The 57671-nt window shown below is 58.9% G+C and carries 48 protein-coding genes and 9 pseudogenes; 24 read left to right on the top strand and 33 right to left on the bottom strand.

Features of this window, described 5'->3' with window-relative positions; translation table 11 throughout:
• Positions 1-175: 175 nt before the first annotated feature.
• Positions 176-847 (top strand): annotated as a pseudogene (locus BM222_RS16015) (5'-methylthioadenosine/S-adenosylhomocysteine nucleosidase family protein); the annotation flags it as partial.
• A gap of 498 nt (positions 848-1345) precedes the next feature.
• Positions 1346-3154 carry a S8 family serine peptidase gene (locus BM222_RS16010; protein WP_092229192.1) on the top strand — a complete coding sequence of 603 codons (1809 nt, stop codon included), beginning with the start codon at positions 1346-1348 and terminating at the stop codon, positions 3152-3154.
• Positions 3155-3490: 336 nt separating this feature from the next.
• Here BM222_RS16010 and BM222_RS16005 read toward each other — a convergent pair whose 3' ends face one another.
• The 7 genes and pseudogenes from BM222_RS16005 to BM222_RS43320 form a co-directional block, all read right to left on the bottom strand.
• Positions 3491-4570, bottom strand: coding sequence for a Y4kA family protein (locus BM222_RS16005; RefSeq protein WP_092229191.1), 1080 nt, complete (start codon positions 4568-4570; stop codon positions 3491-3493).
• A 1172-nt stretch (positions 4571-5742) separates the two neighbouring features.
• Positions 5743-5909 (bottom strand): annotated as a pseudogene (locus BM222_RS43040) (tyrosine-type recombinase/integrase); the annotation flags it as partial.
• Between the two features lie 250 nt (positions 5910-6159).
• A complete protein-coding gene (locus BM222_RS15995) occupies positions 6160-6753 on the bottom strand; it encodes a hypothetical protein (protein ID WP_143105975.1) in 594 nt (197 codons plus the stop codon).
• Positions 6754-6812: 59 nt separating this feature from the next.
• Positions 6813-7406 (bottom strand): hypothetical protein, encoded by a 594-nt coding sequence (locus tag BM222_RS15990; RefSeq protein WP_092229188.1) that lies wholly within the window; start codon positions 7404-7406, stop codon positions 6813-6815.
• A complete protein-coding gene (locus tag BM222_RS15985) occupies positions 7403-8281 on the bottom strand; it encodes a hypothetical protein (RefSeq protein ID WP_092229187.1) in 879 nt (292 codons plus the stop codon). The genes BM222_RS15990 and BM222_RS15985 overlap by 4 nt, the downstream gene beginning before the upstream one ends.
• A 610-nt stretch (positions 8282-8891) precedes the next feature.
• Positions 8892-10349 carry a radical SAM family RiPP maturation amino acid epimerase gene (locus tag BM222_RS15980; RefSeq protein WP_092229186.1) on the bottom strand — a complete coding sequence of 486 codons (1458 nt, stop codon included), beginning with the start codon at positions 10347-10349 and terminating at the stop codon, positions 8892-8894.
• 128 nt (positions 10350-10477) lie between these two features.
• The gene (locus BM222_RS43320; RefSeq protein ID WP_092229185.1) at positions 10478-10852 is read right to left on the bottom strand and encodes a Nif11-like leader peptide family natural product precursor; all 375 of its coding nucleotides are present in this window, start codon (positions 10850-10852) and stop codon (positions 10478-10480) included.
• Between the two features lie 726 nt (positions 10853-11578).
• Between BM222_RS43320 and BM222_RS15970 the strand changes: the two genes are divergently transcribed.
• Positions 11579-12733, top strand: coding sequence for an EAL domain-containing protein (locus BM222_RS15970; protein WP_502690896.1), 1155 nt, complete (start codon positions 11579-11581; stop codon positions 12731-12733).
• A 1692-nt stretch (positions 12734-14425) separates the two neighbouring features.
• Positions 14426-15298 (top strand): TauD/TfdA dioxygenase family protein, encoded by an 873-nt coding sequence (locus BM222_RS15965; protein ID WP_244547148.1) that lies wholly within the window; start codon positions 14426-14428, stop codon positions 15296-15298.
• 238 nt (positions 15299-15536) lie between these two features.
• Here BM222_RS15965 and BM222_RS15960 read toward each other — a convergent pair.
• From BM222_RS15960 to BM222_RS15935, 7 genes and pseudogenes are all read right to left on the bottom strand, one after another.
• Positions 15537-15934 (bottom strand): annotated as a pseudogene (locus BM222_RS15960) (transposase); the annotation flags it as partial.
• A 503-nt stretch (positions 15935-16437) separates the two neighbouring features.
• Positions 16438-16701, bottom strand: a complete 264-nt coding sequence (locus tag BM222_RS15955) for a hypothetical protein (RefSeq protein ID WP_092229182.1) — start codon at positions 16699-16701, stop codon at positions 16438-16440.
• A gap of 49 nt (positions 16702-16750) precedes the next feature.
• Positions 16751-18697 carry a S8 family serine peptidase gene (locus tag BM222_RS15950; protein WP_244547147.1) on the bottom strand — a complete coding sequence of 649 codons (1947 nt, stop codon included), beginning with the start codon at positions 18695-18697 and terminating at the stop codon, positions 16751-16753.
• Positions 18698-18752: 55 nt separating this feature from the next.
• Positions 18753-18908 carry a hypothetical protein gene (locus BM222_RS42130; protein ID WP_244547146.1) on the bottom strand — a complete coding sequence of 52 codons (156 nt, stop codon included), beginning with the start codon at positions 18906-18908 and terminating at the stop codon, positions 18753-18755.
• Positions 18905-19996 carry a DUF8225 domain-containing protein gene (locus BM222_RS15945; protein ID WP_092229180.1) on the bottom strand — a complete coding sequence of 364 codons (1092 nt, stop codon included), beginning with the start codon at positions 19994-19996 and terminating at the stop codon, positions 18905-18907. Before BM222_RS15945 ends, BM222_RS42130 begins: the two co-directional genes overlap by 4 nt.
• Positions 19993-21612, bottom strand: coding sequence for a hypothetical protein (locus BM222_RS15940; protein ID WP_092229179.1), 1620 nt, complete (start codon positions 21610-21612; stop codon positions 19993-19995). Before BM222_RS15940 ends, BM222_RS15945 begins: the two co-directional genes overlap by 4 nt.
• Before the next feature lie 168 nt (positions 21613-21780).
• Positions 21781-22935 (bottom strand): hypothetical protein, encoded by a 1155-nt coding sequence (locus BM222_RS15935; RefSeq protein WP_177243252.1) that lies wholly within the window; start codon positions 22933-22935, stop codon positions 21781-21783.
• Between the two features lie 177 nt (positions 22936-23112).
• On the opposite strand from BM222_RS15935, the gene BM222_RS41105 reads away from it, so the two are divergent.
• A complete protein-coding gene (locus tag BM222_RS41105) occupies positions 23113-23310 on the top strand; it encodes a hypothetical protein (RefSeq protein ID WP_177243251.1) in 198 nt (65 codons plus the stop codon).
• A gap of 25 nt (positions 23311-23335) precedes the next feature.
• Here BM222_RS41105 and BM222_RS15930 read toward each other — a convergent pair whose 3' ends face one another.
• Positions 23336-23530 carry a hypothetical protein gene (locus tag BM222_RS15930; protein ID WP_143105973.1) on the bottom strand — a complete coding sequence of 65 codons (195 nt, stop codon included), beginning with the start codon at positions 23528-23530 and terminating at the stop codon, positions 23336-23338.
• Positions 23531-24146: 616 nt separating this feature from the next.
• On the bottom strand, positions 24147-26249 hold the full coding sequence (locus tag BM222_RS15925; protein ID WP_092229176.1) for a DNA/RNA non-specific endonuclease: 2103 nt from the start codon (positions 26247-26249) through the stop codon (positions 24147-24149).
• A gap of 134 nt (positions 26250-26383) precedes the next feature.
• On the opposite strand from BM222_RS15925, the gene BM222_RS15920 reads away from it, so the two are divergent.
• From BM222_RS15920 to BM222_RS15895, 5 genes are all read left to right on the top strand, one after another.
• Positions 26384-27703 (top strand): metallophosphoesterase family protein, encoded by a 1320-nt coding sequence (locus BM222_RS15920; protein WP_177243250.1) that lies wholly within the window; start codon positions 26384-26386, stop codon positions 27701-27703.
• A 15-nt stretch (positions 27704-27718) separates the two neighbouring features.
• A complete protein-coding gene (locus BM222_RS15915) occupies positions 27719-28639 on the top strand; it encodes a trypsin-like serine peptidase (RefSeq protein ID WP_092229174.1) in 921 nt (306 codons plus the stop codon).
• Between the two features lie 9 nt (positions 28640-28648).
• On the top strand, positions 28649-30907 hold the full coding sequence (locus BM222_RS15910; protein ID WP_092229173.1) for a caspase family protein: 2259 nt from the start codon (positions 28649-28651) through the stop codon (positions 30905-30907).
• A gap of 270 nt (positions 30908-31177) precedes the next feature.
• Entirely contained in the window at positions 31178-31483 is a 306-nt protein-coding gene (locus tag BM222_RS15905; protein WP_092229172.1) for a DUF1488 family protein, read from the top strand.
• A 744-nt stretch (positions 31484-32227) separates the two neighbouring features.
• On the top strand, positions 32228-32440 hold the full coding sequence (locus tag BM222_RS15895; RefSeq protein WP_092229275.1) for a hypothetical protein: 213 nt from the start codon (positions 32228-32230) through the stop codon (positions 32438-32440).
• 122 nt (positions 32441-32562) lie between these two features.
• Here the strand turns inward: BM222_RS15895 and purB are convergent, their stop codons facing one another.
• Positions 32563-34008 carry an adenylosuccinate lyase gene (gene purB, locus BM222_RS15890; RefSeq protein WP_210188506.1) on the bottom strand — a complete coding sequence of 482 codons (1446 nt, stop codon included), beginning with the start codon at positions 34006-34008 and terminating at the stop codon, positions 32563-32565.
• A 471-nt stretch (positions 34009-34479) separates the two neighbouring features.
• Here purB and BM222_RS41100 point away from each other — a divergent pair, with 471 nt between their 5' ends.
• A complete protein-coding gene (locus BM222_RS41100; protein WP_092229169.1) occupies positions 34480-34836 on the top strand; it encodes a hypothetical protein in 357 nt (118 codons plus the stop codon).
• Entirely contained in the window at positions 34802-35470 is a 669-nt protein-coding gene (locus tag BM222_RS15880) for a nucleotidyl transferase AbiEii/AbiGii toxin family protein (RefSeq protein ID WP_092229168.1), read from the top strand. The genes BM222_RS41100 and BM222_RS15880 overlap by 35 nt, the downstream gene beginning before the upstream one ends.
• A gap of 870 nt (positions 35471-36340) precedes the next feature.
• Here BM222_RS15880 and BM222_RS42120 read toward each other — a convergent pair.
• Positions 36341-36559 carry a hypothetical protein gene (locus BM222_RS42120; protein ID WP_143105971.1) on the bottom strand — a complete coding sequence of 73 codons (219 nt, stop codon included), beginning with the start codon at positions 36557-36559 and terminating at the stop codon, positions 36341-36343.
• On the opposite strand from BM222_RS42120, the gene BM222_RS15870 reads away from it, so the two are divergent.
• The gene (locus tag BM222_RS15870; RefSeq protein WP_244547145.1) at positions 36560-37837 is read left to right on the top strand and encodes an adenylosuccinate synthetase; all 1278 of its coding nucleotides are present in this window, start codon (positions 36560-36562) and stop codon (positions 37835-37837) included.
• Entirely contained in the window at positions 37828-38523 is a 696-nt protein-coding gene (locus BM222_RS15865) for a DUF7002 family protein (protein WP_502690894.1), read from the top strand. The genes BM222_RS15870 and BM222_RS15865 overlap by 10 nt, the downstream gene beginning before the upstream one ends.
• Here BM222_RS15865 and BM222_RS15860 read toward each other — a convergent pair whose 3' ends face one another.
• The gene (locus BM222_RS15860) at positions 38524-39897 is read right to left on the bottom strand and encodes a hypothetical protein (protein ID WP_092229166.1); all 1374 of its coding nucleotides are present in this window, start codon (positions 39895-39897) and stop codon (positions 38524-38526) included.
• Between the two features lie 100 nt (positions 39898-39997).
• A complete protein-coding gene (locus BM222_RS15855) occupies positions 39998-40411 on the bottom strand; it encodes an HD domain-containing protein (protein WP_244547144.1) in 414 nt (137 codons plus the stop codon).
• A gap of 294 nt (positions 40412-40705) precedes the next feature.
• On the opposite strand from BM222_RS15855, the gene BM222_RS15850 reads away from it, so the two are divergent.
• Entirely contained in the window at positions 40706-41059 is a 354-nt protein-coding gene (locus BM222_RS15850; protein ID WP_177243248.1) for an XRE family transcriptional regulator, read from the top strand.
• Between the two features lie 20 nt (positions 41060-41079).
• Here BM222_RS15850 and BM222_RS15845 read toward each other — a convergent pair whose 3' ends face one another.
• Positions 41080-41517 carry a BP74-related protein gene (locus BM222_RS15845; protein ID WP_092229163.1) on the bottom strand — a complete coding sequence of 146 codons (438 nt, stop codon included), beginning with the start codon at positions 41515-41517 and terminating at the stop codon, positions 41080-41082.
• A gap of 230 nt (positions 41518-41747) precedes the next feature.
• On the opposite strand from BM222_RS15845, the gene BM222_RS15840 reads away from it, so the two are divergent.
• Together BM222_RS15840 and BM222_RS15830 are read left to right on the top strand one after the other, a co-directional pair.
• On the top strand, positions 41748-42374 hold the full coding sequence (locus BM222_RS15840; RefSeq protein WP_177243247.1) for an acyl-homoserine-lactone synthase: 627 nt from the start codon (positions 41748-41750) through the stop codon (positions 42372-42374).
• A 187-nt stretch (positions 42375-42561) separates the two neighbouring features.
• Entirely contained in the window at positions 42562-43968 is a 1407-nt protein-coding gene (locus BM222_RS15830; protein WP_210188505.1) for a diaminobutyrate--2-oxoglutarate transaminase, read from the top strand.
• Here the strand turns inward: BM222_RS15830 and BM222_RS15825 are convergent.
• From BM222_RS15825 to BM222_RS15805, 3 genes are all read right to left on the bottom strand, one after another.
• Positions 43858-44565, bottom strand: a complete 708-nt coding sequence (locus BM222_RS15825; RefSeq protein WP_143105970.1) for a helix-turn-helix transcriptional regulator — start codon at positions 44563-44565, stop codon at positions 43858-43860. The genes BM222_RS15830 and BM222_RS15825 overlap by 111 nt on opposite strands.
• 22 nt (positions 44566-44587) lie before the next feature.
• Positions 44588-45400 carry an alpha/beta fold hydrolase gene (locus BM222_RS15820; protein ID WP_092229159.1) on the bottom strand — a complete coding sequence of 271 codons (813 nt, stop codon included), beginning with the start codon at positions 45398-45400 and terminating at the stop codon, positions 44588-44590.
• A gap of 2262 nt (positions 45401-47662) precedes the next feature.
• Positions 47663-47944, bottom strand: coding sequence for a helix-turn-helix domain-containing protein (locus tag BM222_RS15805; RefSeq protein ID WP_092229157.1), 282 nt, complete (start codon positions 47942-47944; stop codon positions 47663-47665).
• Positions 47945-48556: 612 nt separating this feature from the next.
• Here BM222_RS15805 and BM222_RS15800 point away from each other — a divergent pair.
• The 3 genes from BM222_RS15800 (at position 48557) to BM222_RS15790 (ending at position 49751) form a co-directional block, all read left to right on the top strand.
• Complete coding sequence (locus BM222_RS15800) at positions 48557-48817, top strand: DNA -binding domain-containing protein (RefSeq protein ID WP_092229156.1); 261 nt, start codon at positions 48557-48559, stop codon at positions 48815-48817.
• A 156-nt stretch (positions 48818-48973) separates the two neighbouring features.
• Positions 48974-49168 (top strand): transcriptional regulator domain-containing protein, encoded by a 195-nt coding sequence (locus BM222_RS42110; RefSeq protein WP_092229155.1) that lies wholly within the window; start codon positions 48974-48976, stop codon positions 49166-49168.
• 46 nt (positions 49169-49214) lie between these two features.
• The gene (locus BM222_RS15790) at positions 49215-49751 is read left to right on the top strand and encodes a DUF2285 domain-containing protein (protein WP_092229154.1); all 537 of its coding nucleotides are present in this window, start codon (positions 49215-49217) and stop codon (positions 49749-49751) included.
• A gap of 286 nt (positions 49752-50037) precedes the next feature.
• Here the strand turns inward: BM222_RS15790 and BM222_RS15785 are convergent, their stop codons facing one another.
• Both BM222_RS15785 and BM222_RS15780 read right to left on the bottom strand, forming a co-directional pair.
• The gene (locus tag BM222_RS15785) at positions 50038-50946 is read right to left on the bottom strand and encodes a LysR family transcriptional regulator (protein WP_092229153.1); all 909 of its coding nucleotides are present in this window, start codon (positions 50944-50946) and stop codon (positions 50038-50040) included.
• Positions 50947-51106: 160 nt separating this feature from the next.
• Positions 51107-51388, bottom strand: a complete 282-nt coding sequence (locus BM222_RS15780; protein WP_092229152.1) for a helix-turn-helix domain-containing protein — start codon at positions 51386-51388, stop codon at positions 51107-51109.
• Positions 51389-52003: 615 nt separating this feature from the next.
• Here BM222_RS15780 and tnpB (BM222_RS15775) point away from each other — a divergent pair.
• On the top strand, positions 52004-52183 hold the full coding sequence (gene tnpB / locus BM222_RS15775; RefSeq protein ID WP_349509859.1) for an IS66 family insertion sequence element accessory protein TnpB: 180 nt from the start codon (positions 52004-52006) through the stop codon (positions 52181-52183).
• A gap of 547 nt (positions 52184-52730) precedes the next feature.
• Here tnpB (BM222_RS15775) and BM222_RS41095 read toward each other — a convergent pair.
• A complete protein-coding gene (locus tag BM222_RS41095; RefSeq protein ID WP_177243246.1) occupies positions 52731-52964 on the bottom strand; it encodes a transposase in 234 nt (77 codons plus the stop codon).
• Positions 52965-52995: 31 nt separating this feature from the next.
• A complete protein-coding gene (locus BM222_RS15765; protein WP_092229150.1) occupies positions 52996-53580 on the bottom strand; it encodes an IS110 family transposase in 585 nt (194 codons plus the stop codon).
• A 239-nt stretch (positions 53581-53819) separates the two neighbouring features.
• Between BM222_RS15765 and BM222_RS15760 the strand changes: the two are divergent.
• Positions 53820-54160, top strand: a pseudogene (locus BM222_RS15760) (IS66 family transposase); the annotation flags it as partial.
• Between the two features lie 77 nt (positions 54161-54237).
• Here the strand turns inward: BM222_RS15760 and BM222_RS15755 are convergent.
• The 5 genes and pseudogenes from BM222_RS15755 to tnpA form a co-directional block, all read right to left on the bottom strand.
• Positions 54238-54512 (bottom strand): annotated as a pseudogene (locus tag BM222_RS15755) (transposase domain-containing protein); the annotation flags it as partial.
• A 132-nt stretch (positions 54513-54644) separates the two neighbouring features.
• Positions 54645-54827 (bottom strand): hypothetical protein, encoded by a 183-nt coding sequence (locus tag BM222_RS41090; protein WP_177243245.1) that lies wholly within the window; start codon positions 54825-54827, stop codon positions 54645-54647.
• Positions 54828-54941: 114 nt separating this feature from the next.
• Positions 54942-55673: pseudogene (locus tag BM222_RS15745) on the bottom strand (transposase); the annotation flags it as partial.
• A gap of 208 nt (positions 55674-55881) precedes the next feature.
• Positions 55882-56084, bottom strand: a pseudogene (tnpB, locus tag BM222_RS43035) (IS66 family insertion sequence element accessory protein TnpB).
• The gene (gene tnpA, locus BM222_RS43315) at positions 56017-56529 is read right to left on the bottom strand and encodes an IS66-like element accessory protein TnpA (RefSeq protein ID WP_092229149.1); all 513 of its coding nucleotides are present in this window, start codon (positions 56527-56529) and stop codon (positions 56017-56019) included. Before tnpA ends, tnpB (BM222_RS43035) begins: the two are co-directional and overlap by 68 nt.
• Positions 56530-56605: 76 nt before the next feature.
• Between tnpA and BM222_RS15730 the strand changes: the two are divergent.
• Positions 56606-56843: pseudogene (locus BM222_RS15730) on the top strand (IS66 family transposase); the annotation flags it as partial.
• A gap of 93 nt (positions 56844-56936) precedes the next feature.
• Positions 56937-57671 (top strand): annotated as a pseudogene (locus BM222_RS15725) (transposase); the annotation flags it as partial.

Below are 57671 nucleotides of genomic sequence, written 5' to 3'. Positions count from 1 at the left end.
AACGGTCTCCGGGAAATACTCCGGAAGTTACGGCGCAAGATGAACTAAGACCGCCTCGGTTGGTAGCCTGCTCGTGAGCCCTTCTCGGAAGTCCCGGCAGATCTTATGAGTACGCACCCTAGACTGGGGATGGTCAAGTGCAAAACCTCTCGACGATACTCAGTTTTACTACGAGGGAAAGTTGACCATCGATGGGACTCATATCTCAGTTTGTGCTGCGGCAGCAACACGAATGGGCATGGTCTCGACAGCGCTGTTAAGCGCGAAGGTAATTGAGAAGCTGCGACCAAAGCTCATTGTGATGTGTGGAATATGCGCGGGTGTTAGAGGGAAGGTTGATCTGGGAGACGTGTTATTAGCCGACCCAGCGTGGGACTTCCAGAGCGGTAAGCGTGTCAAGGATAGGGAAAATAGTTCGTTCTCGATTGCTCCGCATCAGATACCTGTACCTACGAAGCTTCGGATTCATGTTGAGCAGCTACGCGCAAATCATGCGTCATTGAGTCGGATAGCTCAGAAATTTGGCGAAGAAGCTCTTAGAATACCTAGGATCCTGGTGGGACCGGTAGCATCCGGCTCCGCCGTTCTGGCTGACGGAGAGGTCATTCAACAGATAAAGGAGCAACAGCGAGACTTGTTGGGAGTCGAGATGGAGGTCTATGGTCTCTATGCTGCGGCTCATTCATCATCGTCGCCGCAGCCACAGGCTTTTGCCTTGAAGGCGGTATGCGATTTCGCAGACCCCGATAAGAACGATAAAGCACAGCGCTTCGCTGCATTTACGAGCGCTAACGTTCTCAGTCTGCTAATAGAGAGATTTGGTGTCCGCTTGCTCCAAGACGTTTGAGTTTGGATGTGTAGGGAATGGTTGATGTAATAAGGCCGTCTGAGACTTTTGCGAAGGTAGACTGATTGTACATAACCCTTCGATCATCAGTCCCTACAAGTCCCTGATCGGGTCTTTTGCATTGCTGAGGAAGTGATCTCCTTTCCGACGGATTAAAATTCAGCACCGACCACCCCTTTTCATAATGGCTTTGAGCTTGCCCCCAAGTTTTATCCAATCCTGAGTTCGCCCTGGCGGTTGGATTTGGGCGGTGGGCGCGAGGACGTAAAAGTCGACCTGAGGCATCCCCTTTTGTTCAGATCGTGGCAAAATCGTATTGCACGACGAAGACGAAGAAACTACTCTTGAGGGAATTGTGATCTCGTGCCGACCTGATATTGCGCAGATTCGCCCCTTGCGAGAATGCGCGAGCGATTGATGCTACTGGACTGGGCCGCATTCGGGGCAACGAAAGATTGGAGTGTTCCCGAGGCGCCCGAAGACTCCTGAAAGATCGGTATGAACTCTGGGATCAGTAAAGGAAACCGAACTCTCACCATAGCTGTTATTGATGCTCCATACGACGCGACCGCATTGGCAGGTGCACTTGCGAACAGTCCTGTCAGCCTCGCCGACGGAAGCTGCGACAGTAGTCCGAATAGTGCGTGTGATCACGGCACATTCATCGTGGGGCTACTGGGCGCGCGTCCAGACACCTTGATGCCCGGCTTGTGCCCTAACTGCCGGCTCCTGCATTATCCATTGTTCGTCGATGCGAATTCGCCATCCGCCAGCGTTGACGAACTTGCGACTGCGATTGCAGTAGCTGTTAAAAAAGGGGCTCGGCTTATCAATCTCAGCCTCGCGATCGTCGGTACAGAGTCCGGCATCAACCGGCGGCTTGCGGCCGCCTTAGATTTTGCCGAAGCAAATGGGGTTCTCTTGCTAGCGGCAGCCGGAAACCAGGGCGGTCTCGCCATTGGACAGCTTTTGACCCACCCAGCCGTCATACCGATCGTTGCTCTGGATGCGTCGCAGAGCTTACTGCCGGAATCCAATTTCGGTCCCGAGATATCCAATCGCGGGGTTGCCGCGCTTGGACGAATGCCGGGCTATGTTCGCGGCGGGGGCATTACCGTGATGTCGGGGACGAGCGTCGCTACCGCGGTCGCAACAGGCATTCTGGCGCAAGTGTGGTCGGCGCGACCGGATATTGATAGCGCCACGCTACGATCCGCCCTGGCAGGCCTTAGTCCGCGCAACGGATCGAAGCCGCCCATGTTGACCCGCGAAATCGTGTCGGCGACGCTCGATCGGATAGTTCCGACTGCACTTGCCGCGACCGGAGCTGTCGAGATGAGAAATTATGCGAGCCTGCAGGGAGCGACGACGATGGCCTATGGAAGTGAACAACCGGCTCCATCTCAGGTGGCTGGCTTGATCGCAAAACCGCAGACGGTGACACCAGCGGGATGCGGCTGCGGGGCTCCAGGCGGAGCTTGTACCTGTCATGGAGGCCAGCCTGGGCGCAGCGGCTTTGTCTACGCGATTGGCACGATCGAGGCGGACTATCCAAACGCGGCCATCGAGCGGGAGATGCAAGCGCTGGCTCTCCATCTGGGCGTGGAGTTCTCGCCCGATCGAGACCTCACCAAAAGACCAACCGAGGATCGACAATGGCAGCATGCGGTTTTGTCGAAGGACCCAAAGCTAACCAGGTATATCGCGCGGCAATTGCGTTGGCGCCTGACGATCGAGGATTTTCCTGTCTTCGTGCTCAATCCGAGCGACCCGAGCTACTTCGACGACCTGATCGACGCCTTAGAGCGGCCTAAATACACCAAACCCGAACGCCGCGGAGGCAAGAAAGCCGCGAAGGAAGCGCCGCCGGTTGAGGCCCCCTCGATCAACGCCGAGGACCTGGACGTTGTAATCGGTGTCGCGGGGGCGCAGACGCCGGACGGAATCGCGGTTCAGGTGGACCAGATTTTTCAAGTGAAGCGTAATCAGCTTAGCCTAGACGGATTGCCCTCGTTCTCGCAAGTGGCCGACAATCATGGTCTATCAGACCAAGATCGCGCCTATAACTTCCTGGCGGCGCGCTACACGCCACCGGCGAGCCAAATCGATGGATACGAGCTATCGGGCATGCGCGTGATAGCGTCGCGGCTCGGCGCCGATATTGGCCGCATTATGAGAGCTATTTATACGTTCAGGAACGCTACTGCGTCCGAAAAGGAGTACTTCGTGCGCGTCGATGTGACCCACGAATTCCCGATGATTGTCAGCCCGATGCAGCTGTATCTGGAAAGAGGAGAGAGATTATGAGATTGATGCCTACGATCGATGACGACATGGTTTTTCAATTTCGGCGCACAGGAAAGCAGCGCGCTTCATATCGGCCGGTACGAGGCGGCCACATGGCTGCCGCCCAACGGGTTGTGATGCAACGAAGCCCCGGATGCTCGTTTGCCGGTCAGGGATGCATCACACGCAGGGGAGAGGCAGGTATTTGTGACGGGCACCTCAATTGCATTGCTGATCCATTTCCTGGCGGGTTTCAACTCTAGCAAGATCGCCGCGTTCCCGCCGGCCTCAAGGCAGGCTTTACTCTCGCCGGAAGATTCAAGCCACCTCCTTGCCTGTCCTTGGAGGCGGTCTTGCTTATGGAGAGACGCGTGTTATCAGTTGCAATTCACGGCTCTTCAGTTGGTCGATCGCCAAGACGGCTAGCTGCTCGGCATAGCTCGTGGTCGTGGCGGTGACGCGATTTAACACGAGAAGATCGCCTCTAGCCTTTGAGCCGATGGCGACGCGCGCTCCCCCAAGCGCCGCGCCGGAAAAGACAAAACCCTTGAGCGCCGAAAGAGCCGCCAACCCCTTGCCTTTGGGAGCAAGGGCAAGGCCTACGGTGACTTGGTGAGCGTCCGTACGCCTCAAGGTCCCTGTTGCCGAAGCATCCGCGACCTGGAACGCGTTCCCGACCGGAGCAAATACCACTTTCGGCATCGCGATGAGGTCGATCATAGTCGTGAAAGTAAGCTTGTCAGCCATGACCGGAGCGCCACTACCGCCTGGATCGGCTTTGTTGGCTGCCAGACCATCAAAGAAACTCAGTTCAAAGAAGGTGTATACGGTGTTATAGATTCCTACGCGGCCGGCGATCGGATAGATATAATTCGGGCTGAAGGCAACGTGTCCGTCGCAATACTGATCTCCGTTGGGTTTTGGCGTGTTCAATTCCCGGAGCAGAAAACCGACCGTGTCGGTTATCGTAAATGTTCGCTCGTTTTGCCGCGTCCGGTTACCGTCCCCAGTGAGGCCGAGCGTAAATTTATTTAGCCATGGCCCGACGAAGTTGGCGGTTGCGCCGAGATTGTTATCTTCGGTCATCGTAAGATCGAAAGTGTACCCGACGCCGGCGGAGTAGATGACCTCGAAAACATTCCGAATCTGAGCGTGGGCGGCGTCAGGAAATGAACGACGCGCGTCGAAGCTAGCCATCGAGTCGCGGTTCTCATTAAATTGCGCGAGAAGATCGGCGGCGATCGCACTATTGCCATGGACGGCCAGATCCGTGAGATATTTGATTATAACATCCCTTGCAGCATCGCGTGTTTCGCATCGGATTTGCTTTACGATGTCGGCTGTACTGAGCCCGGTTACGTCCTCGGGCACCGGGTGAATGGCGCAGCCAATCAGCAGCGCCGCCGCGGCAATAGCCGCAATAAGCCGGATCCACATTTGCTGGACGCTCCTAATAATAAGACGAACTAACTTTAAAATACATTCTCAACCTTGCCGGTTGCGATGAGATACTATTCTCCCTCTGCGAGCAACATGCGCCGATGGAACGAACTTTGAAAAGTGCGAAATGTTGCCGTGAAGCAACATTAAGCGAGATCTATGGCCTTCGTCTCACGGCGCCGAATGAGGGGGCTTATCTCAACGACACCGGTTTGTGTCTCATGTGGAGCGCTTGCAGTCGAGAGACCTCCCCAACAATGTCAGATCGGGACTGCTGCCGTTTCGCACCGCGGCTGCGTCCAAATTCAATTGCAATACACTCAGCCGCGGAACGACCGGTTAGCTATGGCAACACCAAGAAAGGCGAACACTCGAGAGTGCGAACTCAGATTGTCGAAGCCAAGTGCTTCCTGATCTACCCTGAAAAAGGAGAATGAACCGGGGTTGGTTTCATGGCTCAAGTCGTTACTAACAAACGATCCTGTACCACAACTTTCGCGTTTGATGCATCGATGTCCCAGGCCAGCCAGCGTTGCGTTTACTTCATCCATCTCGCGCCGTCATTCCAGCGGTCGTCGGACGGCTTCGCCGGACGACGAAGGATTTCTTTGGTTCGTTGGGACGCGGGAAGTCAGGCCAGGAATGGTGCCGGCCGCGCGGCCGCTATGTGATGATCGACTTATCCGCTCCCGCCATCGCGGTCCCCGACTCCGTCGCCTCCGCCTCCATCCCCTTCGCCTCCGCCTCCGTCGCCTCCGCCATCACCACCTTCAGAGCCTGAATCTGGAGCCGTCTCTTCTTTTTCGGACAACGCCTCTCCGTCGTTGTTGTTTAGATAGTCTTCGGGGCCAGGCGTTGAGTCCTTCAGCTGCTGTTCCATTTGCTGGAGTTCGGCATCTGTCGCAGGTTGATTGTGCGCTCCTCCCAACGCTGGTACGCGTCGGCTACGATTTGCGGGAGGTCTTGGAATTTCCGGTGTGAGTGGCGGGGTAATTCTCCCCACTTATGGCATTTGAAAATTCCCCAGTTTTCGTGACGGCCCACCGTCCAGGGCATGCCCTGGACGGTCGGGCGCAATACTCATTCCCATAGAGAGGCCTCATTACTGGTTTCCGGCGAACGATTTCGAGGGGCGCATGATCGGGGCACCTGCAGAGTTTGTTTACTCTCTAGCCTGCAGCTTTCCTAATTCTCGCTTTGACCGCGGCAGACCGGCCGATGTAGCGGCGAATGATCTTCTCGACGGGCTCCTCGTTTCCGCGATCTCGCGCATGCTGAAGCCGCCGATATAAAACTTGGTCGCTGCCGTGCCGCGCAGATCGTTAAAATGTAGATCCGCTTGGTCAGACGATAGGGGCAGAACACCGCGGCTTCGAGGATGGTTCGAAGCCGCAACTTTCGCAAAGACTTCTGTGACCGAGCGCTACTGCTTGTGCGGAATTGTCTTGCCCAAATGAACAGTGTGATCAGGTTTAAGAGAATGGGCCAACGCGAGTGGGAGGATGTTTTGAGGGGGCGCCAGCTTGCGGCGGTCCTGCGAAGTCTCTGGATGGGACTTTCGGTTTTGTTTTGAGAGGGGAGACAGATCAAGCCGCTCTGACGAATTCGCCGGCTGCGGATCGTTCATTGAGTCGGTGAATCAGACCGTCTCGGAAGTCCGCGACCTCGATCCTTTCGGCCGCAATTAGCCGATGAAGGGTCACGTTGCAGTCGTGCTCGAATTGGCGAGCCGTGACGGGTGGCACGTACATTCGTCGCGCCAAAACAATGCCGTGGGTCGGAACAGGCGCGAGACCCTGCTCAAAAATTCGGGGTACCGTCTGATCGTAAACGCAGAACGCGCGAACACACGCGTTGTTGTAAACAATCATCTCCTGCCGCACCGATACGCACACAAATCTGAAAATCGCTAGGACTTTTTTGGTCGGCTTTCCTGGCTTTGTTGAGAGAATATCGATTGCCAAAGCTTCGACCTCCGCATCATTCGCGCGTTCACGTAAAATGCTGAGCCCATCTTCATAAGCCTTGGAAAAGGCCGCCCGCGCGAGCCTTCCATCTGAATCGACGTCCACAGGATCGACGAACATTCGATAGAGCGTCTCGCCATTCTGGACGATGCCGGGCGAACCGTCGCCTACACTATGCTGTTCGCATTCGCAGGCCGGACAGTGCTCTTCCAAGTCCCTGGCGAGCCTACGCCCTGTGCCGCCCAGCCATTTTCGACACTCCGCGCAACGCATCAGACGATGGTGGGTAGATTCATCACGATGGTCAGAAACGCGTTTACGTCAGCCGAATTGGTCGGCCCACTGACGAACCGCGATGGCGCGCCCTCTGCATTCGAGTAGAGTTCGACATTATCATCGGGAAGGAATGTGATCGAGTTGAACATGCCATCTTCTTCGAATTCGAGAATAGCGCTGCCGTCTCGCCCTAGCGTCGTCAGGGGAGCGGGATGCCAAGGCTCCAGCTCGGCCACATAGGAAATTGCGTGATCAATAGCAGTCTGGCTGGGCGCCGCTGCACCGTTGCCGTCCCAATCCTCATTATAGCTACGGAAATCACGAAGCCGGGCGATACCACGATCGAAAGCTGTCGGCGTCTGATACCTTAGCCGCTCATCGAGCACTTCCGCATTCCGCGTCGTAATTGGGCCGCGAACAGCCGAAGGGGCTTGGGATGCCTCGCTCACCACCGGCGCCGTACCGAGCAAGAAAATCATCGAGCCCGCGACCGCGTAGGGAGCAAGACGTTTGCGCCTCGCAAAAGCAGGCGAACTGCTGGGGGAATCAATATCGATCGAAAACGGGGCGGCCGTCGAAATGCCGGTCATGAATCAAGTCCTACGCGCATGGCTATATCGGCGCTTACGATTTCCCTAAAAAGCTCAATACAACGATCGTGCATAGATCTGAACGTCGACAACTGAGATATAGCTGTTTCGCCTTCATTTTCAAGCGCTTCAGATGAACCTTCGAGCAGGTTGCTCTGTACAGCCGTGCCAATCGAGATTACTCGAACGGAAGTGTCGGGTGTAACCTGATGGGCTGGGTGCATCATGCTCGCGTCAATATTGACCTGCACCAGACGCTCCCTGCATCCTTGGGCGGCCTCGAAAAAGCCGGTATGAGAATGCCACAACCTCTCGTTGTCAAAAGCATGCGGCACAATAAGCTTTGAATCCGCATTGAGCAACTTGCGAGCTGTTGGTTTCCCCGTCCCCGCAAAGCGAAAGTTATCCTTGTATTCAAGCCGCAGGTTATCGACACTGATCGAATACAGAGCGCTCCGCAGCGGCGGCTTGATCAATTGCTCGAGCCGCTCGGCAAACGCGGCCCAGCTCGTATACTGCATCGCCTGATAGACCAGGCCAGTCCGCCCCACCTGCAAGCTTTCGAGAGGGCGCTTCTGCATCCCTGCTCCCGGCATCGAAACGGCAGCTGTGCGTAGGAAGATCATCGCCTCGACGGCTGGGGCGCCCGGAGGCGCCTGGGGAGCCTGATTAGGACCCACCATAAATTGGACCGAGTTAAGGACCTGCTTTTCAGTCAGGCCGGCGGCCCTGCAAACGGCATCAGCCTCTCTGACGGCTCTCTTCCAGGCGACTTCGGTCAGCGGCTCACGGAAATTCACCGACGCCGCCACGGTCTCGATCGAATTCGCTTCGTTGAAGGGCGTCCAGTCCAAATCTGGGGCAATATCGTTCATGGGGCTTCCAGGCAGGATCGATGTCGAGCGTGTCAGCTTCGGACGCTCGTGTAAACGTACCGTTAGATCTGGGTGCAGGTTATCGGCGCAGTGCTTGCTTGGAGAGGCACCGGTGTAGGGCCGGGACCCGCCATCCGTTCACAGCCGAAAACCTCTCAAACGACGGATTTCATTAGAGTACTTGTACCAGAAGGTGCGCGCAAGTAGGGCCAAAAGCCCGCCGGGCCTCGCGCTGCGGGCTCAACCATATTGTCGGGTACGCGACCCCCGCCAATTGGGCACGCAAACAGCTTGGGATCAGGCAAGATACGCCAACACCCAGAGAAAGCCGGCGAAGGCGATCCGGCCGAGCCCCAGCCGGGTTTCACGCAATATGCCGGCGATATTAATTTTACATCATATTTTGAAGGCGTGAGTTGAAACTAGTGCGGGTGGATCAGCGCTCGTCTAGCTGCGCCGCGACGGCCGGAGCGCAGTGATCTGAATGACTTCGACGCGCGGTTTCGGTCCTGTCGGCAGAGACGAGCGATTACAACTTACCTGCGCGTCAGTCGCGGGCTGGCATAAAAATCCGAGACTCTAAGCGCTCGGATGAAAGCCGGGTGACAGGTCAGCTGGTCTGCCAGGCGAAGCTGTCGTCTAAGTCCTCCTCAATCACCCCGGCCGCGTATAACTGATCGAGCAGGTCAGCTACTGCGAGCACGCTTGTTCCGTCGGTCGTGACCTGCCTTACCAGCTCCGACGCTGTGCAGTTGCCGTACGCGATTAGATGTCCAACGGAAGCCCCAGTGATGTCGTCGAGTACCCGGTGTTCCATGTGACGTGAGCGGAGATGAAAGGATCGGTTGATGGCCTCGTATTGCAGGTCCCTGCGGAAGCGGATCGGCAGTTCGGGAGCCGGACTGTCGAGCATATGCTCGTTAATCATGCTCTGCAGCCTCTCCCGGAACTCGTCAGGCGTCCCGAAAAAGCGTTCACTCAAAATGCGGTAGCCCAGGGGCCAGCGTTTGCTACCCGGCACAGGCGTCACCAATTGTAAACGTCCCTGCAGCATATTTACGAGAAAGCCGGAAACACAGGCGATCGTCGTGTGATCGCTCTCCAGCAGGGCGATTGCATCATCTTTTTTGCCGGTCCTAAATCTCTCGCCGCGATCACGCGCGCGTCCGGCAAAAGCCTTTGCCGTCATCGCCTCCTTACCCTGCAGGACAAGTTCGACACCGATCAGCTCCTCAGGCGAAAACGCCATGTGAATCTGGTCGAGATGTCTTGTGCTCAGCACGGAAAAGCGATTCGTCACGGTGCGGTAGCGCTTGAACATTTCGAGCACGCGCGTGGTGAGTGCGCGATCCTTGAGCGGTGCCGCCGTCGTTGTCTGCGGCATTGCGCCTGTGATTTGATAGTAGTCGAGGAGAAAACGGTCGTAGTGTGGGTTGTCCATAGGCTCTGTGGCCCAGTAGCAGAAACCAGTACGGGCCGCCGAACCAAACATCTCGCTCGTGATACCGACCACGCCGCGCCAAAGCGCTGCATGCTCTTCGCTATATTCGTAGTAGCCCTTGAAGCGATCGGCCGAGAGGCCGCAGAACCAGCAACCGACGGTACAGCCATCGCTCAGCTCAAAAGCGATGATGGGGTACGTGATCGACGCCGCCGTTCCGCCCAATTCATCGTTGCAGCGCCGGATTTGGCGCTCGCGCCACGCATGAAAGCGAGGGTTAATCGTCGACATTTCGCCCTGTTCGCGCAGGAGATCGCGGTGGCGCAACATCTCGGAGAGAAACTCGTCCCACATCATCGCGAGGGGCCACGGCTTGGACTCCGGCTTGAAGCGGTGTTTCAGGTAGCCGCGGTGCCAGAGGGGCAGCATCTTCATAGGGTCAACTGCGATGCCGTAGCGATCAGTTACCGCTCGAGGAGAATCAACGTTCTCCGAAAGCGCCCTACGGAAATCCAAGTCACCGGCCAGCCGCTCCATGAAGCGCTTGACGTGTGAGAGCGTACGCAGTTGCTCGGGCGTGCGCCGGCCAAAAATCTGTCGGCAGTGTTCGGTGGCAGCGTTCGTCATGCCGTTACGGGTGAGCCTGAAGTGAGGCCGGAAAACAATGATTTCACTCCTGTCGCGGCGTGCTTTCAGTTCTCTTCGGACCTGATTGCTTCCTTGAGGACGAGCCTATGCGATCAGAGTTGAAAGTCTCAGACCGTGACCGCGACAACAACGACAATAAGTAAAACAACAGCGACTAAGTCACGGCCCGCTTCCGCGGCTTGAATGGTGGCCGTGGGTACCTGCGAGCTAGAACTGGCCAACGCAGTGGTATGCACAATCTCACTCAAGCCAGCACCGCTCGAATGTTGCTTGCTGCCGACCAACGCGCCGCGCTGCATCAACTCGTGTCGGCGTGGCGCTCGGATGCAGCTCCTAACCTCGTCAAGCGTAAAATCGTAGCCGCGGCTCCTCCCGGCCGCTACAATCGGTGCGAGACCTGTAGCACTCTGTTTAAGGCTTTCAAGCAGACTACTTTCGTTGGCAAGATTCTCGACAAACCGTTCTACCTCAACCTGCGACATAGCCAAGCCTCCGCCAAATGTTGCTACTTGTGTCACCTGCAAGTAATCGGTGACGATGCTGCAACAGAGCAATCGGCGTGCCAAACTGAAATTGCTTTTTTGGCTTTGTCTGACCGTGCGTATCGTCAACAAGCCGACATTCGTCTCGAACCTTACAAGCGCTGAGTAAACTGGGATGAAACCTCCTTGTTGTCGGTAGTTAGTCCATGCCAGCACCAGAGCGACAGACCACCACAGCGCTTTGCGGTGATAGCGTGCTTGAGGAGTGAACCCGACAACAACATTTGGCAGTCTGGTCCCTGGTATTTGCTCGGTAGCTGACGCACGTGCCCCGGAGCGGAGAATAAGCCACGCATTTGCGCCGGGTTGATCGCCAATATAGTTCGGTCTCAGCAACGATGAGTTACAAAACAAACCTCTGGTTTGGGGCGAGTCGAATTCTGACTTGCGATGCTTGGCAACGAGTCCACACAAGTAGGCTGCTACGTTGCGAGCTCTCAACGCCGGACGAGGGCAAAGTTAAAATTTGCCGAACGGATTCAGGACAGTTTTACGAATAAGGGCCGCTTTAAGCTTACCTGGACTATTCAACAAACGTGCTAAAGCTCTCCATATTTTAGCCCGCCCCGCCGCTAAACACCGCCGCGAAACGGGGAGTGCTTTGCGATGGACTATGTGAGCAGTGAGATTGCCGGACAGGGGCCGAAGACTTTTGGACGGCGCAAAATGACGCCGCGCGTATGCGTGGTGGATAGCAAGCGCCATCTGCGCGCTTTCATGAGCGAGGTGCTCGAGGATCTCGGCTTCGTCGCCAGCGAATGCAGCACTGCGAGCGAGCTGCAAGCTATACTCGCGGCCGATCTGCCGGACCTGGTCCTGCTTGGCATTGCCGCCGATCGCGTCGAGCCAGGCCAATTTCTGGAGGTTCTCGTACGCGAGGCCTTCGATGGCAAGGTTCTCGCTGTCGGCGTGCGAGATTCGATTATCGTGAAGGCGGTGAAGCAGGTCGGCGATGAATATGGGCTTGGGATGCTGCCGCCGCTCACGACGCCCTTTGCCGCGGAGACGCTCCGCGAGCGCGTGGCGATGCTGCTGCCCGAGGAGCCGGCCCCGAGCCCGGCCGTGCATGTCGGCGAGGCGCTGCATGGGGGCTGGTTCGAGCTCTGGTACCAGTCGAAAATTGACGCGCGCTCGCTGGTTCGCCGGGGTGCCGAGGCGAAGGTGCGCATGCGACACCCAACCTGGGGCGTGGTCCGGCCAGCTTTTTTCATTCCGGAGGGTCACGATCCATATTTCAGCGGCTTGTCCGAGTTCGTGATCGAGCGCGCCCTGCAGGACTGGCATTACCTTTTGGAACGGCAGAGCGCGATCGATCTATCGATCAACCTGCCGACGCCATATCTGAAAAAGCCGCAGGCCGTCCGCGACCTCTGCCGCCGAATGCCGATGCATCCGGCCTTTGGCGGGTTGACGATTGAGATCGCCAGCGAAGAGGCGATCCATAACCTCGATTTTTTGGCCGAGATCGCTCGCGAAATGAGCTTCCACAATATCGGCCTGTCGATCGACAATCTCGGAGCCAATTGGCCGGAGCTGATGGGGCTGGACAGAATTCCCTTCATCAAGCTGAAAGCCGACCGGCAATTCGTCGCCGGCTGCGGCAATGACCGGCTAAAACGCACGGTTTGCCGTCACATCGTTGAGCTCGCACAGGACTACGGCGCGCGCGCCGTAGCTGAAGGAATCGAGAGCAGGGCTGACCTGGCGGCCGTGAGCGAGCTCGGTTTTGACCTCGTCCAGGGCTATCTGTTCGGCAAACCGATGCCACTGAAGAAGTTTGCTAGAACCGCTTTGACACCGACCGCAATGAAGCAGGAGTGAGGGCGCTGAAGCTTACACATAGCGACGTGCGAAGAACACGCAAACGATCAACAGCGCCGCCGCGGCGACTATGCTCCAGGCAACTGGCCCGTGCTGTCCTCCGACTGCATAACACACGCGGTTTGCCTGATGCTCGCAGGCATTGGCGACAAAGGCATGTAAGCATCAGGTCTAGTCTGTTGCCCCCAGTTGAGGAGGATCCACGTATTTTCATCTAAGTATTGAGGATACGTCACGTAGCTCTCGCGCACTGAAATCATGCGTCCATACGGCACTGGGCGGTCCGCTCATGGAAAAGCTTCTGTTGGTGCGACCACCTTCAGTCTGGGGCTGGTGATGACCTAAGCCGGTATCGAGTTAGTCTGAATCGATTTTGGGAATTCAACCAGCGCGTTTCTGATTCACCATGCCGGCTGGATAGGAGTCCGGCATGGCTGGGCAGGCCATATTCTCTGGATGTTCGAAAGCGTGTGGTAGCCCAGTTGAGGGCGGTAAGACCCGAGATTGGGTGCCAAACACTTTGAGCTAGCCAGCAGCACGCGATGAGCGGGATGAAACGAGTCGACGAGACCGGCAGCGTTGAGCCCAGCGAGATTGGTGGCCACAAGGCAAAGGCGATCTCGGGCGAGTATACTGAAATCGGCGGTAGTCAGTCGATTAAAGGAAAAGCCTTTTCCCCATCGTGCGCCCCGCGCCGGCTTTCCTTTAATCCGTTGCGACAGTTAGACCCATAGGCAAAGAAAATCCCGTTTATGATCTGAAGTCCGACGTGTCGTTCGGTGTCGTGCTCTCATGCTGAAAATAACCATCCGAAATTTGCGGCTTGCAGTCTGAAAGCGAAGAGACGCATGACTGCCTGACTGTCGCGTCGGCGCTCTGTTTCTCTTGCGTGTGCTCTACTGCCACGAAGGCAGACAGCATGCAGTCCATTTACGGCTCGGGTCGGACCAAACGCAGGTCATCACCTCAACAGCCTGAATTGGTGCCGAGTGCAAGGTTTCGAAAATTGAGGGATTAAGTCCGTTGTTTAAGCAGCCTCACAAGTTGCAGTCTTCTTGCTTTACGCTTGTGCCGCTAGTCCAAAGGCGCGGAAGCAAGTGATCAGCTGATGAAACACCTCGCGCATTGAACAACTCCAAATCGCAAAAAAATGATTGGCAACCGTTGAAGTAGTTGAGTAGCTATTATACAGCTTAAGGTAGATACGTTGCTAGGCGGTGGTTTGGTCCGCTTCGCGAGCGCATGCCGCGAACCAGTTCCAATCTTCGTCTGCGCATGTGGCCGTGCGGTTGAATGAGGACGGCGCGGTCGTTGTCCGAGGATTTTCCAAGCATCAGTTCTGAGGCGAGGCGAACGTTGCGCGAGCCCAAAAAGAAAGCTGGTTTCGTTTCATGGACTGGACATGGATTGCGTCTATGATCTCGACTGTTCGATCAGGCTGCAAGTCGATGTGGTGGCCTAATAGGGAGCGTTCTTTGAGAAAGGCACTAGCCTTGTCGACACCAGAGGGAGTTGGATTCTAAGATACTGGTGGTGTGTATCAGAATGCGGCCGCTTGATTGAGCAGTAGTGAGCACGCTGAGACAATTCGGGCATGCGTATCACCAAGACCGTCTTGCCGGTTTGTCGCCCGGCATGACCACCACGGAGCGTGTTTAGACATCCAGAGAGAGGCACGTCATGAGTGGAACTATGGCTGTTGATAACATCATTCTGCAAGAGAACATCGTCAAACACTCGGACCGGCTTGGTGCTGAAATCAAGAACATCACGCTGTCAGACGATTTGCCTGACGATGTCATCGTAGCGTTCCGTCAGCTGCTGCTAGAGCATAAGGTCATTTTCTTCCGCGATCAGAGACACCTAGACGATGCCCAACAACAGCGTTTTGTGCTGCGGCTCGGCTCGCTGACACCGAATTTGACAATGGCAGACACAATGGGCGGCTTAGCGACCCGGCAGGAGCTGCCTGATCGCGCCTGGAGTCATCTCAATCAGATGAACGATGAGCGCGTCCGTACAGTCATCTCCGTGCTGCGGCTCGCAGCGGGTTCGCCTTTTGGCGGCGACATTGCTTGGTCGAGTAGGGCGGCCGCTTATCTTGATCTTCCCGATTCCCTGCGGATGCTTGCAGATAATCTCTGGGCTGTGAGCTTCGGCGTATCTGATCTCACTGCGCCGGAGAAGAACACCGAACCGAACAAGCGGCCTTGGTACGGCATATCGACCGGAACGATATACGAAACAACACATCCAATTGTTCGTGTTCATCCCGAGACCGGCGATCGCATGCTCTCGCTCGGTCGTTCCGTAAAGAACTTCGTCGGCCTGCAGCGCTATCCCAGCCAAAGACTGTTTGAGCGGCTGCAATCCTATCTCATCGCGCCCCGGAATACCCTGTGCTGGAACTGGAAATCAGGCGACGTCGTAATCTGGGACAATCGCGCGACTGAGCCGTATCCCGTGAGCAAACCAAGCTCCTCTCACTCAATGATGGATCAGGTTACAGACCCCCGTGTACCGCACGTGAAGAGGTCGAAATCAAGGGCGGCAAAGGCGGCCTGACACGGTCCACATCGTCCGGATCACGTCAGACGCCTGGAAACCCAGGTCCAAGTTGCGGCCCTGCACTGTCGCGGAGCCGCCCGTCTTATGCGAGCAACGGCTAACGCGCGCAGCTGCCACCGGGTAGGCTTCTTCCAGGCCCAACAGCATTAATCTTCAGGCACGGTCTCTGCTGCGCTCAAACCGATGACACTGCATTCTTGATGATCTGACGCATCCGGGGGCTCTCGCTCCGCGAGCAGCCGCGAGACCTGGCTCTGGAGATGCCGCTCATGCCCATCGCCTGCAGCAGATCGTCGACCGAGCGGGTCGAGACGCCCTGCACGTAGGCTTCCTGCACCACGGCCGTGAGCGCCTTCTCGGCCATCCGGCGCGGCTCCAGAAAGCCGGGGAAGTAGGAGCCCTTGCGCAGCTTGGGGATGCATCCCGACCGTGCCGGAGCGGGTCTCACAGGTCCTGTCGCGGTAGCCGTTGCGCTGGGCCAGACGCTCCGGGTTCTTCTCGCCCTAGGCGGTCCCGGTCTGGTCCTCCACTTCCAACTCCATCAACCGCTGGGCAGCAAAGCCAATCTGTGCAGCAGATCCGCGTCAGAGTCTTCTCCACGAGCGTGCGAAGGTTCATCATCTCATCGATCATCGGTGGTTCGTATCAGCAACCAGACCCTACTGGCGAACTGCCGGTGACCACCGCAAGCCGACCGCTGCTACGAACCATCAGCTTGGCATGACGTACTCCCAGTGATGGTGTAGCTCGCTAGAGCAAAGCCGTCCGCACGCGTCCTGGCCGCCGCCGGCTACAATACAAATTCCGAAGCCTCATGCCTTGCGGCTCAGCCCTTTGCTGCGCCAAATCCTCTCCGCTCTCACCGCCGTGGTTCAAACCGTTCCGGCCTAAAACCAGAGTTCTTCGCGGACGACTAAGGTGAGGCTGTCAAGGGGAAGCCCCCTGACATCGCAAATATCCCGGCCTCCACTCTTTTCGGCAACTCTTCGCGAGTTGGTGCATCAATCTCAAGGTCGACAACAGGCTCGAATTGCCACGAGCGAACAACGGGCGCTGTTCGACCTACAAGCTTTTCGCTCTCGGCCACGCTGTGCACCGAAGTGTTTTCCAGAAACTTGTCTTGAGCGGATCGAACGCTACTTGATGAGCGGCAGGCTCTGCGAAAGCGACATCGATTCCACGCTCGGGTCGGCTTGCAGCTTCTGCAGCTGACCGGCGTCGATCTCGGCCGAGAAAATTCGTGGTGCGATCTCGGTGCGAGGCGTTACGAACGAGGGTCGTTTGGCTCCGTCCCTCAGCTTGACGAGCACCACCACACGCTCGCTGTCGTCCAGCGACCGCCCCATGACCGAGGTTTGTGGGGTTTCCAGCTTCCGCAGCGATTTGAAATCGATAGGCATGTGATCAGCCTGTTTCGCTCCTGCAATATAAACCTGCGCACCCAAAGGTTCAAGAACCGTTACTGGCCGCGGTCGCCGCCAGGATGGGACCCGCCACGGCGTCTCCCGTGGCTCGCCCATAACCGTAAACGCAGTGCCACGCCCCCGGTTGCATCGCCGGCGCGACGGTGGCGGTGGACAGAAGGCGGTCTCTGAGTTCGGAAATCGCCAAGTCTTGGCCTTTCCGCTTGGCCTCCGAATAGACCAACGCGATCAAGCCGGTCACGGCGGGAGCCGCCATGCTTGTTCCAGACTTCTTGGTGACGCCGTTAGTCGAGCCGGATTTCGCGGCAATCACGAATTGGCCCGGTGCCGACAATTCTGGCTTCTGGCGATTGTCGCGGGTGGGGCCCGAGCTCGAAAACGTCGAAATCGGGAAATTCGCCTTATGCGCATCGTAGCTGCCGACCACCACCGAATGGTGACCCGTCGAAATGGAACCCAGCGAGTGCGACGGGACGGGCGACATAAAGGAAGCCTGGCGACGGTCATCGCGTTCCAGCCAGGCATGATACTCGACCGCCTCGCTGTCGACCGTCTCGAGCTTCACGATGAAGTTGTCTTCGGAGAGACCCTCGGCGATCCAGATGCCCACGACGTTGTCGGCGTTGTTGGGATCGGTTAGACGACTCCCGATGAAGATCGCGATCTGGTTCGGCGCACCAATGGTCAGATTGCCGCCGGGCTCGACGGGGCCGAACACCGAGCCGTCAGGTGCGACGACCGATACTCTCAGCCGCCGTCCGCCTTGGTACCAGATCTGCAGTTCGGCGCCGCCCTCGCTTTGTTGTTTGATTTCGATCAGATGTTCCGCATCCGACCGCACGGTGCCCGTGGTGTGGATGCCGTCGGTCTGGGCATTGCCGGCCGCGATCACGACGGCCCGGTTCGGTTTCTCCCGGACGATCGCGTCGAGACCCTGCTCGACCAACGAGGTGCCGTCGTGCGGACCGCCATTGGTGCCGAGGCTCAGATTGACGACGCAGGGCCGATCTGCGGCCTGATCGAAGACGAAGCGGACTGCTTCCAGAAGCTGCACCGAATCACCGAAGGCATGATTGGCGGTTTCCGGGCTCATCCACGCGATGTTCGTGGTCGAAGCTTCCACGAACACGATGTCCGCCTTCGGCGCGACGCCGGCCTGCTTGGTACCGTTTCCGTTGCCGGTTGCGATGTCCATGACGTGGGTGCCATGCGTGCCACCAGGTTCGGCGGGCGGGGCATAGCCGAGCGCGGCATAGGGATTGGGCGCCGACAGGGCGGCGTCGATTTCCGCGCGGGAATAGGCCCTGCCGTATTTGACGGTGCCGCCCGGCCAGGTAGTCGCTCCCTGATTCCAGATTGCGAGCAGGCGTGTCTTGCCGTTGCTTTGGCGGAAGTTCTGGTGCGCGAAGTCGCAACCGAAATCGACGATGCCGATCACCACGCCTTTACCGCCGTCGGGCGATGTCCCGTGAGGCAACGCCACGTCGGAAACTTTCATCGCGGGAATGGTGGCGGTCAGCGACGGATGCAGCGGCTGTGAGGCCTTGAGGCTAAGGATGTTCTTTTCCGATCGAACGGCCTCCAACCTTTTGACGGGCAGTCGGCCGGTCACGATGGACGAGCCATCCTCGGACTGTCCCAGAACGGCTCCCGGATCCACGTCGGGCAGCGCCGTCCAATCGTCGACGGATCTGACGCGCGCGATGACCGCGACCTCGTCGCCCGCGGTCGCAGCCAGTTCGGGTCCTCGCTTTCCCATCCTGTAGTTCGCCAACGCAAGCTGCAGGCGAGGATCCATCGGGGTCGTTATGGTGACTTTCAAGGGCTTGAAGTCCGAAAGCTTGCGGTTGGCGACGGCGGAAAGCCTCGTCTTCAGCTCGTTCGACGAAAGCTTCGGAGATGGATCGGCCAGGCTCAAGGCGGTCGCCGCCGCGAGACCTCGACCAGCCGGTGACGACGCGAAGCTCTCCATGGCGGCCGCGAATTGGGGACCCGCCCTGAACGCGAAGAAAGCTTCGCCATTGTCTCTAGAGAAGGCACTTTTGCCTGGCGCCGCTCGCTTCTTGGCGGCCGTCACCCTCTTTGGAGCTGTTTGCTTCGCCGGTGCCTTCGCGGCCTTTGTTTTCGAGCGCGGAGCCTTCGCTTTCGATTTCGCCTTCATAGCCATTTTGCTCGTCCGTCAACGCGTGGTGGGTCTATTGCCTAAGGTCGAGGCGACGTCGATGATGGCGGCGGTCGGTTTTGCGGACCTCCTCTTGCAGCCGGCGAGCGGAGGATGCTTGCTCTTGCCGAACCGCGTTGCCAAACCGGTGAGCTTCATTGTGATGAAGTCGGCGATCTGAGCTCCGTACTCTATTGGGCGTCCGTTGACAGTAATGTCGCCAACGAGGTAATTGCGGTCTGACGGTACTTCAAAGATCGCGCGAACGGGCTTTGCCTCGGTGCCGCGCACGACCTTCCAGAACGATGCGGGATCCGATTGATCGGGCGTTTTCCACCCGGCCGTGCTCAACCCATCGAAATAGATGCCGACGGGATTGGCGAGCGTGATATCGGCATCGGCGCGCGCCAGCGTGTTGACGTCGCTGCCGATCTTGGGGTCGCTGTGCCGATCCGCCTGACCGTAGCGGCCACAGTCGATCAGCTCCTTGGCGTCGGTGATGAGGGTGCCCTTCGGCGCTCTGGTGTTGCTTGCTCCGGCCGCAAGCTCGATTTCAGCCGACAAGGTATTGTTGTCCTGGATGAGATGCATCGCGCCGCGAGAAGTCCCGCTATTCCATTTGTTGCGCGCCAGATAGCTGCCGTCCGTTCCGAACAGCTCTTTGGCGGCGACCGAAGGATCGATGTGCTTACGGTACAGCGCCAGGACGACATCGGGTTTGGTGGCGGCGAGGAATTCCCAATATTCCGGACCTTCGCAGGTGAACATGACACTTTTGATTTTGCCGCCAGCGCGTGTGACGCTCCATTCGCAGTACTCGTCCTGGACGTCGCGGCTTCCGTCGGCGGTCTTCCACCTTTCCTGATCGGTCGCCGAATCTAGCGCGACGATTTTTGGGAAGGCCGTCCAAGTGATGTCCTTCTCGACGGCGTCCGCGTCCGGAGGGGTGCTCAGAGCGTTGAAGAAGCGCTGTCTGGGCGCATCGAAATCGAAACTTTGGGGCTGCCCGGCCGCGGCCTTGTTGATTTGATCTGAGATCCATTCGCCCCACGCCGCACGCCCGTTGGCATCGAGGTCTGCGAGAAAGCCCGGAGGGTCGAAAGCGTTCATGATGGCCCCGAGGTTGCTTCGATATGCCCGCTTTCCGTCATGCGCAACGGAGCGGGAATTTCCAGGTTTGCCGCGCATGGCAGCGTAAGACCGAATTCTAATAGCGGTCGCTTTCGGAATTGTCGTCGTCGCGACTCCGCCAGGCGGAAGAGGTCGTCGAAGCCGTCAGAAGTAGAGATATTCTCCCCGACCGCCTTCCAATACGCCTGAATGCGTTCGACCAGCTCGACTTCGCCGGAGCCGGCAGGTTTGTCCCAAAACCGGAGAAACTCCGATTCGGGAGAGGCAGGATCCGCCACACGCGGGCTCGCCCGGACGGCGTCCGAGAAGCGCTTGTCTAATTCGGCGCCTCCATCGAGCGCGATGTCCGACGGCATGAACTCCAGGAGAGCGGCACGTCGTTCCGAAAAGATGGGGTTTGGGAAATCCAAGCTAAGCAGTCCTATGGCAAGCCGCCTGGATAGGACGCCTCGTGCCAGCAGTTCGCGCAACACCATCTCGTCTTCGAACGAAGGCTCAGGGATCGGGAACGCGAAGTAGGTGTCCTTTTCCAGCGTAACCTCGCCATCCTTCAGCCTAACACCATGCTTCTTGCACGAAGCCCGATAGAAAGCTGCCGGCACCTTGAGGCGGCCAAGCGAGACCTGGAGCTTCAGTTCATCGACCAGGCAATCAGAATTCAGGAAGAATGTCGTCGGAAGCCGCAGGATGTCGTCGTCAGACAGCGAGGCGCTTTGCTGAGGTGAGCAGGCGATGTTCACTGTAGTGGTCGTCAAAATCTGCCGGAAGAATCCTTTTGCGTTGGTCAGTCGTCCCGCCACCACAAAACGATCGAACCGCGAGTTCGTCCAGCGTGCGATACCGGATCTGACCAGCAGTTCGAGGTCCTCTCCTCCTTTCAAATCCGTTCCATGGTAGAAGGCGTCGGTGAGAAGAGGATCGTCTGGAGCTAGCATCTCGTCGCCGATCGGCGCGGCCTGCGAGTGCCAGTGCATCCAGGGAGCTTTCAACTCCTTCATGACCGGACCGCCGTTGATGTGGCTGTCGAAGGGCCCGTGTCCTCTCGTGGGCTCCTCCAGCGCCTCCCACGAACTGCCGGCCCACGACCACACACCGCGTCGGCGTTCGTAGAAATTGTATGCCGCCGACTTCGGATCCCAGGCGAAGATCTGAAGGAAGATGTCGGCCGAGTCGAACGGCGGTGCGGTCGATATGAAAAGCTCGGCATCCTGGCCGCGATGCCTGGTGACCACGAGCCTGAGGTGGCGGTCGAGCTTGGTGGTCTCTGCGCTCCAAGTGATCTGGCCGCCATCAGCGACGCGGTAGAGACGCTGTCCCGGCAGTGCGTCCGGTCCGATGGCCTGGTCGAGAATCTTCAGAACATCTTGAAGATTAGTTGGCCGATGTCCGGCGCCGAGGACCAAATTGCCGAATGGATCGTTGAGGTCGCGCGAGATGGCTTCCTGGGTCAGAACGACAGGCTCGTCATCCCGGCCTAGAAAAAAGCGGACAACGTCGCCAACCTTAGCCTCCGCCAGAGGGTCTCGTGTCCCTAAGGCTACGCCCGACGTAGGGACGCGGTAGGGATATTGCCGGGTCGGAAAACGCGATCTCAAAACAGACGCTCCGGAGCATGCTCGTCAGAAGTCCCCAGTTGGGGGAGCGGGTCGGATTGTCGTCCGGCGCGTCTGGTCGTCAACTAGGGGTTACCCCAGCCACGTCCGAGGGGCTGAGGACGCCTTTCGGAACTTGCTCAGCCCATACCGATGCTGGATCGCCGATATTCACCAGTGATTGTCAAACTGCCGGCATTCGTAGATCGGCGAATGGGAGCACAGGTTGCTTGCGAGGCCATCGAACGTCGTTCCTTGGCTGCGAAGCACCAATCCTGGGAGCCGGACGGCGAGCACGTGACCCGCGCTGTAACCTTTGAAATCGGCTGCGGTGATCAGCACCTCGCCGAGTTTGGTGCGGTTGCCGGTGTAGAGCGGCGGCAAGCTGTATTCGACCATCCAAAAATACTCCGGAAGCCACTCCAGCTTCGAAATTGTCAAGTCGTCGAGCAACGTGCCATCGTGTCCGGTCATTCCTTTCAGATGTCCGAAGTACTGCGATCCTTTCATCAGAATAGCTCGAAGAACGAAATCTTGGGGCCGGATCGCCATATAATCCAGCCATTTGTTCATCTGTCGCCCCTCGAATTGCTGAAGCAGGTTCTTCAGCGTGCTCGAGGCCAACCCTTCCGCATAGTTCGAATGCACCACGGGTTCTGCAGGAAGCAGCCCAATGAGGCAGCTAGGTTTGACGTTGGTGTGCAGGTCGAACGACCGCGCGCTGAGCGAAAAATGCGGACCAAAGTTGTCATCGTGGATGAGAAAGTGGTCGATCCAGGAACCGCTCGGAAGATACTTTGCAGATGACGGGCCTGAATACGCCGGAATGGCTTGCGGATGCCATTCGTCGGAATTCCTCGTATGGCCGAACACCGTCACCACGTGATCGGCGCGCCGCTTGGTCGTGAAGCCGAGCAACGCTAGGTAGCCGGACTCGACGATGGAGGCGAGCTCGGGAAGAAAGTGCTCAGGCTTCAGCTTAGTGATGACCAACGGGTTGAGGCCCGCGTCGGCAATCACGTCTTCCATCTGTCCGGACTTGAGACCCTTGACCTTGCTCGTGATGCCGAGGAATCTGTTGATGCCGACGTTGCTGATTGGCTTGGCGAACTGTCCCGCGGAATTGATCGCCATGCGCAGGCATGCATGACCGCAGACGTGCGTCGTGTCGTTCTGTTGGCAGTAGTAGACGCCCTTGAGCGCGAAAACCCGCCTCGAAATCGTGCGTTCGAAATGCCCCTCCGCGGCGACGAAATTGTTGATGAGAAGGCCGGAGTGACCATTGCCGAACGAGTTCTTGATGGGGGCGAGAATGGCCTCGAACACGTACGAGTGGGAGAAGTCGGCCTTCCGTTTGGAGCGGTAGTTTATGATGACGGCATGTGCCAGTAGGTTGGCCTCGGCTTCGGGTGAATTCCGCACGTCATTCGCCGAGTGGCAGTTTTTGAAGAACGATAAGGCTGTCGCGCTCGCCTCGCCGCCACCTCCATATCGGCGGTCGAGATGCTCGATCTCCTCCTGGACGTCCGGCCTATCCAGCGCGCATTCCGCGACGAGCCAAGTCGCCCGCTGCTTTCGGGTGAGCGTGCAGATCCGGTGGAGCGGTTGGGTATTCGTCGCTGCGCGGAAATATTCCCGGACGATGTCGAAATAGAAGGAGAAGGGGGGCGCGCAGGCGATATTGACCGTATCGGTCGCTAGACGTTTCCACATTCAACGCAGGTGCTCAGGAGGCCGGCTTGTTGCGCGGACCCCCCATCAGCAGGTTGCGGTCATGCGCGTTCGAGGACGACTGTATGCGTCGCAGGTACTGCTCCTGGTCCCGCGTGAGCGGTGGATGTTCATAGGTCGTCTGCTGCTGCTGGCGGCTGGTGTCGTTCGACTGCCTTAGCCCTTGCGACTCTCGGTCCCGTTCGGTCATGGCGCGCACCCTAAGTAGTCTGCCCATTCAAAATAACCTGCGTTTGCAATGCCAAATCGCTACCACAGTGAACGAATCGACACAACAGCGGGCAGCCGACGCGGCTCGCATCGACCCTCGAATGGGTGATTTATACCGCGTAAACCTTAACTTGACCTGAACCAGGTCCGAAACGGACCGATTATGACCGATCTTAGCTAGGGGTCGCCTTCAGCCGTTCAATCCCCTCATGAGCTCGAAATCCTGCAAAATTCGGTGGTGGACCTGAGCCCCAACTTCGAGGGCTCAGCGACATATTCAAGGCCGGCGCCTCCCAACCGTTCCTATGCTGGTCCGGCGTCCAACGAGGCCGGTCGGCTTTGATATTGCGGCAAGTCGCCCCCTCGAGCTCCCGAGGCGATGCCCCGAGCGTACGAAGCACTTCTCCTTGTCCAGGCAAACGACCTCGCTCAGGGTAGACGGCGGCCGCCGGTCAGAAGGAGATGTCAATGCTGATCGCGGGACGGGGGCCAATCCCGAGCGTCATCTCGTTGATGAGCAGTTGAAGCCGACCAAGGCACCCACCGCCAACGTCGCGCCACGCGGAGGGTGCACGGGGCTGAGTGAAGGCAGAAGCTCAAGTAAGCTTGGGCAACAGATCCGCCTTCGAACGGATCGGGACTGACTTCGTCGCTTCCCCGACCACCGGTTGGCCGGCGTCTTCGAAGGTGTCTGCGTCACGGATTGTCTTGCCGAAGTCGAGCCCGGTCCTTTTCTCGACGTCGGCGATCGCTACGCGCCATTGTGAGACGTTTACGAAGGTCGCTGGGCCGGGCTTGATCCCGCCATGCCTCTGCTCAGATAGCAGGGCGAGCTGATCGACGACCAGACCCACCGACTTCACTCCGGACTTTCCCTTCCAGGCGATCACCTTGAAGAACGACGAAGGGATCTGGACGTCGTCCGACCAGAGATCGATCTTGTCGTTGAAGATGGGGCCTTGGAAGACGCAGATCTTGTTTTCCGTATCTTCCGCGATGGCGCCGTTCTCCAGGACGTACTGCTCGGCGCCCTGCCAGAACTTCGTGCTCTCGTTGAAGCGGAAATGTTGCGGCGTACAGTTCGTCAAGTGATAGGTGTCGGCGTTGGCACGTTGCGCCTCCTCGACGCTGCCCCAGTTCGGATCCATGCGCCGGGTCAGATGCCCTCTGTCGAAGAGATTGGACCATGCCGAATAGAACGGCTGACCGAGATAGAAGGAATCGCTGGCTCGGGGATCCGTGTACCAGGTCTCGCCTTCCGCCGCTTCCTTGACGAGCCCGGTCTGGCGGTCGATGTCCAGATACCTGTTTCCGTCGATGTTGGTGGCTGTGAAAAGAGCCATCTTCTTCGACTTGTTCAACTTGATGCTGAAGTGCTGATACTTCAGCTCTCCTTCGGCGGCATTCGCTTCGTCGGCCCTTAGCGGAGCGACTTGCTTGGCCGTCTTACCGGTAGGTTCGGGAAGCGGAAACTCGACACCTTTCACGAAGTGCGGATTGTATCCATCACGATTCGAATAGTCGCGGTCGATTGCTAGCTTTTCGGCGCCGCTCGTCAACCTTTTGACTGGCTCCGCCGGAGCAGCCTGCAGCTTGGTGCCCGCCGTCTGTCCGACCCTGACGGTCACCTCGATAGGAATCACCAACTTCATCTCATTGGCCGAACCGTCGCCGCTCATCGTGTTACGCTCCTCGCTGATCTTTAGGCTTTCCTGTCTGGGATCCGACGGGCGCGGCGGGGAAAGCGTTTTTCCGCCGGCATGCGCGATGGCGCGTTTCGATAGATCCAATGCCGCCTGCAGTATCGCTCTTTGATTCTCGGGCAGAGCTGCCAACCTGCTCGCCAGGTCCTCGAAGATCGCGCTGATGCGCACCCCTTCGTTGACGTTGACGGGGATGGGACGCCCTTCATCGTCCGTGCGCTCCAGGAACGGCTCTCCAAAATGATGGAGCGCGACCAACTCCCAACTGTCGTTGAAAACGGGCGAGCCGGAGGATCCGTGTTCAGTATCCGTCTCATAAAGGAGAGTGCGGTCCGTACGGTACTGCAGCACGTTGTTTCGGACACCGATCATTTTGGGAAGGCCATTGGGATGCTGAATTATGTTGACGTTCATCCCGATCACGTGCCGATCCGGCTTGTTCGAAAGCGCACAATATCCGAGCTCTTCTAGGCTGGCTGGACCGCTGATCTTCGCCCCGAGCGCGATTAAGGCGTAGTCGAAATCCTCCTGACGGGAGAAGATCGAGAACGTCTGCGGGTTGAGCGCAAAAGTGGTCGTGGGGCGCATTGTCCCATCTTCTCCGGCCTCGCGATCGAAGGTGACCTGGGTGGCAGCGGCCGCGGTAGCGTCGGCGATCACGTGCTGGTTGGTCAGGAAGAGATCCGGGCTTATAAGAAATCCGCTTCCTACAGACCAGATGCCAGCGTTATTCGCCTCCACATATCCAACCGAACGCCGCACAGTCGCACCGGCCGGCAGAAACCACGAGGCCTGGAGGTCGTCCGTGCCTTGGATCGCTTCCGCAGCTCCGGCGGGGAGCGTTCGCCGCTGCGTTTTCGCGGTGAAGACGGCCATCCGGGCCCGATCGGGCTCGGCTTCCCGCCATCTGCGGCTGTCGACAAGTTGTCGCACCCTTTCGCGATCGGACCGTGTGGCATCCACAATCGCCTTCAATCTCGACTTGTCCGCCTGCATGACCACCTGCCGCTAAAAGTCTTCAAGGTGGCATGATTGGAAGACGGTCATGCGACGGACAAGCTGGGGAATTCCCCAGGGGCGGCATGGTCGTCTTATGATAGGCTCGCATGATCTTAGCGGAGAGGTCGGTGATGAGCGATCAAGCTTTCTCAGAGCCGGTGGTCGTGACCTTCGACCAAGTGCATAAAGCGCTCGGGACCCAAGAAGCGGTCGGGAATATCGAGGAGGCGTCCCGGCGGGATAACTCCGTAGCGCCGGAGCAGCGCGCTGCGATCATGGCGGGTGTCGGCAACGTGCTTGATCAACTTCGCCAAGCCGAGAAGAAAGCCGACGCTAAGGTCTTGACGGCTACTCACGACGCCCGCGCCGCAAGATTGCAAAGTCTCATCGCTTCCGGAGACGCAGCAAAGTTGTCGTTGAAGCCTCTACCTGCCGGGGGGCTCGAGGCGATGTTTGATACCGACGATTGGTTCGGCTGGGCATCCGTCGCTTGGGAGAAGCTCAAACACCTACGGCCTCACCAGATGCTGCGGCCGGCCGACACCAAAGCCGCTGTGCTTCCTGAAAGAGCGCGCTTGGCCCTTCTCGGGGATTGGGGCACCGGTCTTTACGGTGCTCCGAAGATCGCCACCGCGATCGTGGACGATCCCGACCCGTTCGATGTGATCATGCATTTGGGCGATGTCTACTATTCCGGAACCGAAAAGGAGGTCGCCGACCGGTTCCTCCGCGGATGGCCCAGGCGAAATGGTGCCATCAACCTCGCGCTTAATTCGAATCACGAGATGTATTCGGGCGGAGACGCCTATTTCGGGAAGACATTGCCGGAATTCGGTCAGCAGGGCAGTTACTTCGCGTACCAGAATTCGCGATGGACCTTGGTAGGTTTGGACGTCGCCTACATCGACCACGCCATCGATGACGAGCAGGTGCGCTGGCTACTCGACGTAGTTCGGGCGGCCGGAGAGCGCAGGATCATCCTGTTCTCACACCATCAACTCTATTCCAGCATCGAATCCGAGCAGGGCGAAAAGCTCTGGTCACATCCTGAGTTTGGGGAGCTGTTGCGCAGCAAGCGTATCTTCGCATGGTATTGGGGCCACGAGCACCGGTGCACGATCTACGAAAACCCCGACACGAGCTTCGGAATTCTGGGGCGCTGTATAGGCCACAGCGGCATGCCGCAGACCCGCAAGGCCACTATTGGGCTGGAGCAGGCAACCGGTAAACCATACGAGCGCGCAGATTGGCGCTTCTGTCCGTCGACGATGGTTTCGGGCAATCGGCTGTCCCGCGCCCTTGTTCTGGAAGGGCCGAACGAATTCATCTTCGGCGAAGAGGAGAAGTTTGTGCCTCACGGCTATGCGGTGCTTTCCCTCGACGGCGAGCACCTCATGGAGGAGGTGCGGGACGCCAGGGGAACGCTGATCTACTCCAAGCAATTGGCGTGACGAAGGAGCGCTGAATTGAGCACATTCGATCGGGCGCGCCGAGCACTCGGCTCCAATACACCGGCGGAGGCGATCCGGAAGGTGAGGGCCATCGTCGGCTCCAAGAACATTCCAGACAGCGAGGCGGAGGCGCAGAAAGCGCTGGAGACGTTTCAGAAGGGAGAGATCCCGACACCTAGCCAAATCGCCGCGCTTGAGATGGTCATCAGGCTCATGCGACCGGTGGTGCTTACGAGCGACGGCGAGCTCGGAGACCTTCCGGAAACGGCGAATAGGGACCTGCAGCCGACTGAATTGAAGGACGAGTGGAGCGGCTTTCGTGGCAAGGTCCGCCCCTTCGTCCGTTCGATCGGGAGGATCGAAGATGCAAAGAAGTCGCACGTCGGGACTGGCTTCGTCGTCGGCGACAGCCTTATTGCCACCAACCGCCACGTTTTGGCGGTGCTCAGCGGAGGCGCGGACGTGCTGGCTTCCGGCAGCGCGCGCATCGTGTTCAAACAGGAAGCGGGCGCCTCCAATGCCTCGTCCGACATCGGCGGCATCACGGAGGTGGTCCACGTTCATCCCAAGAAGGACATCGTCGTGCTGCGAGCCGAGACCGCGGACCGCGCGCCGGTTGTTTTTTCGGACGATGATTTGAGGGAGGCGGATAGGATAGCCGCGATCGGATACCCCGGAAAGGACGAGAACAACAACCCGCTCTTCCTGACTGCCGTGTTCAACGGGAAATTTGGCGTGCGGAGCGCTGCGCTGGGTGAGGTACTCGACGCCACCGAGAAGCCAGACATCTTCCACGATTGTTCGACGACGCAAGGAAACTCGGGCTCGCCGATCTTTTCGCTGGCGACGGCCCAGGTCGTGGGTATCCACAAGTCGGGCTACTTCATGTATCGTAACGAAGGCATATCGGCCGACGAGGTGAAGAACCTGTTGTAGGAGGCCTTCGTGAGCCGTCGCGCGCTGATCATCGGCATCGAAGACTACGTGGACGTCCAGGACGGAAGCATCGGGCCGAAGCTCCCGGGCACCCGCGAGGCGGCTCTCGCGTTCCGCGACTGGCTGTCGGCCAAATGGAATGCAGAACACATTGCGCAGACGGATCGCCAGATCGTGTTCTGCTCCGAGCCAATAGTGCCGGACGGCAGACCCGCCAAGTTGGATGACATCAATCAAGCGCTATTGGACATAAGAGCGGCCGGTCAGGACTCGACGGACGAATTCTTCTTTTTCTTCAGCGGCCATGGTTTTACCTTCGTTTCCGCTGGGGCGCGGGCCGACCAGCTTATTGCCGCCAACTATCGCTCGATGGAGCTGTCGGGGGCGTCTGCGTGTCTGCATCTCGACAAGATGATCTACTGGTTGAGACAGGAGCTCGGACCCGGCAAGCAGTACTACTTCGTGGATGCTTGCCGTAATGAGCTTGACGGTACGAAGATCGCAGGCGCGACCTTCGGTCTGCCCAACAATCCGCAGACCACGGGGGAGGCGATGACCTTTCTCCTCCAGTCCACCGTGCCGGCGGCCACGGCGGCCGCTGACGGACGGTTTCCCCGCGAACTGATCGAGGGACTCAAGGGTCGCAGCATCGCCAAGACCTGGGACGAGGTCGATGACGACGCGATGCTCGTCAGATACGACACGTTGCGGATTTACGTGACAGGTCGGTTGAAGGATCAACCCATGTACAACAAGGTCGAAGGAGCGGGGGGAGAGGCCGACGGCATCATCGCGCGTTTCAAGCCCGCACCGACGACTAACTGCGTTGTTCGCATCGAGGGGGCAACCGAGCCCGTGAAGGGATTCGTCGTTATGAACGGCCGAAGGACGGGGCACTTCCGGGTGGCCTTGACCGGCGACGTAACCGATCTGGTCGTCAAGCCTGACCGCTATACGATGAGCGTCGACCTGCAGAACACGAAGGTGCGCGACAACGACCGCACCATTCTCCTGTTCGAGGACAACGACGTGACCTTCCACGTGGGCAATCTGCCCACTCTGGAGGTCGCATCGGGACCCGATCTCTCCGATGTACTGGTGCCGCCCCAAACCTCCATCGAGCTGCGCGAGCTGAACACCGGTGAGAGACAGATATTCGGTAGGGATGCCGTAGGTGCGCTGCCGAAAGGCAGGTACGCAGCGACTATGCGCGACAGGGATAGCATTCTCGTCAGCAGCCGCATCTTGGATGTGGAGGGCGGGAAGTCCGTCAACCTTACCGACTGGACTCAAAAGACGGCTCAAGCTTCGATCGCCGCTAGCGGATTTCCTGTGGACGGGGGAGCTGTCGATTTCTCCGAAAGTCTCGGCGGACCGCTCGCGGATCCCGACTTGAATGTATGGCTTGCCGTGCTGGGAGCCGGGAGGATAATGAACGGCATCTTCGGGCGCTACTATTCGAAGATCGGCGCTCTTCCGCTGCACGACTTCCGACAAGAGATGCCGGGCGCTTCCCCGCTGTATGTGCTTGCGGGATTCGACGATGCCGGCCTGGAGTTGAAAGTGTCGGTCTGGAAGCCGGGAGCGGTGCCGAGCTGGCTTCCTGCCCACCAGCCCGCCGGGCTGGACGGGGTGCGGGAACTCTACGTTCCGATCTCGACGGGGCCGCAGCTCGTTTCGTTTGAAGTGAGCGGGCAAGCCGCATACACCGTCGCTTCGCTGTCGTCGCCCAACCGAGCAACGTTGTTTACGCTCACATTGGACGAGATAGGAACGCCAGTACTGGCCCAATATCTGCTCCCATTAGGAGAGCAGGTCGGGCAACTGCATCCATTCGTCGCCGAACGACTACGCTTCCGGAATCCGTTGGCCGACGTCAAATCCCTGGCCCAGGCAATGCGTGCATTCCGCAATCGACGCGATATACGGGAGACCATGACCAGCCAGTTGTTGGACGAAATCCTGTACATGAAATGGGTCGACCCGATCGCCACGGCGCTCTCAGCCTACGAACTGATCCGAAGAGGCGAGAGAGGATCGCTTGCCGAGGTCGCGAACAATTTAACAACCTATTTCCCGGACTTTCCGGACGGAGCGGCCTTGGCACGATTGGCCGGGATCTCGAAGCCTGATTTCGAAGCCATTCCGCTATTTCTCGACGGCCTACGGGCCTACGACGATCTTGAAAGCAGATTGCCGATCCCGGCGGCCAGGCTGGATTACTCGAGTCCATGGACCGCCTGGCGCGGCGTCCCAGCGGCAAGGTGAGGTGAAGGCTGCATAAGCATCTATAAATCTTATCATGCAGCTTTGATGCGGCGGCCCCGGCGTTGCGTGGGGAGGAGCATAGGAGCCAATTTGACGAGGTAGCAGGCAGAGCGAGCCTACGAAGTTCTCACTCGCTCAACACCGGCACGCTAACCAAGGGAGAGCCTCGCCAGCGTGAACCGGCCGGCTGTTCTTTCGCCGGACGCCCGGTTTGGGGAAATCATTGCGCCTGATCGCTCGGTGCGGTTGTATCGGCGCAGGAGGAGTGCCATGCCGCTTGTCGTCGACGGGAAAGCCAAAGCCGTGGCTCACGGCGAACTGCGGGCAATCGGGTTTTGGATGATCGTCAAGGACGCTTCGCCTATTCGGCCCGTCCGCGTTTTTGTCAGCTACGAGGCTCTCGCCCAGTTAGATCCCTTTGACATTCGGGATTTGGCTTCCGCATTTGAGCACTTCGAGAGGTTTCGAGCTCGCATCGAAGCCGCAGCCAGCGACAAGTTTGATCGGGCCGGACCTGATGCGGAGAAGTATGAAGGTATGCCGACGATCCGATTGACCACCAACGATCCCATCTAGATGGATCAGACGCCTGGTCGAGATCCGGCTGAGGAAGGGGAAATGATGATGAGGACACCGCTGACTGTCACCTTCGCCATTCTTGGCTTTTCGGTATCTGCCATCGCCCAAACCGCGGCCCCCAAGCCAGCCGCTGTGCCCAAGGCCGCTAGCAAACCGCATAAGCAGCAGCCGGCGGGCCCGACGGGTTGTAAGCTCGTAGCAACGGTAAAAGGGACCAAGCTTTGGGCCGGCGATTGTGCGGCACCATCAGAGCTCAGGGGTCCCGCACCTGCCGCCGAACCCACCGAGCCGATGCCAGCTCCCGAAGCGCAAGCAAACAATGATGTTGGCCGCGCTGCAGATCGACCTAGGTGACTTGCAGCTTCCCCATTGGCTCATGATTGCGGGCGGCGTGCTCGTGGGCGTAGGCACAATCGGCGCGCTGGTTTCTGGTCGGCGGCAAGATGCTGCGCCACCTGAATCGGATCGAGGAAAAACGATCGCATTGCAAAAGCGGGAGCCCAATTCATAAATCCGACTGGGGGATCCGCTTGCGCGCCTTGAGTTTGTTAGTTCCAAATTCGGAACTAGCGAAATGATTCGCGACTTGTGGCATAATGTGTTAGGAAATTCTTACCGGGGCTGGCTCTATATTTCACTTAGATCTTTTTCACCCGGATTTTTTTGTGACGAAGCGCGGGCCGCAGTCTGCATCTAGGCTGCGGCCTCATTATTCAACGGCATTTTTTGGGAATGAGTCTGATGTCGATAGAGCATTGCTTGATCGTCCATGCAGCGGGAAGACAATTGGATTTGCTGCGAGGAGAAGCTTCGCGTCTTGTAAAAGGAAGCAAGCTCGGTTGGTCAACCGACCGCGCTGATGTTGGCACCCGTTTTTGCTTTGAAGATGCAGAGGTGAAAAAAGCATTCGCCATCGTCTGCGATAATTTCGGCGTCTTTAGCAAAGAGGCCTAGCACCGATGACCAAAAACCCGCCGGCCTCAACAGCCAGCCGGTTCTCTCAATGCCCATGCGATACCGCGGTACTCGTAACCAATTCGCGATGGCCTATCGTAACCGGTATCGGTTGATGCCGGTTACCGCCCGACGCCGGTGGGGTCATGAGGCGTTGCCAGTCTCGTTTTTGGGTCCTGCCGCGGCACCAGAGAGGGCGCGAGACCGACGTATACATCAGGCGTGATCTCCTTCATTCGTTTCTTCGTTTCCTCGTCTATGAATTTCGAATCCAGACCATCCACGAAGGCATGTAGATCGGCGAGCGTGATCTTCGCGCCGCGCGACAACGATTTGAGCGCATCGTAAGCGTTCGGATAGCCTTTGCTGCGCAGAATAGTCTGATATGCTTCGGTCAGCACCTCCGGGTGGTCGAGGAGAGCCTGGCGGATCTTGCCGGCATCTGGTGAGACCTTTTTCATGCCGGTGCGCAGATTTTCATACCCGACAACGCAGTGCCCGAAGATCGTGCCGAACATGCGCGCGACCGTTGTGTCGGACAGGTCGCGTTGCAGGCGCGAAACCGGAAGTTTTCGACAGCAGCCTTCCATGAGCCAGTTGGCGATCTGGAGATTACCTTCCGCGTTCTCGAAATTGATCGGATTGACCTTGTGCGGCATCGCGGACGAGCCGACTTCGCCTGAGACGGCCTTCTGCACGATCCATTCGTCGCTGATGTAGCGCCACATGTCCTGCGCGACGTCCACCAGGATGGTGTTGATGCGCATGATAACCGCAAAGAGCTCCGCGTAGGTATCATGCGGCTCGATTTGCGTGGTGAGTGGATTGAACGTGAACGAGATATGCGCTCCCTTGCGCAAGTATGTGCCGTCCTCGACAAAAGCCTGCGCGAATTGCGGCCAATCGACGCCAGGAAGCGCGGCGTGCATTGCGGCATAGTTGCCGGAGGCGCCATTGAGCTTGAGGGCGACCTTGAGCGTGGCCATCTGTTGCATCTGCCGACGCAGGCGCTCTCGGAACACTGCGAACTCCTTACCGAGCGTTGTCGGCGTTGCCGGCTGGCCGTGCGTACGCGAAAGCATGGGCATTTGACCAAACTGCGTTGCCCAGTCACGCAACCAATCGGCAATGGACCGCAGCGGCTCTATGAGCGCGTCGACGGCATCTCGCAGCATCAACCCATAGGCGATATTATTGACGTCTTCGGACGTGCAACCGAAGTGGATCCACTCCACGTGGCCGCCGAGGCCGATCTGATTGAATTTCCATCGTAACCAGAGTTCGCACGACTTCAGATCGTGGTTTGTGGCCGGGATGCCGTTCCAGCCGCTAGTCTCGAGCTGTTTGATCGAGGCAGCATCGTCGTGCGCGAAGGCATGGATAATGCTTTCGAGCGCCTCGACATCAGCCTGACCGAGCTGCAAGGGAATGCCATCGTGCTGACCGAGCGCCAAGAAGTAGCGCACCATGACGTCGATACGGTATTTGATCAGGCCGAATTCGCTCATGATCGGGCGGAGCGGCTTTGTGTAGCGCTCGTACCGGCCGTCGACGGGCGAGATATTCATCAGAGCATCACACATCGCTTTTTGTCCGTCGCTTGCTGTGCAGGTTGGTTGCCGATTATCATGCAGCATCTCGGGCGACTAGGCCGGCAGCCCATCAAGCACCGGGACCGGGCTGGGAGCCTCGATTAGGTCTTCCGATTGACGGCTCGGCGAGTCGGCTCGACGGCCGCCGAAAGCCAGGTTTTGGGCTTGGGCGCGATCGGACGGTGCGAGAGGTCGCAAAACCTCCGGTGCCGCCCCGTCTGGGACGGGCTCGGCCACCCTTCTCCGGACGCGCAATCCCGCGCGCGAGCAAGATCGACGACTTGATCGCGCGACGTCTGGACCGGCCTCACCCTCGGCGGAGGGACGGATTCCACACGGAAATCCGGAGGGCCGTGGCGCCGAGGAGCTAAAACTACACGTTTTCAATGTTTTAGGTCGTCGACAGTGGGGCAAAATTTACGACCCGCCCGTTGAGGCTTTCCGCGAATGGCCTCATATTGGGGGATGATGGAAGAAGCGTTCGCAAACTTGACCGCAGCGGTGACGACGATAAACACGCCTTTGCCGACGGGCATCGACGAGCGCACCTTGCTGGCTTGTCTCAGGGGCGAAATCTCCGACGAGCGATGGCGTGTGCACGTCCAAGCTCTCTTCGACGAGGTTGACGTTTCCGTGCTCCATAATCTCGTAATCGATCGCCTGGTCACCTTCCAAGAACTATCAAACGCGATCGACGCGTGGCACCTTTTGAGCTCCGACAATGAAAGATGGATCCGGCAAATGGCGAGCTTCTCGGTGGGAAGACCTGATGCAGAAGGCGCTGGTCGCTCTCGACAGCCTTGAGCGCGGCGCCGGGCTTTGGACGTTCGGCGGCGGCACCGCCTTGGCCCAGGTGCTCGATCATCGCATCTCCTACGACGTCGATATCTTCCTGGATTCGAGCACCGTCCTGAAGCTGCTCGCGCCCAACATAAATCCGGCGACGAAGGCGCTTTGCGATACGTGGCAGTGGCCGGGAAAGTACCTCAAGCTCATCCTGCGCGGCGTTGGCGAGATCGATTTTATGAACGCCCCGTCTTACACTGATGATCCGACCTACCAACTGAAGTTCGGTGGCCGGAGCATCTCTGCGGAGCGAGCCGCGGAAATCGCGACGAAGAAGCTCGTCTATCGTGCGGCGACGTACACCGCGCGCGACGCCTTCGACCTCGCCGCAATCCAGCTCTTCGAGCCATCTGCGCTTGGAGAGGTCGCACGATGCCCCGCGATAACGGACCACATTATCCTCTCTGCGCTGAACCGATTGAATCTCGCGAAGGGGCAATACCAAGCCGACATGCGAAACCTGATAAACGCCACACCCAGAGGTGAAGAATTCATCGACCGGGCGTGCGACGTCGCACTGGAGGCGCTCGCGGAGATCCGCAAGCGCATTCCGCAGAACGAGCCCGAGCCCGGCAGCCGCATGAAGCCGTGAGCCATAGCTCTGCGGAGGCCGCGTCGTGAGACGCCCGCGGACACTGCAAGAGGTAGCCGCTGACAGTTCGCGGGCAAAAGGATTCGAGTATGCGATAAGCGAGTTTCTCGGCGTTTTCTACTTGGACCATCCTCTCAAGGACAAGCAGTAAGGCGCATCGAGGCGCGGGCTTCAGGGCCTGGCCCGCGAGGATCGAAGTCATGGCGAGGGCGCGCCCGAGCTCCTCTTGCAGGGCCTTGCGGTTGCTTCCGGAGAGCGGCGTCGCGTCTTACTTGGGGCCATAACCGTCCGTCGGCTACGGCGTGTCGTAGGATCGCCCGCAGCCATCCTCCTCATGGCGTCCGGTTTGCTGTCTGCATGCGTTGTCCAGCAGGCGCTGCCCATCGTCCCGCCCGATTGCGTCCGGACCGTACAGGCGGGCCGCGTCGACCTTCTGGATCTCGAGGGCGCGGCCGCACCGGCGGCAGCCGACCCGAGCAAATGTTCGGGGAATCTGTCTCAGCCGCAGCAGGCGTCCGGATGGACTAGGGCCGGGGCGGCTGCGGCGGGCCCAAAGCATCGACCTGAAGCCCACCTCCCGAACTTGGAGCGCTAGATGAATCAGAACTTGGCACAAGAAGTTGAATCAACAAAGCTTCGCCGGAGGGCGGTGAGGCATTGGAAGACCTCGGGAAATGCCTAGGTTGTCAGCCACTGCCGGTCGATTAATCAACTGGATATACGAGTTGGATTCGGCCTTGTCTTCAGGACGAGGAGGGAGGTCTTGTGAAGTATGTCATCGCGTTATCCGGCCCCGTTGCTGTCGGCAAATCCGCGCTCGCAGGGGAATTCGAAAGGCGTTTCGGCGCATACAGGATCTCGACACGTACCCTACTCATCGAGGCGGGAACCAAGAACGAGCGCTCGGAACTCATCGAAGCCGGCAAACGTCTGGATGTGCAGACTGGGGGCACGTGGGTTCGTGACGGCGTCGTTGACCATCTCCGTGTGCACGGCGAGAAGGAGATCGTCCTGATCGATTCCGTCAGGACCGCCGACCAGATCGGGCACTTGCGGGATACGTTCGGCGAGAAGTTCGTGCACATCCATGTGACCGCGCCCTACGACGTGATCAAGAAACAATACGATGACCGCGGCTCGGTCGCCGACACCGGCATGGAATACGATCAAGTCAAGGCCGACAGCACCGAAAGCGGGGTCTGGCTTCTCGATCGGGTCGCCGATCGCGTGGTGGAGAATTGGAGGTGCAAGCCGCCTTCATTGCTCGCGCGCGCCGTCGTCGGCATGGGTCTCTTTCCCGCGGTGGCCGAACCGCTGGTGGACGTGATCATCAGCGGCCAGTATGGCAGCGAGGGCAAAGGGCACGTTTGCGCACACATAGCTAAGGGGTACGGCGTTCTGGTGCGCGTGGGAGGCCCAAATGCTGGCCATCAAGTGGCTTTCCCGCCTTACAACTACCGGCAGCTCCCGTCTGGCACGCGGTCCAACGACACCGCCAAGATCCTGATCGCGGCGGGCTCTACGATTCTCCCCGAGAGGATCTTGAAGGAGATTAAGGACTGCGGGTTGACCCCTGAGCGGCTCGTGATTGACGAGCAGGCCATGGTGATCGAGGACTGGGACAGGCAATTTGAGGGGCAAGAGGGCGGCTTGGGATCGATCGGTTCGACCAAGCAGGGCGCCGGTGCCGCGCTCGCCCGCAAGATCCTCAATCGCAGCGACAAGCCGATGCTCGGACCGAGTGTGCGGCTTGCAAAGCACCATCCTGATTTGATCCCCTATGTGAAGCCTGTGCAGCGCGAGCTGGAGACCGCTTATGCGAACGGCACGCGGATCATGATCGAGGGTACGCAGGGAACGGGTCTGAGCCTGCATCACGGCAGTTACCCGCATGTGACGGCACGAGAGACGACCGCATCCGGTTGTCTGGCCGATGCCGGAGTTGCCCCCACTCGGGTGCGAAGGATCGTCATGGTGGCTAGGAGATACCCGATCCGCGTCGGCGGCGCCTCGGGCCCGATGGACATCGTTATCGACTTCGACAAGATCGCCGAGCGGTCCGGTATCCCGGCCGCGGAGCTGAAGGAAAAGGAAATCGGATCTGTGTCGGGCAATCCCAGGCGGGTAGCCGAATTCGATTGGGAGCAGCTCAGACGCTCGGCCGTCCTGAACGGCGCGACCGATATCGCCCTGTCTTTCTCCGACTACATCAACGTCGAGAACCGCCTGGCGCGGCGTTTCGACCAGCTTACCGACGAAACCAAGCTTTTCATCGCAGAGGTAGAGCGCGTCGCCAATGCGCCGGTTTCGCTGATCTCCACGCGCTTCGAGCGCTTTGGCGTCATCGACCGGAGGAATTGGCGTTGAAGGAAGAGGATCTACTCCGGCAGTACCCTCGGTTGTGGCACATGGCCGAGAACGGTAGTTGGGATTCGATCCGCAAGCACGGGTTGCTGTCGACGACCTCGCTGCTCGATCTCTACAAATACAAGGGAAAGGCTAGGCACGATCTTGAGTCCGCCCGCCGTCCGGAATCCGTTCTCATCGCGGCCGATGGCTTGCCTCATGCGGTCGTGCGAGATCAGAAGCCGATGACCGCCTCTGCGCTCGAAAAGTGCCTGACCGACGGCACGACGCCGGAGCAATGGTTCGAGACACTCAATGCGCGCGTCTTCTTCTGGCTCTCGCGCGATAGGCTGAGAGGGCTGCTCGGTGCACGGGCCTATCGAGGGCGGCCGCAGACCGTGTTGACCCTCGACACCAAGAGCCTAGTCGAGGCGAACCGCGATCGCATCAGGCTCAGTCCGATCAATAGCGGCGCCACGATCTACAGGCCGGCTCCGCGCGGAGTCGATACATTTCTTCCGATCGCCGATTACCCATTCGACCAGTGGCGCAAGAAACGAAGGGCCAGCAACGCAGTCGTCGAGCTTACGGTGCTCGACGGCGTTCAGGACATCACCGACCACGCGATAGCGGTGCATTCGGTCCACAACGGCCAGCCGACCGAGCTTTGGCGCAAGAAAGGAACGGCTGCGGACGACGGGCCGTAGTCAGTGGCCCGCGACCCCTGCGCTCTCGATGCGAGCCGGGCGCCGCGCCTTCCTCAACAGGTCGGCGAAGTGGCTCGTCAATCCGATTTCGCCTTCGATGCTGACGCCGACGTCTCCCGGTAGTCCATCCAGGAAGCCCCGCAGCGCTTCAAGGCCGCGCGATACCTGGAAAACTTCCCATCGCCGTGCCTCGCCCGGCACAATCGTCGAGGCGGCGCTGTCGGTCGCGCCTTTGTGCAACTGCACGATCCAGGCTCTCGACCCGTCATGGACCCACTCGAAGCGAACAGGGCCCAGAGACGCCTTCGCGAGATCGTAGAGAGCCCCGACATCCTTCATTACTGAAGTCGGGATGCTCTCCGGCATCTTCCGGCCTAGCATAAAGTGATCGCCTTCACCGGCCGTACCCTCGATGACCAATTTGCCGGTTGCATCCGTGATGGCTGCGCCCGAATGGGTCGCCGGAATGGCGGCCTGGCAAAGGATCGCGGGGATCTGCGTGCCTTGCGGATCTTCGATCGCCAATAGCTTGAACGGATCAGCCCATCCTTTGACGGTCGTGTATCGGCCTGGCTCCTGTTCCCGCGGGCAAGTACGCGTCCAGACCTCGCGGGACGCCGTATCCTGACCGAACGTGAACGGCGCGACCCGCCTGGAGAAGCAGGTCGTGCGAGGGACCGGCAGGCCGATCGCGTGCGCGACCAGGAGACCGAATGTCTTGTCGCCGATATGCTGGCTGAACCGGTTCGGCCACTTCATGGCAGGCTGCGCCGGCGCTGACTCCGTGGCCTCGTACTCCCACATCAGGGTATGTGACCGACGCCAGCCGCGGGGCTTCGGATGAATACTGAACTCCAGACGTCCCCGATCGGCCGCGACCGTTTCCGGCTCGAAGCCAAAAACCATGCGGATAATGGACCTCGCGAGATCGGACGGCATGGATGCCGTGCCCTCTTTCTCGACGCAACGAGGTGTGTCGTCGGGAGCGAACTCCGCAACCCCGCCTTGGATGACGCCCGACACGCCGCCGTCGGAGACGTCGACCGTCTCGTTCGCAATGACGAACAAGCCCTCCGCGGACATCTTCCTCAGCAAGGATTCCGCTTCATCGACGTTTCCGAGGCCGTAGTGGAAGTTCCTGCTCCTGGGACTTTCCGGCGTGAAGCTTCGGAGATTGATCGTACCTTCGGGGCTGTGTTCCGCGAGGCTGGAGAGGCCCTCACGTACCGTTACGAAGCGGTGGTTGGGCTCATAGCCGGCGATCCGGCAAAACTGCTGACTGGGTGTCTTTCCGCCCGGCGAGTAGCTCACGAATTGGGCGACGTTGCCGATCCTCGCGAGTTCGTCGAGCGATTGGTCTTTCCTGAGCGACATATGCAAGACCTCGTCGCGAGAACGATACAGAACGAACTAACGCGGGTGCTACAGGTGCGACCCGATCACGTCCAGACGGGGAAGCGGTTTTCAACGCATTTCACCGGGCCGATCTAAGGGGATTGACTCTCGATCGCAGGACGAACAGAGCCTCAAAACGCTCCAGCCACGCGCGCTTTGCCTCCTGTGGGGAAAGGTTGCGCACAGTCACGGGGGCCGGGACGACGTCCAGTCCTCGTAGCCACTCATCGGTTCCCCTCGGCATGATCTGGCGCTGCTCGGCGGCGAGCACGCGAAGGTCGGCCTGCTTTACTTCGCGCGGCATCGGAGCGTGAAGCCCGAAGCGGGAGAAGATCGCCCGCTCGACTTCGCCCTCGATGCGCTTGTAGTCGGGCAACATCTGCTTCAGCGGTCGAGTGATGTCGCCGAGGAATGCCTCGGCAGCGTCGTGCATCAAGGCTTCGAACTCGAAGCCAGCGGCCACATCACTGACGAGGAGGCTGTGCTCAGCCACCGAGTAAAAGTCCCTGCATTGTCCGGAATACCGGCAGATGTGAGCGAGTCCATGAGCGATGTCTTCGACCGTGAATGGGCTAGCGTGAGGCGCAGCGAAGTCAAACCATGCCCCGCTCTGGAGCATGATCGATGGTCCGACATCTATCCTGACCGCAATCACTGTGTTCGCCTCCCAACGCATCAGCCCCTCCGAATATATGCCGACATGCGATCCTTGTTCCATCGGCGCGTGCAGGATACGTGCCTTTGAATAAGGTTGCAAAATCGAATGCCCCTATATATGCAAATTTGCATGAAATTGGCAAGCGAATCGAAGCGAGCGCTGGTGGACGAAATCCGCGAACAGATGAAAGCGCGTCAGCTTTCTGCGTCTGACCTGGCGGCAATAAGTGGGGTAAACCAAGGTCAGGTCAGCAGGATTCTCGCTCAGGATTTCAGGGCGGTTAGTCACAATGTCTTGCAAATTTGCATAAATCTTGGAATTGACCCCTTGCGTTTCGTCGGTCGTGTTCACGCAGATGAGGATGCCAAGAAGCGTATTGTCGATAGCGCATTGTCCGTGTGGGACGGCACGGCGGAAGACGCGGATCTGCTCGTAGCCGTACTCGGCGGCATGGCTGCCCTACGTAGCGCTAAGCGAAGGTGAGAGGCAGGCTTCAAGCCGCTCTAACGTACTGGGATTTCGGATTCCAACTCCGACGACCACGGGCACCAGAAAGACTTCGGTAGAAAACTGCCGCCGACCTCATCGAGGTGTTCCTCCACATAGGTCACGTTTGCGTCGCAGACCTCGATTTGCATCTCGAAGAGCCGGGCGCTCTCGGGAACGAGATGGAACGACCATGAAGGATTGTAGGATACCCTGTGCTGGTCGATGACACCTGAGACATGCCGCTTGCGATTGGCCGGGTCGGCTAGCGTCGCCCGGAATTCGTCGATCGAAGCTTTCCCGTGCACCTCAAACACGAAGTGCTTCAACTCTTGCTTTGGCGACATTTGCCGAAAGCTAAAGCGGGCGACTTCTGGAGCCTGTTGAGCATCGGCCGTCGGCCAAGCCGCGGCGAACCACAGAAGGAGACATCCGATAGATATACGATGACGCATATCAAGCCCTCTCCCAATCTATCCGCTCCCACCCAAGCTTTTGAGCTCAAGGAGAGAGATCGCTTATGCGTTCCGCGCCGGCCACTAGGGAAACACCTAGGTCTCACGATAAAACCCGCATCATCGCTTCCGACAGGTTTGAAGATAAGTTGAGCGGTGCCTTAGGGATTCTCCCAGTACACCACACCTGCGCGATTTGCTCGGATGCAGCTTCATCGGAGCGACACCGCATGATCGAAGCGTTTTCCGTTGCGACGGCGCATCATTTTCACGATGCTTTGGCTTCCCAGGCTCGGCTGAGATACGACGTCTTCGTCAGGAGAAGGAAGTTGGACCACTCGTCCTGGTGCGGACTCGAATTCGACGAATTCGACACGCCGGCGGCCACCTACCTGGTTTGGCGGGATCAGGAGCGGGTCGTACGGGGATTGGCTCGGCTCCTTCGAACGACGGGGCCGTACATGCTCCGTAGCTATTGGCCGCATCTGGTCGAAAATGGCGAGCTTCCTGCATCCCCGAAAATCTTCGAAGTCACTCGCGTGTGCGTCGACAAGAGCGTTGATCCGATTATCCGGCAGACAATCTTCCCGGAATTACTCTGCGCCATTCAGGAGTTCCTGCAGCTCGATCAAGGCGTCGGCATGATTGGGGTAACACGCGAGCATCTGTTGGCGCACTTCGTCAGGTCGGGAATCAAATGGTTAGGCCAACCCCATCGAATCGAAGGCGAGATGGAGCGCGCATTTTTTGTCCCAACCCAAAGCATTCGTCCGGTATGGCACTGCGGAAAGCTCGAAATTGGCAACAGCGTACTGGCCTTTGGCCCCGAGACGATGCCGGAAAGGACTGCAGCATGAGTGTGACTTGTTGCGAGCCCTGCAAGGACGACACGGCACGAAACATGGCTGATGCACTTACGTACCTCGGACGGGTCGCGCGCGACGCCGGATATCACGCGATTGTCGCGGATATTTTGGAGATCCGAGACAAGATGAACTGCATAGCAAGCGCCGAAGAAGCGGATCGGGCCAAGGAGGCGAGCGCATGATGCCAAAAGCACAGTTTGCCGGACCCGATCATCTCGACTTCTTCGCGGATCACGAATCGAATGTGCGCTCGTACTGCCGACGCCTACCGGCCCTTCTTTCCTCTGCTCGGGGTGCCATCATCTTGGACGCGAACGGCAACGACTATGTCGATCTCCTGTCGGCCTGTGGATCGCTAAACTATGGACATAACCACCCGCACCTTCGGTCCGCGGCGGTAGACTATCTGTTGTCGGACGGACTCGCAGCAAGCCTAGACTTTCACACCGAAGCCAAGCTTCACTTCATGTCGAAGCTTGAGGCGAAAGTTCTCGCTCCGCGCCGATTGCGCTACGTCATGCAGTTTCCTGGCCCGACCGGAACCAATTGCGTTGAGGCCGCCATGAAGCTCGCGCGCAAAGTCACGGGTAGGTCGAACGTCGTCAGCTTCACAAATGCATTTCACGGCGTATCAATGGGATCGCTGGCCGCGACCGGCTCGTCTTCGTGCAGGACGTCTGCGAGGGGACTTCTCGGCGGGGTGACGAGATTGCCTTACGATGGTTATTTCGGCGCGGGTCTCGATGACCTCGAACGGTTTGAGCGCATGGCGGTCGATCCTTCGGGTGGAATTGAGCCCGTTGCTGCCATTATTGTCGAGACGGTCCAAGGAGAGGGCGGCTTGAACGTCGCCTCAATCGAGTGGCTGAAAGGTCTAGCCGGTGTGGCGAACCGCCTCGGGGCTCTCCTGATCGTCGACGAGATACAAACCGGCTGCGGTCGCACGGGCCCATTCTTTAGCTTTGAGCGTGCCGGCATTCAGCCGGATATCGTGTGTCTGGCAAAGTCGATCAGCGGCTATGGCTTTCCCATGTCCTTGCTCCTGCTGCGGCCGGAGCATGACGTATGGTCGCCCGGCGAGCACAACGGGACGTTTCGCGGAAACTCGCTCGCCTTCGTGACGGCTGCGGCGGCTCTGGATCTTTGGACGGACGACTTCATTGACGGGCTCGAGGTGCGATCTCGGATACTGGCGGATTGGTGTCTTACGATGTCCGCCCGGCATCACAGCCATCTCTCTGGAACGGGGATCGGCATGATGCAGGGCCTACGGTTTTCAAACCCGACCAGCGCCGCGCTGGTAGCGGATCGTGCGGCCCGGGAGCGCATTGTCATCGAGTGCTGCGGATCGAACGACGAAGTTCTCAAGATCATGGCGCCGCTCAATATCGACCTCGATCTGTTCTCCTCGGTTTTGGCACGCCTTGCGCAAATAATCGATTCGATACTCGGAAAGGACGAAGCTGTCATCCGGCTAGAGCGAGATGATGCCGTTCTTGATCCCCATGATCACTGCTGTGATGCGATTGCTCGCTCCGAGCTTCTTCATCGTGTTGCCGATGTGGAATTCAACAGTCTTCTGTGAGATGTCTAGAATCTCGCCGATCTCCCAGTTGGTCTTACCTTCCTTGCACCACTTGAGGCATTCGATTTCCTGGCTGGTTAGGACGATCGCATCCGTTCGCCGCCGGTCGATCAACTCGCAGTACTTGAGCCAGTACTGCACGCTGACCATATACACGTAGACAGACCTGTCGGCGTTCGGCGCCCCTTTCTCGCGGAAGCTGAGACTGATCAGGTCTGTCTCGCGGGCGGGTCCGCGCATGGGAATGGTGATGCCGGAGTGGACGCCCAACTCCCGACACTCTTCGAAAAACGTCCGCTGCGATTTTCTGACCCGGTTTGGGATGCATGCGTCGGACCAACGGAACGGACCCCGCGCCGTCTGTACGTGCTGCACGACTGGGTCGATCTTGTCCCATTGCATCGATCGGTAAGTGTCGAGATAGCCAGGCGGAAATTCGCTCCAAGGGATCGAAATGAGACGCTTATGCTGCGCTCTCGCGAACACCGCGTTCTCATAGCCAACATCGCGCATCGTCGCGAGAAACAGATTCTTCAGCTCGAGGTCGCTGTTGGCTTCCTGAGTTCTCTCGATAAACTCTTCTACGGTCGCAATCATGGTGCTCCCCAGCTCCACTCGACTAGCCAGCGTCTTTCAAAAACTCCCTTATGTGCCGGTTGAACTTGGCCGGTACTTGCCAATGCGGCGCGTGACCTGCGTCGAGCAACACGGGTCGTCCCTTCCAAATATTCCGATATCTCAGCCCCTCGACGTAATCGATTTTCAAGAATGGATCCGCGGCGCCCTGGAGGATCGCTAGTGGGCGATCATCGGCGCCTACCGTGTCGACCTCGTCCGCTCCCACGCCGGCCATGCCGTTTCGCACCATCCAGTACCTCGCGTTGCCGTCCGTGCCTTCGGCGGCTCGCAGATGACCTGTTGAGACCCGATTGGTCCCCATCATCGCGCGGACGTAACGTTGACAGTCTTCGGAGGAGAACCTCCGGCGTCCGGCCAGGGCTGTCGAAGGTGTCCACCGGAAGCCTGCCCCAACGCCCTCGGGATTCAGCCGGACGGGCGGGGTACCCGTAAGAGCAAGCGACCGCACCTCGCGGTACCGCGCGAGCATCTCGAGCCCGATGTGGCCGCCAAGCGACCAGCCGATCACGTGGTACGATCGATAGCCAAGTCTGGTCATGAGGCCATGAAGCACGGCTGCATAGCCCGGGAAGCTGTAGGTCTTTCGTGGGGTGCGTGACCAGTCTGATTGCCCATGGCCGGGCAGATCGGGCGCCACAACACCGAAGCCGGCGCTCTGCAGCGATCGAAATTGGCCTGCAAAGACCTCCTTCGAGGAAGAATTGCCGTGGATCAGCAGAACTCCAACGGAGCTCGGAGCGCTCTCCAAGACCCCCAACCGCAGCCCTTCTATCGCGCGCCTACGTGAGAGCATGGATGGCCACCAAGCGAAATGAGGCCCCCGTTAGCGCAGGAGAGGCGACAATGTTTTTCAAAATAAAACTCACACAACTTTTAACGACATCAATCCAAGTACATGCTCATTGATGCACCAACGGTTTTACCGGTCAATAGGATTAATGGTTGCGCCGCAATGGATGGTTCAAAGTTCGGTGCGTGTCGTCAAAGATCGGACCCGTGTTCGCCGAAGATGACCTTCACCAACAGCTTTGCGGTGCCCTACAGCGGGCGATCGGAGATGTTCTGTGCAAGGTCACAATTCACCCACGGTATCGTTGCCGCTGATGGCTAGGATAAGCATCCTATCGCAAACTCGAGAGATGGGGCCGCCAACAGCGCGCCAATGTGAGGAAGCATCTGTAGCGTGCGCGTCGGTCGAGGAACTTGCTTGACCGCTCCCAAGGTATTGGCGAGTTACCCTGACGGGTTTGCCGCGAACGCCTCCTTTGGCTCTGGTCTCGCTCAAGCTCTCGGCCACTAGCAGGTCAAACTTTTTGTCGACACCGGCCCCCAAGCGTTCGGCAATCTCGACGCTCATGAGATGCGGCAGGTCTCGGCCGCCGTGCGGCTTCGATCCGTTCCGCAAGGAAATGTAAAGTTCCGCCGCGGAAGCCACTTGGGAAAGGGGCTCGTCTTTCGCCGATTGCCATCACTGCCCCGATCTCGGGTGCCGCTACTGGACCGCTCTCGTCGCTGCGCTCGGTCCCGCGTGCCCCTTCGTTCGCTGTGCCACGCTCTCGCCGCCCGTCATCTTGCGTTGAGGGGTGTTGACGCATGCCCGGTCGGGACTACGGCCCTATGCGCGGCTTCTAGCTCGCTACTACCCTCGCGCCGCAAGCTCGCGCGATGCACAAAACACGCGCGTTTTCGCGATTGCCCGCCGGATTTAAGCATTACGAGGCCTCACACGAGAGCGTATCGCCATCGCCGACCGATCGTATCCGCGCAACACGCGGTACTTAGCTGGCATGCTCAACCAGGCCATCTAGGGAAGATCCGTATCAAGGCGATCGGGATCGGCACATCTGATTGTTCGTGTTCATCCCAGACCGGCGATTGTATGCTCTCGCTCCGTCGTTCCGTGAACGACTTCGTCGGCCTGCAGCGCTAATTCAGCCAAAGACTGTTTGAACGGCTGCAATCCTACGTCATTGCGACCCGGAATCCCCTGTGCTGGAACTGGAAATCAGGCGACGTCGTAATCTGGGACAATCGCGCGACTGAGCCGTAGCCGTATCCCGTGAGTAAATCAATCACCCCTCAGTGGACGATGGATCAGCTTGCGATTGACGCTCGCGTACCGCACGTGAAAGAACCAAAATCAAGGGCGGCGAAGGCTGCCTAACATTATTCACATCTCCCGGGTCACTCAGGCGCCTGGAGACCCACGTCCAAGTTGCGGCCTGCAATGTCGAGCGGAGCCGCCCGTCATATGCACTAGAAGTCAACTAACGGGCGCGGCTGCCACCTGCTAGGCTTCTTCCCGGCCCAACAGCATTGATCTTCAGGCATTGTCTCTGCTCGGCGGTCAAACCGATGACGTTCCATTTTTATGATCTGATGCATCCGTTGGCTCTCGCTCCCGAGCAGCTCCTTTCATAGCGACGGGATAATCAGACCTAACATCGCTCACACCAGACATATTCGCCACCTGGCGCGACGTCCGATGGCCGTGATTCACATTGCGGCGCGCCTGCGGAAAATCCCTCTTGCGATCGTGCCGGCGTCTTGACTGTCCATTGACAAGCCATCAATCGAGCCTTTTTAGAGACCCTAAATTGCGCCTGCAAGCGCATCGCAACTCCCATATTCGGCCAGCTGAAAGGTCCCATCCTCGAGCCGCATACTAGCTTGATCCTCCGACCTCCAGCTCTGGAGTACGGATCTGCTCCCGTGCCCATGCGCAGCACGAGAGCAAGTCCCTCCATGCACTTGAGGAAGTCTTTCAGTTGGGGCCATTGCGATTACCCGAACCCCCAGCCGCCAAACCGACCAAAGCTCTAAAGGACTATTCCCAAGCCTCGGTTTCAAGCGACCGTCGGTGAGATTACGCGAGCGCGCAAGCGTTCAATTCGAGGATGCTCGGCCTTATAACAAGCCGCTCCTCCGAGGGAGCGCTAAAGGGGAACCTTGGTACATCGGCTGGAGAAGGATATTGGAAGCGTCGGCTGTAAGCACGTCGGCCGTTCCGGGTCGATTCGCCGAGGCGTTAACCGAAACGTGGTTCACTCAATAATCACGCCTTGTTTCGGCCGAGCCGTGCCGGCTTGCGCCCTCTAGACATCGGCTCAGGGGGCATTGCACCTTTAGCCGGCTCTATGAATAGTTCGGACAAGTGAACGCCCAGGGTCTTTGCAATGCGTTCCAGGAGATCAATAGTCGGGTTCTCTTTCTTCTGCTCGATGCGCCCCATATGCGAGCGGTCGATCCCGGCATCGTAGGCCAATCGGTCTTGCGGAATGCCGCGCTCTACGCGGATCCGGCGCACATTCCAGGCCACAAGCGCACGAGCGTTCATGCGCAGAGGCAGCCATTCCCAAGGTTATGAAACCACTGGTTATAGCCAGGGTATTACGATAAGCTCGCACCAGCTTCGGCTGTTCTCCCCTATTGCTTCGAGGAATCAGTAACGGTGAATGCAGACGCAGCTAGTGGGTGCCCGTACTTCTCGTTGATCATCATAAGCCTTCTCGTGGGGCAATAGCTTGCCATTGGCAGCAGAGAAGAAATCGCCCTCAGACCTGCGGCGTTTTCGCGAAAGACCGCGGCTATATAGGATGAATGTTCAACTGAAGGTCGAAACGGAAACGAATATTCTCCAGCAGGCCGGTTCTGGTTATTGCCGTTCACGAGTGCGACCGGGCCCCTCACCACGGACCACCAGGCCGTCCACCAGGGAACAGCAAGGGCAACCTAGTTGCGGGGCGCATGTGCGATCGCTTCCGGTATGGACTGTGACGAAAAGCGAAAGCGTGGGGCCAACAGACCAATGTGAGCCGATATGCGATTGCCGTCTGGGCGCGAAAAGGAGATTGGCGTGCGACCATTGGGTAGGTACCAAAGCGACCAAGAATTCGTTATCGTTGCTCCGATTTCGGTAGATTTTTCAGCTGGGTAGGAGTTTTAAGCAGTGCCGGCAGAGCCGAAGATCGCAGAATTGGCGCCCAGCGTCGACGAGCTCACGTCCTATGACAGGGAGCACGCTGTTGCCTACATGCGACTTCTTGATGCCGACGCTGCGAAGGCAGATTGGCGTGAAATTGCGCGCATCGTGCTTGGGCTTGATCCGACCGCCGAACCGGATCGAGCGCGACGCACGTTCGAAAGTCATCTGACACGGGCCAAGTGGGTAGCGGGCAAGGGCTATCGTGATCTGTTACGTAGCGGCTAGCCAAAACAATGATCGGCGCGAATGCCGCAATCGCAAAAGTTGATTGTTCCATCGATTAGTTGCGTGGGAGACGCGCGCACGTAAGCAAGCAGCCGGAAACCGCCACAATCATCGGCTGCATTTCGCCGCGTCTGAAGATTGTGCGGGAAAGGTGCTATGGCGGATACTGACTGGAGATCTGAGGAAGCGTACAGCGGCCTGAAGACGGCAGATGCTGCCGACCTGGCCTGGGAGTGGCTGCGCCGGGATCACGACTACCAACAGGATTATAAGCGGTTATCTCGCCGCGAACGTTCAAGCGCGGCGGCGGGCGAGTTCCGACGCAAGTGGGGGCTCTCGTTTTCCTGCTGATCCGCAAAAGACTTTCGACAAGCAAGCAGTCTTTTGGGCACCTGAGGTGCTGCCGACCGTACTGGCTGTGCGGGCGGCCAACCGCATTGCGCCCAAAACTTATTCGCTTGATTTCAACAATCTGCCGGGCGGCGAGCTTCGCCGTGCGCCGGATGGATGGCATGCGATCGTTCCGCTCGGGGGCACGCAGCATCGCCTTTGTCTAGGGAAGCTTCCGGCGAGCGGATATGCTGTCGTCGTTGATCTGCCGCTCGATGCCGGTTTCGAGCTTCGCCTGAGGGCCGCTCGTCGATTTTGGCTTGCCCTTGAGCGTCGAGCGCTCGGACGTTCGCCACTTGCTTTGCCTGCTTTGAAGCGGCGTCGGCTGATCCTGGCGTTACGCGCAGTGGATGGATGGCAGGAAGGAAATAGCTATCGCCAAATTGCGCAAGGACTGTTTGGAAGTCATCGTATTGCCGAGCGCGCCTGGAAAACAGACGATTTGCGCAGCCGAACCATTCGACTTGTTAAGCTGGGGCAGCGCCTCATGCGCCTACGCTGGCGAGCATTGCTCGACAAACGCAGGGGCAGGGATGACAAGTAGTGGCACGACAAATGGCCTACCTTCGGTGCTGCCAGCCAACTCTTCTGCTGCCGGGCAGGATGGTGAATAGGATAAAGTCTTTGCGCTCCGATACCTCATTATGCCGTCTTGAATGCTGCAACAGAGGGACACTATCTCCGCAGGCTTTAGCAACTGGCGGCCGCGAATTCGGCAAATCCTTGTCAACAGTCGCGCAGCTGGATCATGCTTGAACAGTTTCTTCAGTTGAGCGCGCCCGACCTGAACATTGGTCTCCTCCTGCAGCGGATTGAGGAACCACTAGACCTCAGGCAGCCTGCGCAGGTGCTACCTTCTTGCAAAGACGAGCCAGCCATCGGCAAAAAGAACGCGCGATCTCGGGGTGCGCGCTGCGGTCTACGGCATAGGCGCGATATCGCATGCCACTTGGAGTGCGGGTGCCGGGGATGATTTGCAAAGCGCCCCCTTTGACAAGATCTCCGACGATGATTTCCGGCGCGACAAGAAGGCATTTTCCGGTCATGACAGCCGCCAGAGCAAGATAGTTGTGATCATACCGGGCGCCCACTCGTATATCGTTCGAAGACAGATTCATGGCTCTCAGCCATGTCGGCAGAATGTCGGGGCGGGATGTGATGTTCAGTATCGGGGTTGTGCGAACAATCGAGAGCTCTCTGCCTCCGACCAGATGTGGCGGGCCGACGCACACGAGCTCCTCTTTGTAAATCTCCCAACTGTCGGCGGGTTCGATGACGGAAAGATCCCGTGTAATCAAAATATCGAAATCATCCGAAGATGTCGGATGCGCCAGCGAGCTGATGATGTCCACGATAACGCCACCCGCTTCAGAAGAGAAAGCCTGCAGATTTGGAATAAGGATAGAGAAAGCAAAGGTTGATAATGACGTGCGGACCACGATCCGGTTCGTTCCTGCGCCGGCACGGCGTCGCATTCTCTTCGCGGTGAAGCTGACGGTTTCGAGCGGTTCAGACACTGCGTTTGCGAACAGCCTTCCGAACTCGGTCAGATCGCTGCGCCGTCCACGCCGCTCGATGAGGTCAGCGCCCAGATAATCCCGCAGTACAGCCAAATAACGGCTGACCGAACTTTGCGTTGTTCCCAAAGTGGTGGCCGCTCGCGTGACGCTGCCTTCGCGGGCAACGGTCACAAACGCGCGGATGGCATTTAGAGGAACTTCATCGTCTTGAGCCGCCATTGTCTGCTCCGGCGCCAGAATCAAAGTCCATCACAATATTCGATGCCCATGGCCGGATCGCTGCGTATCAGTGTCCGCCACGCATAAAATCCTCGTGTGAGCGCAACACCCGCGCCGGGAGCGCGCGACATCAGTGTCGCAGATCGTGTTTGTCGGGGACTTAAGTCTTTTTGCCGCGTTTGGGCTTCGGCTTGCGGCCTTTAGGTAACGTTGCAGGTGGCGGGGCGCCCTTGGATGGCCGAAGAAACAGTTCGCAGACAGGTACACCGAGCGTCTCGGCAAGGCGATCAAGAAGATCGACTGTCGGGTTCGCTTCTTGGCGTTCAAGTCCGCTCATGTAGGAGCGATCAACTCCTGCATCGTAAGCCAATTGCTCCTGCGGAATACCGCGCTGGACGCGGATCCGGCGCAGATTGTAAGCCACAAGCGCACGAGCTCTCATGCGCGAAGGCAGCCATTTCGACGGTCATCAAACCACTGGCTATAACCTACATAAAAGAATCAGCGGACTGGAAGGCCTGGGTGCCACCGTATCGTTTTCCCGGGGGCGCTACTGGCGCGGCCCGCATAAGCGCCGGTATGTCGTCGTCTTTTGATCGCGGCGGCACAGGTTTTCCGAGCGCTGGCAGAAAGCTCACCCGAACTGGTGCTCGGCGGCGGTTTCGATTCCGCAGCCAAACTCGCGCGAACGGGCTCGAGGCAAGCAAAGATGCTGACTGAGCGAGGCGGTGCTCCTCCATTCATCGAAATGGAGTTGCAGCTCCGATGAAATGAGTCGGCGCAGATTATCGCGATCGCAGCTACAGCCGTTCGGCCACCTTGAGAGTGCTTTTATCCCTGGATCGGCGCAGACAGCGCGTTTCAGGGACCCTAGCCCCGTTCGTGCCGGTCGAGATTGGATCGTCTGTGCCGCCGCGGGAGGTGGCCGAAGCGCCATTGACGACGACATCGGGGCGTCGACGGAAGAGCCAAGGCACCATCGAGATTGATCTTGGTACGGGCACCGCATCCGGGTCGATAGGCCGCTACGTCGTGTTCTCGATGCTTTGGTCCGCCGATGATCCCGGTTCCGACGGGCGCGCGAGTGTGGCTCGCGACAGGCTACACGGACATGCGCCGAGGCTTTCCGTCGCTAGCATCTCAAGTGCAGGAGGTGCTGCGCAAAGACCCGCTCAGCGGCCACTTGTTCGTCTTCCGGGGGCGCCGAAGCGACCTTGAAGGTGATCTAGCACGATGACCCAGGAGCATGCCTATTCACGGCCTCTGTCAACTGTTTTGAACACAGCTTCCCGATCGCCCGTTTTGGGACGTGGGTATTTGACGCATACGATCCGCATGGGTGAGGACGCCGAGTGTTCTCGACGGTCGCTCAGACTCCTATGCGGGGATTGGTTACCCCATGATGGCGGTGCGCCGGAGGGCTGCTTCGCTCTGGCCTCGGACCTTGGCGTTTCCGCTGTCCAAAATGAATTCGAGGATTCCCTCTACCGCGCTCGGCGTCCTCGCTGATGCGGATCGTAGGATGCGTCGTCGATTACGTGCCTAGCGGGACGCGCTGGCCGATGGACCAGATAAAGCCGAGCAGCTCCCGCACAACTGCAGCGGTAGCGACGACTGCGCGTTTTCCGCGCGCGGTAAGCTTCCGATAGGTCTTGTGGAAACGTAGCTGCGCTTTCCAGGCCAGAGCAGCGATATCTTGTGAAACTAGGTACGGTAAGGCCGCCCGGCATCACCAAGGCGGGCAGTTCGATCGCGCGGGACGTGCTGTGTGAAGCTGCCTGGAGCTATCGTACCACGCCGAAGGTCGGGCAATGGATGAAAGAGCGTTGCCAACCGCCGCTGCTGTGCTCGCCTGTGGCGAGGCCGAAGTAGGCAACGAGCTGACGCGGATGAGCGAACCGGGAGAAGTCTCCTACCTCGGCGAGTATCGTAGCGGCGACGATCGGACCGACGCCCTTCAATGCTTGCAGAGCCTGCATCTGTTTGGCCCACGGGGAGCTCGCGAGTAGTTCGCGCATTTCCTCCTCTACTCCAGCCTTGCGAGCCTCGTCATGCTCCAGTGCGTTGAGATAGGTCTGGAATGCAATCTCTTGCGCCGGATGGGCGAACGTCCTGTTGCAGAGCCAAATCCGGACTCCAAGCCTTACCCTCGAAGCGTAAGTCGCAACGGAGCATGAACGCCTGAATGCGAATGCGATCTCGGCGGACATCCTGACCAGCTGCGTGCCGCGCCCGTACCAGGTCGGGTAGTGCCTCATGACGCGCGTCCGGCACCCAGACATAGGTGAGCTCACCGGCCCGATGCAGACGAGCCAAAATGATGGCGTCGCGCCGATCATTCTTGATCCGCTCGCCCGACTTGCGTGGCGTCAACGAGGGCGCGCACACTCTGCAGATCATCCCCATTGTCGAGAGTTGACGTTGAACGTTGTAGCCGCATGATCCAGCCTCGTAGACGAACTCGACGACACCATGTCGGCGCGCCAGACTCCGAGCGAGTTTGCCGATTGCCGTCAGATTGTTCTTGATCGTGCCGACATGCGGAACCTCGTCCGCTCGCCCAACGTCCGCTACCGCGACAGAAATTGTCTGCTTGTGTACGTCGAGACCAACGAAGGCACAAACCGATTGCATGGCATTTTCTCCTTCTTTGCCGGGTGCAATCCCAGCGACGCCCCAGATGCGATCACGGGCAGGAAAAGGCCATGTGATCTGGCCAGCAGTTGCGGGCGAGCTGTGACGATCTCCGCCGCACAGATGGGCTACCTGTTGTCCGGAATCGATTGGCGCAACCCTCAAGAAGCCCGGCGTCCGACGCGGGTCGGATAGCCGTTTTAGTTTAAATCTGCCGCTTGATCTGATTCAATGGCTTCATAATATCGAATCCGGACGACCTTCCGTCGGACCTTTTGTCAGTGCCCTGGCAGCGCTGAAAGCCGAGCGTGAGGCCCGGCTGAGAGCCGAGGCGATGGCTGCCAGTGCGTAGGCGGAGCTGTCGGATAACGCGGTGCTGAGTTGAGTTGCGGATCGAGAAACTCAAGCGCGAATCGTACGGCCAGCGCTCCGAGCGCACGGCGCGCGGCGGATCAAACAATTGGAATTGGAGCTTGAAGAACTCGCCACCACCGCGAGCGAGGATGAGCTTGCCGCGCGGGCCGCCGCGGCGAAAACCCAGAGCGAGCGCGCCTTCGCGCGCAAGCGGCCGGTACGCAGGGTACGCACACGACGAGGACCGCCTGATTGACGCATGCGCGCGGGCACGGCGAGCTCTATGATGGCGTTGCGTGAAGGTCAGGCAGCCTGCTGATCGGCGGCCTTGTCGGTTTGGCGCAGGAGCTTCCATTCCCAGGGCAGCAGTTCGTGCAGGCGCGAGGTGGGAAGATCGGCGACACGGGCGAGGACATCGGCGAGCCAGGCCTTGGGATCGACGTCGTTGAGGCGGCAGGTCGTGATCATTGTCAGCATGATGGCGGCACGGTCGGCGCCACGCTGGCTGCCAGCGAAGGTCCAGTTGCGCCGCCCCGGGCGATGCCTCTCAATGCGCGTTCAGCGCAATTGGTTTTCAGCGCTCAAGCCCGGTGGAGAGGACCGGTCGTCCGGATTAGTCTGTCCAAGCCGGGATAGGGGCGCTGGAGCACGAAACGGTGGCAGGGCGCCATGACCGTGAGCTGTGAGCTCGCTTTGTTACTTGGCCGCCCCTACGACTTGCCCGGCTGCGCTGCGAGCGCGGATCCGTAGATGTCGTGCAAGCCACTGGCTCCTGAGACAAAGGAGAACCAAGCATGCAAATCGTCGGCATGGACATCCACAGATCCTTCGCCCAGGTGGCGGTCCTGGAGGATGGAACAATAATCCGACAGCTCCGCGTTGATCTCGTCCACGATCGGCTTGTCGGCTTTGCCAAGACACTCCGCCTGGAAGATGAGGTGGTCATCGAGGTAACGGGCAAAAGCGGCGGTCGAACGTATTCTGCGCCGGCACGTTAAGCGCGTCGCGCTGGTGTCGTCCCCATGCAGGCGCTCGGCCGCGAGCACATAGGTGCCCGATCAGCCGGAACAGCGGCATGACGGCGAAGGTCCCGTGGCCGACCTGGTCGACCAGCGTCGACAGCGGCAAATCGATCCTCTCGGCCTTGAAGCGCACGCTCTGGCGGTTGAGCGGGATATGCATCCCGAATTTGTCGAACAGGATCGTCGCCAGCAATTGTGGGCCGATGAAGCCGCGCGGCGTGGCATGGAACGGCGCGGGCGGCTGACTAATCTTCTCGCAATCGCGCCCGGTGAACTTCTCGCGTCCCGTCTCGATGACCTTGAAGCGGCGGGGAATCTCCTCCAGGGTCTTGGTCACATCCTCGCCGACCTTCGCCAGCCGCGATCCACCGCAGCAGGCGCTGTCGTTGGAGCTTCAACGACGACGCGCTCGTGTTCGATATCGTCCGGCCAAGGCTTACGAACCGGCCGCTTACGCGTGAAGGGACGGACGTTCTGCGTCTTCGCTGCCGCCACCTGCGCGGCGAGCTCATCCTCACTCGCGATAGTGACGAGTTCCTCGAGCTCCAACTCCAACTGCTCGAGCAGCCGTGCCGAGCGCTCGGATCGCTGCCCGTGCAGTTCGCGTTTGAGTTTCTCGATCCGCAGCTCAAGATGTGCGATCAGCGCTTCGTTGTCCGACAGCTCCACCCGTGCACTGGCGGCATCCGCGACGGCGACATCGCGCGCGACCTGCAAGGCCTAACGCTCGGCCAGCAGCGCAACGTAGGCGCTCGCAAGGTCCGATGGAAGATCGTCCGGCTTCGATGTCATGAAGCCATTGAATCAGATCAGGCTGCAAACTCAAACCCAAAACACCTATCCGACCCGCGTCGGACGCCGGGTTCTTGCGGGTTGCGCCAATCGATTCCGGACAACAGATAGCTCATCTGTGCCGGCGAGATCGTCACAGCTTCACCGGCAACGGATGGCCATATAAACTTCCTCTCTCCAGTCTCTTGGTGAACAGGCATGCCCCCTGGCCATCGTGCCAGATCACCTTCACAAGATCGCTGCGGCGCCCCCGAAGACGAACAAATGATCACTGAGCGGGTCCTTGTGCAGCACCTCCTGCACCTGGAGTGCCAACGAGGGAAAGCCTCGGCGCATCTCCGTGTAGCCTGTCGCGAGCCACACTCGCGCGCCCGTCGGACTCGGGATCATCGGCGGTCCAAAGCATCGAGAACGCGACGTAGCGCGTCTCCATCAACGTCGCCATCGACCCGGATGCGATGCCCGCGACCAAGATCGATCTCGATGAGCCATGGCTCTTGCGTCGCCGCGCCGTCGTCGTCAACGGCGCTTCGGCCACCTCCTGCGGTGACGCAGAGGGCTCAATCTCGACCGGAACAAACGGAGCTATGCTCGCTTCGCCGTGCCTGCAAAGCTCCTTGCGCCACCTGAACAGCTGGCTCACATGAAGCCCGGCCACGCGAGCTACCTCGGAAACATTGGCGCCGGGCTCGAGCGACGCCGCAACAAGCCGCTCCTTCTCGTCTTGCGACCACCGGCGCCGCCGCTCGACCGATGTGATCACCGCCCTCGAAATCGTCATAGCGCTTCTCCTAGGATGACCCCTAGGACCTGCAGCGATCCCGCCCGTCAAACAAGGCGGCCCTCAATGGAGGGATACTGAGCGCACCGCGCGGCTGATCGAGCAATTGGAGTTGGAACTCGAAGAGCTCGCCACTACGGCGAGCGAGGATGAGCTTGCCGCGCGCACCGTCGCGGCGAAAACCCAGAGCGTACGCGCCTTCACGCGCAAGCGGCCGGTACGCAAGCCCTGGCCGGACGACATCGAACGCGAGCGCGGTTATCGCGGCCCCGAAGAACTGTGCCTGCTGCGGCGAATCGCGTTTAAGTGTTTTGCGCGTCGTTGTTTTGATCTGAGGCCGGCAAACTGGACCATTTTTGGCTAGAGTTGGCGCTGCGTAAATCCCTCGACTGGGAGGAGCGACGACGATGAAGGCCTCGAAATTTTCGGACGCCCAGAAGGCGTTCATTCTCAAGCAGGGCAGCGACGGGGTTGCGGTGGCCGAGATCTGCCGCAAGGCCGGGATCAGCCAGGCGACCTACTTCAATTGGAAGAAGAAGTATGACGGTCTGCTGCCGACCGAGATGCGCCGGCTGAAGCAGCTCGAGGAGGAGAACGGCAAGCTAAAGAAGCTGGTAGCCGATCTGTCGCTCGACAAGGAGATGTTCAGGACGTGATCCGCCGAAAGCTATGAAGCCTGTCGGAAGCGCAAGCTCGTCGATGAGATTTGTGGTGAGTGACAGGTCTCGATCCGCAAGGCTTGTGAGGCCCTCGAGTTCGATCGCTCGAGCTACCACTACAAATCTCGTCGCTCCGGCCAGTCCGCCCTCGAGCTCGGATCAAGGAGATCTGCCATGTTCGCGTTCGCTACGGCTATCGCCGCGTCCACGTCCTGCTCCGCCGCGAGGGATGGCGTCATGGGCAGAACAAGACCCGTCGCATCTATCGCGGATTGGGCCTACAATTGCGCAATAAATCGCCGAAGCGGAGGGTCAAGGCCAAGCTGCGCGATGACCGCAGGCCAGCGACGCGCGCCAACGAGACCTGGGCGATGGACTTTGTTCATGACCAGCTGGCAAATGGTGGCAAGCTCCGGGTGCTCACGATTATCGATATCTTCTTCCGCTTCTCGCCCGCCCTGGAGCCGCGGCTCACTTTCCGCG

It is taken from the genome of Bradyrhizobium sp. Gha (assembly GCF_900113735.1).
Lineage (GTDB): Bacteria > Pseudomonadota > Alphaproteobacteria > Rhizobiales > Xanthobacteraceae > Bradyrhizobium.
Note: the sequence above shows the minus strand (reverse complement) of the source record. Positions and strands in the feature narration are given on the sequence as shown.

Bases quoted from the DNA above. Each gene is read 5' to 3' on its own strand.
- BM222_RS16010 (WP_092229192.1), top strand. From the start codon at position 1,346: ATGAACTCTGGGATCAGTAAAGGAAACCGAACTCTCACCATAGCTGTT.
- BM222_RS16005 (WP_092229191.1), bottom strand. From the start codon at position 4,570: ATGTGGATCCGGCTTATTGCGGCTATTGCCGCGGCGGCGCTGCTGATT.
- BM222_RS15990 (WP_092229188.1), bottom strand. From the start codon at position 7,406: ATGACCGGCATTTCGACGGCCGCCCCGTTTTCGATCGATATTGATTCC.
- BM222_RS15985 (WP_092229187.1), bottom strand. From the start codon at position 8,281: ATGAACGATATTGCCCCAGATTTGGACTGGACGCCCTTCAACGAAGCG.
- BM222_RS15980 (WP_092229186.1), bottom strand. From the start codon at position 10,349: ATGACGAACGCTGCCACCGAACACTGCCGACAGATTTTTGGCCGGCGC.
- BM222_RS43320 (WP_092229185.1), bottom strand. From the start codon at position 10,852: ATGTCGCAGGTTGAGGTAGAACGGTTTGTCGAGAATCTTGCCAACGAA.
- BM222_RS15970 (WP_502690896.1), top strand. From the start codon at position 11,579: ATGACGCCGCGCGTATGCGTGGTGGATAGCAAGCGCCATCTGCGCGCT.
- BM222_RS15965 (WP_244547148.1), top strand. From the start codon at position 14,426: ATGGCTGTTGATAACATCATTCTGCAAGAGAACATCGTCAAACACTCG.
- BM222_RS15955 (WP_092229182.1), bottom strand. From the start codon at position 16,701: ATGCCTATCGATTTCAAATCGCTGCGGAAGCTGGAAACCCCACAAACC.
- BM222_RS15950 (WP_244547147.1), bottom strand. From the start codon at position 18,697: ATGGAGAGCTTCGCGTCGTCACCGGCTGGTCGAGGTCTCGCGGCGGCG.
- BM222_RS15945 (WP_092229180.1), bottom strand. From the start codon at position 19,996: ATGAACGCTTTCGACCCTCCGGGCTTTCTCGCAGACCTCGATGCCAAC.
- BM222_RS41105 (WP_177243251.1), top strand. From the start codon at position 23,113: ATGCTCGATCTCCTCCTGGACGTCCGGCCTATCCAGCGCGCATTCCGC.
- BM222_RS15930 (WP_143105973.1), bottom strand. From the start codon at position 23,530: ATGACCGAACGGGACCGAGAGTCGCAAGGGCTAAGGCAGTCGAACGAC.
- BM222_RS15925 (WP_092229176.1), bottom strand. From the start codon at position 26,249: ATGCAGGCGGACAAGTCGAGATTGAAGGCGATTGTGGATGCCACACGG.
- BM222_RS15920 (WP_177243250.1), top strand. From the start codon at position 26,384: ATGAGCGATCAAGCTTTCTCAGAGCCGGTGGTCGTGACCTTCGACCAA.
- BM222_RS15905 (WP_092229172.1), top strand. From the start codon at position 31,178: ATGCCGCTTGTCGTCGACGGGAAAGCCAAAGCCGTGGCTCACGGCGAA.
- BM222_RS15895 (WP_092229275.1), top strand. From the start codon at position 32,228: ATGTCGATAGAGCATTGCTTGATCGTCCATGCAGCGGGAAGACAATTG.
- purB (WP_210188506.1), bottom strand. From the start codon at position 34,008: ATGAATATCTCGCCCGTCGACGGCCGGTACGAGCGCTACACAAAGCCG.
- BM222_RS41100 (WP_092229169.1), top strand. From the start codon at position 34,480: ATGGCCTCATATTGGGGGATGATGGAAGAAGCGTTCGCAAACTTGACC.
- BM222_RS15880 (WP_092229168.1), top strand. From the start codon at position 34,802: ATGCAGAAGGCGCTGGTCGCTCTCGACAGCCTTGAGCGCGGCGCCGGG.
- BM222_RS42120 (WP_143105971.1), bottom strand. From the start codon at position 36,559: ATGGATGTGCACGAACTTCTCGCCGAACGTATCCCGCAAGTGCCCGAT.
- BM222_RS15860 (WP_092229166.1), bottom strand. From the start codon at position 39,897: ATGTCGCTCAGGAAAGACCAATCGCTCGACGAACTCGCGAGGATCGGC.
- BM222_RS15850 (WP_177243248.1), top strand. From the start codon at position 40,706: ATGAAATTGGCAAGCGAATCGAAGCGAGCGCTGGTGGACGAAATCCGC.
- BM222_RS15845 (WP_092229163.1), bottom strand. From the start codon at position 41,517: ATGCGTCATCGTATATCTATCGGATGTCTCCTTCTGTGGTTCGCCGCG.
- BM222_RS15840 (WP_177243247.1), top strand. From the start codon at position 41,748: ATGATCGAAGCGTTTTCCGTTGCGACGGCGCATCATTTTCACGATGCT.
- BM222_RS15830 (WP_210188505.1), top strand. From the start codon at position 42,562: ATGATGCCAAAAGCACAGTTTGCCGGACCCGATCATCTCGACTTCTTC.
- BM222_RS15825 (WP_143105970.1), bottom strand. From the start codon at position 44,565: ATGATTGCGACCGTAGAAGAGTTTATCGAGAGAACTCAGGAAGCCAAC.
- BM222_RS15820 (WP_092229159.1), bottom strand. From the start codon at position 45,400: ATGCTCTCACGTAGGCGCGCGATAGAAGGGCTGCGGTTGGGGGTCTTG.
- BM222_RS15805 (WP_092229157.1), bottom strand. From the start codon at position 47,944: ATGAACGCTCGTGCGCTTGTGGCCTGGAATGTGCGCCGGATCCGCGTA.
- BM222_RS42110 (WP_092229155.1), top strand. From the start codon at position 48,974: ATGGCGGATACTGACTGGAGATCTGAGGAAGCGTACAGCGGCCTGAAG.
- BM222_RS15785 (WP_092229153.1), bottom strand. From the start codon at position 50,946: ATGGCGGCTCAAGACGATGAAGTTCCTCTAAATGCCATCCGCGCGTTT.
- BM222_RS15780 (WP_092229152.1), bottom strand. From the start codon at position 51,388: ATGAGAGCTCGTGCGCTTGTGGCTTACAATCTGCGCCGGATCCGCGTC.
- tnpB (WP_349509859.1), top strand. From the start codon at position 52,004: ATGATCCCGGTTCCGACGGGCGCGCGAGTGTGGCTCGCGACAGGCTAC.
- BM222_RS41095 (WP_177243246.1), bottom strand. From the start codon at position 52,964: ATGCGCGAACTACTCGCGAGCTCCCCGTGGGCCAAACAGATGCAGGCT.
- BM222_RS15765 (WP_092229150.1), bottom strand. From the start codon at position 53,580: ATGCAATCGGTTTGTGCCTTCGTTGGTCTCGACGTACACAAGCAGACA.
- tnpA (WP_092229149.1), bottom strand. From the start codon at position 56,529: ATGACGATTTCGAGGGCGGTGATCACATCGGTCGAGCGGCGGCGCCGG.